This window comes from Paenibacillus popilliae ATCC 14706, from assembly GCF_000315235.1.
Classification (GTDB): Bacteria; Bacillota; Bacilli; order Paenibacillales; family Paenibacillaceae; genus Paenibacillus_B; species Paenibacillus_B popilliae.
This window is the reverse complement of sequence record NZ_BALG01000052.1, coordinates 1-45590: the sequence shown is the minus strand read 5'-3', so window position 1 is coordinate 45590 and position 45590 is coordinate 1. Positions and strand designations below refer to the sequence as shown.

Sequence of the window (45590 nt, the reverse complement as noted above, 5' to 3'; positions counted from 1 at the left end):
ATCAATCAACGACCACGAAAATGTTTGGGCTGGAAGACTGCTCACGAATCCTTCTCAGAAGAACTGTCGCACTTGGCTTGACAATCCGTCATATTGAAAAATGGAAAGGCAAAAGCAATTAGGCGTTCAACTTTAGAGGCAATTTGCAAAGCATTAGAATGCCAACCTGGAGACATTTTAGAATACAAAAGTGACGAAGACACTCAAGAATAATAGACAACAAGTTTCTTCAACCAACAGGTGCATTTAGTTGAGTCCGTATAATTGTGAAAATAGTTTTTTCCAAAATAACGAATGAGGGGGATTTGAAAATGGCCCAATATCAGATTAACGTAGATGGATACGTCCAAAATTGTGCGATTACAAGTTAGAGCAACGAGTTTTACTTGAGGGAATTTACACAACCGTGTATATCCGAAATTCCCGAGGAAGCCGCGTCAACAGCAATTTTGTGAAAAGTGCTCATCATTGCATAAGGCCCGTAGATTTTTTACTAAAATTATATTGCCTGTGGAACAAGTCGCAGGGCTTTGCTTGATCTGAGTCGTTATAATACGATGATTTTCGCTTTCTTGATGTCCGAATGAGCCTTTAGCCCTGCGAGCACATCCTGCGGCACCGACTTGTCCACGGACAGCACCATTATCGCATCTCCGCCGGCAATTTTGCGTCCTACCTGCATCGTGGCGATGTTCACGTCGTTGTTGCCTAGCTGGGAGCCGACCCGTCCGATGACGCCCGGCTTGTCATGATGCGAGATAAGAAGGAGATAGCCGTCCGGGACGAGATCGACCGTATATTTATCGATCTGGACGATCCGCTCACCGTATCCGTTCAGCAGCGTGCCGGCCACGAGCCGTTCCTCGGTGCTGGTCCGCAGCTTGACTGTCAGCAGGTTGGTGAAGCCTTTGGCGATGTGGGATTTCTCTACTAAAATATGGATGTCACGAATCTTGGCCAGATGCATCGAATTCACCTCGTTCACATCGGAGCCATGATGGCGGGACAGCACGCCTTTGACGATGTGGCGCGTAAGCGGCTGGGTGTCCAGCTCGGCCAGATCGCCGCAATAATTGACGACGATCTCCAGGACAGGGCTTTTGGCCATTTGGCCAGCGAATTGCCCCAGCTTCTCGGCGAGCTTGAAGTAAGGCTGAATTATCTTTAGCACGCTTGGCGCGATCGGCGGCATATTGACCGCATTTTTGAACGGTTCGTTCCGCAAGATATGCAGCACCTGTTCGGAGACGTCGACCGCCACATTCTCTTGCGCTTCTATCGTCGATGCACCCAGGTGAGGGGTGACAATGATCTTCGGATGACGCAAGAACGGATGATCCGCAGCCGGCGGTTCCGCTTCGAACACGTCGAAGGCCGCTCCAGCTACGATACCCTCGTCAAGCGCCTCGATAAGCGCCTGTTCATCGATAATGCCGCCGCGGGCGCAGTTAATAATACGCATGCTGCGCTTCATCACTTCGAACTCCGGACGGGAAATCATATGGCGCGTTTCATCGGTGAGTGGAGTGTGGACCGTGATGAAATCGGCCGTGCGGATAATGTCGTCAACCGTTCCGAGCTTAACGCCAAGCTTTTCCGCCCGCTCGTCCGTCATAAATGGATCGTAGCCGATGACTTCCATACCGAATGCCTTGGCGCGCTTCGTGATCTCGCTCCCGATGCGGCCCATTCCGAGCACGCCGAGCGTCTTGTTCATCAATTCGACGCCAAGGAACGATTTGCGGTCCCATACGCCGCTAATCGTCTTCACATACGCTTGCGGAATATGGCGCGACAAGGCCATCATCATGGCGAAGGCATGCTCGCAGGTCGTAATCGTGTTACCGCCCGGCGCATTGATAACGATGATTCCCCGCTTCGTCGCGGCTTCCAGATCGATGTTGTCGACGCCGACACCCGCACGTCCGACAACTTTGAGTTGCTTGGCGGATTCCATGATACGCGCCGTCACCCGGGTCTGGCTGCGGACGAGCAGGGCGTTGACATCACCAATGATGTCGATCAGCTCGTCTTCCGACAATCCGGTCTTCTTCAGGACGGTCACATCCTGCGCATCGACTAGCTGCTGGATGCCGAAATCGCTGATTGGATCCGATACAAGTACTTTAAACATGGATATCTCCTCCCGAAATCTATATCATAGTTAACTATAAAATGTCGTCGGACATGACGAGCACCCCGATGACGCAGCCGGGGAAGGGGTTGGGAAGGTGGCGAGAAGAGAATGGTAAGCGAACTCTGCTTTTAGCCGGAATTTCGATGAATGCGTCTACGACCAAGTTCGACATGCCGCATTGCTTTCTTCATTAACGAGCGTTATCACGCGGATCAGGAGCGGGATGGTGGTCATTCCCTCATTTACCTATTGTAGGGGAATTGTCTGGCCGATTGCAATGGCTAAGGTTGTATCGGAATCATTTTTTCTGATATGATTCATCTGTCGGTTCGGCGCAACTTTACATGCATCTTCGTGTACATACTCGATAAGGTAGGTATCGAATGAAACAAAAATGGAATCCATTTAAAGAACGGCAGTTTCGTGTTCAGGAATTGGACGATCAACTTCTGCTTCTTAACCTGTATCTGACGCAAGGCTTGACCCTGCTGACGGGATTGATATGGATATGGCTGCAGAGCAGAAATCCGTTCGTCCTTCTGGCCCTGCCGGAACAATGGCAGTGGCTATGGTGGAGCGCCGGATTGGCTGTCGTCGTCGTGCTCGTCGATATTGCCGTATCGCAATTCATGCCGGAGAACATGACAGACGACGGGGGCTTGAACGAGAAGCTGTTCGGTAAGCGGTCGATATGGCATATTATCGTCATTTGTCTTATTGTAGGGATATGTGAAGAGCTGCTGTTCCGGGGGGCGGTGCAGCATGCTTTTGGTCCGTACTGGACCAGCATTCTATTCGCTGCGATCCATGTCCGCTATTTACGCCATTGGCTGCCGACGTTGATGGTATTTCTTATCAGCTATGCCCTCGGAGCCGTTAACGAATGGACGGGAACATTGTGGGCACCTATTGCGGCTCACTTTTTCATTGATTTGATTATGGGACTTATTTTACGCTTTCGGAGGGAGTTATGAGCGAGAAGCGGCCTGACCCGTCATTCCGCGGGTTCACACGCAGATCCGCGGCCCCCGACATGGAAGACAGCCAGGCGCTCACTGCGCTGCGTCGGCTGCGGGAAGATTCGGCGCCTAAGGCTTCCACCCCTGGGAAGGAACCGGCCGGGTCTCATCCAGTCACCACAACAACAGCATCGGTGCGCCAGGAAGACGAGCGGGAGGATCATGCGGGGGCTCTCCTTGATGCGGAAGAGGATGAAGATCGTTATTTGCCATCCCGCAAAGAATTGTATCCTTCCAACTATGCAAAAATTACGCGATGGTTTTACAATATATTGTTTTTGCTGTTTATCGGGCTGCTAATCGCTCTCTTCTTATGGGGGCGTCATAAGATGGCGATGGAGGGGTAATTCGCCGTGATTGCTGTTATCGGTCTTGTTGTACTGGGCTTCTGTGCCGTTGCGGGCTACATGTTGCGGGAAGCGAGCGGATGTAACATTGTCGAAGAGGAAGTGTCGTTAAGGCGGCTGCCGTCACCTTTCGACGGGACCCGCTTGTTTTTTATTTCCGATATTCATCGGCGGACAATGACTGAGCGGGAGCTGGCGGCACTGCTGGAGCATGACAAGGCGGATCTCGTCATCCTCGGCGGCGATATGACGGAAGCCGGCGTTCCACTAGAGCGCTGCAGACATAATATACGGATGTTATCGCGTCTTGGGCCTGTGATTGCCATTCATGGCAATCATGATTACAAGACCGATATCCGCAGGCTTGACGATATGCTGCGTGAAATGGGCGTGAGGCTGCTGGACAACGGAGCCTTCCGGTTGGATCGAGACGGAGCGTGGATATGGCTGGTCGGCTGGGATGACTTCAGTACGGGAAGAACCAATACCAGGATCAGTATGCTCGACGTTCGGGAGCAACAGGGATGCACCATCGTCGTCACTCATGATCCACTATCACTGCGCGGCGAGAATATGGAGGGCATCGATTTGGTCCTATCCGGACATACGCATGGCGGCCAAATTTGCTTGCCGGGCCTCGGACCTCTCCGAACAGGGGAGTTTTACCGCCAATACTCGGCAGGCTGGTATCCGTTCGCTGATAAGGAGGGACATCGCACGCGATTGTTCATCAGCAGGGGATATGGGACCTCGCATGCCCCTTTCCGATTATGCAGCCCGCCGGAGGTTCATTTCATTACCCTTCGGGCACACTAAAAAAGCGAGGAGCGAGCTTCGCTGTTCTGGCGGTGGCAAAGCCCCAACGGTTTCCTGAATTTATTGCGCATGGTTCAGGTGAACGACGACAACACTAACAATTGAATCCTAATCATCAAGGAGGGAACACAGTGAACATGAGAGCATTTTTTACCGGTACGGCTCTCGGTGTAATCGCCGGCATGTATATGGCTGATCGCCGCTCGCTTGCCAACCTCCAGTCCAAGCTTCAGTTGGCTGGAGATGTGATGCAGGACGTGATGGGCAAAGCGAAAAACAAAATGATGGACTCTACGATGATGTCCAATCTCGCTGACATGAGCACCTTGTCTCAAGCGTCCGGCCAATCGAACGCGAATGAGTTCAGCCTGGACAAAGTAAAGCAGTTGATCGATCGCGATCCGGAAGTCAAGCGCAAGGTTGACGCGATTCTGCGTGAGAACGGACTGGCTCCGCTGCCTTCATCCATGAATTCTTCGGCTGCTTCCACAAGCGTCCAGAACGACTCGAAGACTTCGGCTCAGCCGTCAGCGGCAAAGTCGGACATGCAGCAGCAAGCCAGCCACTAATGAATAGCAAGTAAGGGGCTGCAAGATCATGCAGCCGATTTGGGCCGTCTTGTTCGAGCAACAAGAGCCGTCGAGCGTTCATCGACGGCTTTTTTTAAGTATTTCTAGTACATATCTGAGTAGATCCGGACAGGCTATTTTATGTAGTGCAAAACATTTGAAATAATGATAACATGAGGTTACAAGGAACCATTTTCAGCACATATTATATGTTGCTTCATAATCTGTTATAACCGAAGTTGCAAAGGAGGGTCCTGTCCATGAAAATCGAACGTCTCAGTCAAGATAAAATCCGTGTTTTTCTTACGTTCGACGATTTGTCGGAGCGCGGGATCCAACGCGAAGATCTGTGGCGCGAGATGACGAAGCTGCAGGAATTGTTCGCAGAAATGATGGACCAGGCTTACACCGAACTCGGATTCGACGCGACGGGACCGCTTGCCGTAGAAGTGTTTGCAATGCCTGCCCAAGGCATGGTTGTCATTGTAACCCGGACCCATTGGAATGGCGCGGGGCATCATATAAGCGGCGCCGATGAAGACGAGCTTGATGATGTGTATGAAATGGAAGTGACGCTGGAAGAGATCGACACCATCGTTTTCGCTTTCCGCGATTTTGAGCATTTGATCGAGGCGGCCCACACGGTGAATATCAAATTCTCCGTCTCTGGCGCGCTATACCAATATAATAATCAGTGGATATTTTATGCTGAACCGGCTGATTTCGACTCTCACCGTCTGCAAGGTCTGGTCTCTATTCTTGCCGAGTATGGGGAAGCCGCGTCCGTAACCGCTGCGGTTCTGGAGGAGTACGGGACATGCATACTCCCGGAGAATGCGATCTCCGTCATTTGCAGTCATTTCCCTCCTCGGCACGCCTAAATGGTTTCTGATGAGTAACAGGGAGCCCGCTTCGGAACGGAGCGAGTCCCCTGTTTTCATTTGTCATCATATGTCAGTCAGTATATTCAAGCTTGAACTCATTGGACACATCAATGTCCAGACCCCCGGTTTCACGAGTTTATCTACTATCAACCTATGAGGTGAATAATGATGACCGCTAATAATTGCAACTCCCTACTTGCTTCCACTCAGCTCGTAATTGAACAGGCATTGCAGCGTCTGGGTTATGGACAAGATATGGTGGAACTGATGAAGGAGCCGCTTCGCATGCTGACGGTGCGGATACCGGTGCGCATGGATAACGGCAAAGTTCAGGTGTTCACCGGCTTCCGCGCCCAGCATAACGATGCTGTCGGTCCAACCAAGGGAGGTGTGCGCTTTCATCCGGATGTGACGGAAGAAGAGGTCAAGGCCCTGTCTATATGGATGAGCTTGAAATGCGGAATTGCAGACTTGCCGTACGGCGGCGGCAAAGGCGGAATTATTTGCGACCCGCGCCGGATGTCGTTCGGCGAACTGGAGCGGTTGAGCCGTGGATATGTCCGTGCGATTAGCCAGATGGTTGGTCCGAACAAGGACATTCCGGCGCCGGACGTCATGACGAACTCGCAAGTTATGGCATGGATGGTCGATGAGTACAGCCATATTCGGGAATTCGACTCCCCGGGCTTCATTACGGGCAAGCCGATCGTGCTTGGAGGATCGAGGGGGCGTGAGACCGCCACGGCGCAGGGCGTCGTCATGATGATCTTCGAAGCACTCAAGGTGCGCGGCATTCCGCTCAAGGATGCGCGCGTCATCGTTCAGGGCTTCGGGAACGCCGGCAGCTATTTGTCCAAGTTCATGCATGAAGCGGGAGCGAGGGTGGTCGGCATCTCCGATGTCAACGGCGCACTCTACGATCCGGAAGGACTCGATATCCCGGATTTGATAGACCGCCGGGATTCGTTCGGCACCGTCACCAATTTGTTCAAAAATACGATTACGAACGAAGAATTGCTCGTCCAGCCTTGCGAAATTCTCGTTCCGGCAGCGATTGAGAATCAGATTACCGAGGATAACGCCCATCAGATTCAGGCGAGCATTATCGTTGAAGCGGCCAACGGACCGACGACGATCGAAGCGACCAAGATGGTCACGGAACGGGGCATCCTGCTCGTGCCGGACGTCTTGGCAAGCGCCGGCGGCGTCATCGTGTCTTATTTCGAGTGGGTACAGAACAACCAAGGCTACTACTGGACTGAGGAAGAAGTTATGCAGAAGCTGAAAAAGCTGATGACCCAGGGCTTCAACAAAGTATACGAGACGCATCGGATGAAGCAAGTGGACATGCGGTTGGCCGCTTATATGGTTGGCGTACGCAAGACAGCTGAAGCGGCGCGCTATCGGGGGTGGGTGTAAGTGTGGGCATCGAACCGGCTATCGTAGCGATAGCCGCCAGCACTTCAGATACGGCCGTGCAGACGATGGTATCAACTACGCCGATACTGCCTTTGCTTATGGCAGCGATAGCCCCCGGCATTGCGCTGTTGGTGTACTTCTATCTGAAGGACCGCTATGATTATGAACCGATTCATATGGTTGTGCGCGTGTTCCTGCTCGGACTTTTGATGGTCTTCCCGATTATGATTGTGCAGCACGGGCTGGTACTGTGGTGGGGAGACACCCCGCTCGTCTCCTCCTTTGCCATTTCGGCCGGGGTGGAAGAGGCGGTCAAATGGTTCGTGCTGTATCATATGATCTATAATCATGTTGAGTTCGACGAGCATTACGACGGAATTTTATATGCTGTTGCCGTGTCTCTCGGCTTTGCTACCATCGAGAACGTACTTTATGCCTGGATTTATCATTCTTCCTTTTCACAATTGCTCCTGCGGGCACTGCTGCCGGTATCGGGGCACGCGATGTTCGGCGTTATGATGGGCTACTATATGGGCAAGGCGAAGTTCACCAAGGACAATGCCGGACGGACCAGGCATTACCTGGCCTATTCCCTGCTGTTTCCTATTTTCTGGCATGGCATTTATAATCTGATATTGTTGACGGTGACACGTTACTGGATATGGTTTGTCGTACCGCTCATGATTTTTCTGTGGTACTACGGAATGGGGAAGGTGCGCAGGGCGAATGCCCGCTCGCCCTTGCATCTAGTGAAGCGGGAGGAAGAGATTAATATGTGAACCGGCAGGCAATACTAGCATTTAGGAAGCAAGGGCGATTCTTGCTGTTTCCTCTTATGAAGCGAGGTGTTTGCAAGCGACGTTGTGAACGCCTCTTACAGATGATGGAGGAGTGAGCGTGTGCGGGTAAAAGTAACCATTCGCTGCAACCGGTGCGGCGAGAAGTTCGTGCTGCGCGGCAAGAGGGAAAAAGGCCGAGTGGAAACGGGATTCAAGCAATGTCTGTGTGACAACCGCGATAATTTTGAAGTCGAAGAAGAACCGATTTGAGTTGCCTCGTTGTCAGATGAAGAGAGTAACATAAGGAAACGATGCATAAACCTTCCGCTGTTCCAGCAAACTATGGACAAATCCATGTATAAGTTGCTGTGAAGGGAGACGTTTGTACCATGTATAAACGATTTAGTGCCGTCATGTTTCCGATCGTTACGCTCTTTTTCGTTGGAGCGATCGTGTGGGGCTATCAAGAGCATCAAGAGAAAAATTCAATCTTAATCAAGGCGGAAAACCAATATCAACGAGCATTCCATGATTTGACGTACCATGTTGACAGGCTGCACAGCGAACTGGGACGCACCCTCGCGGTCAACTCACTATCGCAGGCGATGCACCGCAAAGGGCTCGCCAATGTATGGAGGATTACGAGCCAAGCGCAGAATGAGATTAACCAGCTTCCGCTGACACTGTTGCCGTTCAACAAGACGGAGGATTTTCTGTCTCGTATCTCTAATTTCGCTTATCGTACCTCGATTCGCGATCTGACCAAAAAGCCGCTGTCGGACGACGAGATGAAAACGCTGAAGACGCTGTATAAGAACGCGGGCGAGATTTCAGAAAATTTACAGCAGGTTCAGCATAAAGTGCTCGCCGACAATTTGCGCTGGATGGATGTCGAGACCGCGATGGCGTCAGAGCAAAAAACGATGGACAATACGATTATCGACGGCTTCAAAACCGTAGACAAAAAAGTAGGCGAGTATCCAGAGATGAATTGGGGACCTACCATTGCCAATATCTATACGAAGCGTTCCGTCAAGATGCTGAAAGGCCAGCCGCTAAGCGTAGAGCAGATCCGGCAGAAGGCGGAACAATTTTTGGGCAAAAAAAATTACAAGAAAATTGAAGTCCGAGATAACGGCAAAGGAACGGAGTATGAATCCTACACGGCGTTCGCCGACTACGGTAATGACGGGAAGGGAACCGTAACGTTGGATTTTACGAAGCAGGGCATGTTGATGGCGTATATGGACGCGCGCGAGATGAAGCAGAAGCGAATCTCGATGAAGCAGGCCACCCAATTCGCTAAGCAGTTTTTGAAGCAACATGGCTATCCCGACATGGAGGCCGTCAAATACAATGAATTCAACCGCATCGGCAGCTTCACCTTCGTACCGGTCATTAACGGCGTCTATGTCTATCCACAGCAAGTCAGCGTGCGCGTCGCGCTTGACAACGGGGAAGTGACTGGGCTCCAGGCGACGGATTATGTATATGAGTATAAGGATCGGAACATCGGCAAGGCCAAGCTTACGAAGCAGGAAGCGCGGAAGATGCTGCACCCGGAAATCGAGGTTCTGTTCGAGCGGCTGTCCCTGATTAAAAATGATGATGGAGAAGAAGTGCTGTGCTATGAATTCGGCGGTAAGATCAATGGCAACACATACCGCATCTATATCAACGCCGAAAATGGACGAGAAGAGCACATCGAAGAGATGACTGCCGTGCACGAATAACATTTGCACCGCAGAAGCGCCGGCTGGGCATCTACCCTGAAGACAGGAGGAGGCTTGACGGCGCTTTGTGCTGTAATAACAAGGAGGAAGTGGGAGCCGGTGTGCGATCGGGAAGCGGCAATTATGGATTGGTGGGAACGGATTTTCAGGTGGATGGTTCGAATTGGTTTGGCCTTTGCTGCGGCGCTGCTTGCGGTTCAGTTGCTGCTTATGCACGGCGGGATAAGAAGCTTGCTCTGCAAAGTGGAGAGGCTGGAAGGCGTGCCGCATCCGGCAGATGGCCCCGCGAAGAAGCCGTGAATCGGATTCGGGGACCGGGCAGATCCTCTTATTTCCCGTTTTGCATCCCTTCATGAAGTGTGGTATAATTTTGACGTCGCAGGCAACGCCTGCTTTTTTAGTGATATCTCTATACATGGTGAGTGTTCCAGGAAGGAGTCAGACTCGTTGACCGTACAGTCCAACGCTCCTGCGCTTCGTTTGAATATCGCTATCGACGGGCCTGCAGGAGCTGGGAAGAGCACAGTAGCCCGCCTCGTTGCCCACGATTTGGGTTATACGTATATCGACACCGGTGCCATGTACCGAGCGGTAGCGTTACATATGTTACGATTGGGAATTGATCCGGAGGATGCGGATGCGATTCATGCAGCGATACAGGGTGTCGCGATTCAATTGATTCCGCTTGATTCCAGGCAAGCCGTTCTGTTGAACGGAACCGACGTTACGGACGAGATCCGGACGCCGGAGATTAGTCGGCTTGCGTCCTCGTATGCCCGGTCATCCGCCGTTAGGGAGAGGCTTGTCCACCTCCAGCGCAGCATGGCTGCCCGCAAGGGAGTCGTAATGGATGGCCGCGATATTGGCACGCATGTACTTCCCGATGCCGAACAGAAATGGTTCGTTACTGCGTCCGTCGAAGAGCGCGCGCGCCGGCGTTACGCCGAATCGAGCGGCGTGAACGGTCCGACCGTAGAGCAATTCGTGCGGGAGATTGCGGCTCGCGACAAGCAGGACGAGACGAGGGACGTATCTCCGCTGCGGCAGGCGGAAGACGCCATTCTGCTCGATACGACGCGTATGACGATAGATGAGGTCGTTCGTGTCATCGTGGATCAGGCCAAATTATTATGCAGAGATGGGGAACGGTAATCAATTATGTTTTATACAATGATGAGGGCGCTGCTTCGCCTGATATACCGCCTTCTTTTCCGGTTGGAAGCATCCGGGATTGAGCATGTACCGAAGGATGACGGCGTTGTCCTCTGCTCCAACCATATCAGCCTGCTGGACCCTCCGGCGATAGGCATCTTGCTGAAGCGGCGCATCCGCTTCATGGCGAAGGCCGAGCTTTTCAACATACCGGTATTCGGAGCCGCCATCAAGGCGTTGGGCGCATTCCCCGTCAAGCGGAATGGCGTCGGCAAAGAAACGATCCGCACGGCGTTTCAATTGCTTCAGGACGGGGATATTATGGGCATATTCCCTGAAGGCACGCGCACTACGGACCAATCGGCCGCAGCGAAGAAGGGAGCGGCGATGATTGCGCTCCGTAGCGGCGCGGCTGTCGTTCCGGTGGCGATTATCGGCAGCTATAAGCTGTTCCGCAAGACCCGGGTCGTCTATGGTCCGCCCATTGATATGTCGGATCTGCTGGAGAAGAAGGGAAGCAACGTACTGGAGACGGCAACCGACCGCATTATGAACCAGATCAACGGCCTTAAGCGAGGAGGTTGACGAATCCAAGGCTCGGCGTGCATGATTTTCCGCTAACGTAAGATACTACAGGTATTATTTACACGTTATTTTCAAGATTGTTACGATATCCCGACGCAACGGATTCGTATCGTAAGGCATCGTAATAGTGGTACCGGTTGCAGAAGGGCACGGAAGAGTCCTTGCGAAGTCGGCCTCTAAGGCGGGGTTCAATAAATGGGGTTTCAATTGAGGAGGTAGTTCACATGTCTGAAGAAACAAAAGTCAACGAAACAGCCGAAGCGGCAAACCAGGATGTAATGGAAAACATCGTGTCCGTCAAAAAAGGGGATACCGTCAAAGGCACGATTGTCAAAATCGACGACAACCAAGCGGTCGTTAGCATTGGATATAAATATGACGGTGTCATTCCCGTTCGCGAATTGTCTTCCGTATCCGTAGACAATATTGCGGACGTTGTCCAAGTAGGGCAAGAAGTCGAGTGTAAGGTTGTGAGCATCGACGATGACAAGGAACGCATGGTTCTGTCCAAGCGGCAAGTAGACAGCGAGAATGCATGGGATGTTATGCAGCAGCATTTCGACAACAACGAAGTATTTGAAGTTACGGTTGTTGATGTCGTCAAGGGCGGCGTCGTAGCCGATGTCGGTGTCCGCGCATTTATTCCTGCATCCATGGTAGAGCGTCACTTCGTAGAAGACTTCAGCGATTACAAAGGCCGTACGCTGCGCGTAAAAGTTAAGGAAATTGATCGCGAGAACAACAAGCTCATTCTGTCCCAAAAAGAAGTGCTTGACGAAGAGTTCGAAGCGAACAAGAAGCATGTCATGGAGAGCCTGAGTGAAGGCCAAGAGCTGGAAGGCACCGTACAGCGTCTGACACAATTCGGTGCATTTGTTGACGTGGGGGGCGTGGACGGTCTCGTACACGTATCCGAAATGGCTTGGCACCATGTCGATAAGCCGTCGGATTTGGTCCAAGAAGGACAGAAAGTAAACGTAAAAGTATTGAAAGTCGATCCGGCGAACGGCAAAATCAGCCTAAGCATGAAAGCAACTCAGCAAGGACCTTGGGAGCAAGCGGCTGACAAGATCAAAACAGGCGATATTTTGACTGGTGAAGTGAAACGTCTCGTAGACTTTGGCGCCTTCGTTGAAGTAGCTTCTGGCGTTGAAGGCTTGGTCCACATTTCCCAAATCGCGCATCGCCACATTACGACTCCTTCTGAGGTGCTGAAGCAAGGACAAACCGTCCAAGTGAAGGTGCTTGACTTTAATCCCGCTGAGAAGCGTGTCAGCTTGAGCATCAAGGAGACGGAAGAAGCGCCGACTCATACGCCAAAAGCAGAGAGGAAAGTGATGAAGGAAGAGCTAAGCAATAACCCGAACGTTTCTATGAGCAATCAAGGAATGAGTGTTACTTTGGGTGAGCGCTTCGGCGATATGCTTAACAAGTTCAAAAAGTAACCGAATCCCTGTCCTTCGGCGGGCTCCTCAAGAGCCCGCCGTTTATTTTTTCAGGCTCCTTCAAATAATAAGCAAAAAAGGAATCGGAGTTGAAGCAATGTGTTGCCGGGGATGCTGTCTCGTATTTTGTTGCTCTGCTGTGCTATATTGATGGTGACTGGATGGAGGGAGGTGCTGCTGCGTGGAACCGCCCGATCGGTCATACTCCTGGTCAGCTTGTTCTGGCTGTTCTATCATAATGCCGGCTTCGGGCTGCTGCCGGAAGGACGCGGGATTCAGCCGGTATGGCTGTTGTGGTGCATGATCGCGGGAAGTCTGGGCGGTCTGCAGGCACAAGCCTCCGGCTGGCTCATGTTCGCTCTGGCCGGACGCATCGTATTGATTGCGGCGGTCTGGCTGTGGACGGCGCTACTGGCCCAGTCGGCGGTCTGGCTGCTCCCGCTTCTCCCGGTGCACAGCGCCGCCTATCTGATGATTATTGCGATCGTGCTGCTGTGCTCACGGGAGTGGACGCAACAGTGGATCATGCTGACGCTGGGGCTAACGGCGGGGGAGTGGCTGATCCAATTGAAGCTGTCCCCAACCGCTGAATTCGGCAGCGCCGCCGTGCAGGATGCGTGGTGGCTCGTGTTTGTGACTGCCCGGCTGCTGTCTGTTGTCATCGAATGGTCACGGCACAAATGGATTCAGACGCGCTTGCAATGAGCGGGTGGTGTATCGCCCGTACCGGATAAATAGAGCTGCAAATTCGTCAGGTCTCCTGCAAATTGGTTAGCCAAGGCGCTGATTTTTTGATATGATGAACTACATGTAGATTTGCATTAGAGATGAGGAGTGAACTGCATGGCAAAACCCGTTGTTGCCATTGTCGGGCGGCCGAATGTCGGCAAGTCGACCATTTTTAACCGAGTCATCGGCGATCGTTTGGCCATAGTGGAGGACAAGCCTGGCGTGACACGTGACCGTATTTACGGAACGGGCGAATGGAATGGCAAGCCGTTCAGCATTATTGACACGGGCGGAATTGAAGTGTATGGCGAAGACGAGATGCTCCGTTCCATCCGTGTGCAGGCCGAACTGGCCATTGAGGAAGCGGATGTCATTGTTTTCATGTGCGAAGCGAAGAGCGGCGTAACTCAGGCGGACGAGGAAGTGGCTGAGATTCTGTTCCGTTCCGCCAAGCCGGTAGTTCTTGCGATTAACAAAGTAGACAACTTGCAACGCATGGACGATGTTTATGAATTTTACAGTCTTGGATTCGGGGATCCGGTGCCTATCTCCGGTTCGCACGGCACAGGACTTGGCGATTTGTTGGATGAAGTGGTCCACAGGTTCCCGGAGACGACCGAGGAAGAGTACGATGAGGATGTCATCCGGGTCGCCCTGATCGGAAGACCGAACGTAGGCAAATCCTCGCTCGTCAATGCCATATTAGGCGAGGACCGCGTCATTGTAAGCGATATTGCCGGCACGACGCGCGATGCGATCGATACTCCGTTCGAGAAGGACGGACAGCGGTTCGTGCTGATCGATACGGCCGGCATGCGCAAGCGCGGCAAAGTGTACGAGACGACCGAGAAATACAGCGTCATGCGCTCCATGAAAGCGATCGAGCGGGCGGATGTCGTCCTTGTCGTCATCAACGGCGAAGAAGGCATCATAGAGCAGGACAAGCATATTGCAGGCTATGCCGATGAGGCCGGCAAGGCGGCGCTGTTTATCGTCAATAAATGGGATGTCGTCGAGAAGAACGATCGCACGATGCATGAATTCGAGACGAAGATTCGCGATCATTTCCTGTTCATGCCTTATGCGCCTATCGTCTTCCTATCCGCCAAGACGAGGCAGCGGCTTCACAAGCTGCTGCCGGTCATCGAGCATGTCGCAGAGAAGCATGCGAAGCGCATACCGACCCATCTACTTAACGATGTGATAAGCGATGCGGTCGCTTACAACCCTCCGCCAACGGATAAAGGCAGACGACTTCGCATTAATTATGCGACGCAGGTTGCAGTGAAGCCGCCGACGATGATTATCTTCGTGAACGACCCGGAACTGATGCATTTCTCCTATGAGCGCTATTTGGAGAACCGAATCCGGTCGTCGTTCGACTTCGAGGGTACGCCGATACGGCTGTTCACCCGCCGCAAATCCGATGAAGGTTAGGGGAGAACGGAATTGGTATATTCAATCATTGTCATTGTAGCAAGTTATTTCATCGGTTCAATCAGCTTCAGCCTGCTGTTCGCCAAATGGCTGCGCGGGATCGATATCCGGCAGCATGGGAGCGGCAATGCCGGCGCGACCAATACACTGCGCGTGTTGGGCAAGGGACCGGCCATCTGCGTGCTGCTGCTGGATGCGCTCAAAGGAATTGTGGCCGTGCTGCTTGGATGGTGGCTGGCCGATAATGCCTGGGTGATGGTTGGATGCGGCATCGCGGCGATCGCCGGCCATAATTGGCCGGTGTACTTCCGTTTTCGCGGCGGCAAAGGGATCGCGACGACGATTGGCGTGCTGGCGATGCTTGCTTTTTGGCCCGCCTTCACGGCAGGCGTGCTGGCCATCGCCTCGATTGTCTGGAAGCGGTATGTGTCCCTCGGCTCGCTTATTTTTACGCTGCTGACACCGGTCTTTATTTTGATTTATCGTTATGATTGGCCGATATTTTGGGGCAGTCTGCTTATTTGTGCGTTCGCCTTCTATCGTCACCAAAGCAATATTATGAAGTTATGGAGAGGCACGGAGAATCGCCTCGCCTCGAAGAAAGGAGAGGTACCGCGTGTCCGCTAAAGTTGCCGTGCTCGTCGCCGGAAGCTGGGGGACGGCACTCAGTGAGGTGCTTGCACAAAATGGGCATGACGTGTATTTATGGACACGGAATTGTGACCAGGCGAAAGAAATGAATGAGAAGCATCGCAACGGAAAATATTTGCCGGACGTCGTGCTTCACCCTGGCTTGAAGGCGACATGCAGCATGCAGGAAGCGATGGAAGGGGCCTCGGCATGCGTTGTCGTGGCGCCTTCATCTGCCATGCGCCAAGTGGCGGGGCAGATGAAGCCGTATGTTACGGATGAAATGATTATCGTCCATGCGACCAAAGGCTTTGAGACCGAATCGCTCGCCCGCATGTCGGAAGTATTGGCTGCGGAGTTCGAATGGGACTTGGAGCGAATCGCAGTCCTGTCGGGACCGAGTCATGCGGAGGAGGTGGTTCTGCAGTGCCCGACGACGGTAGTCGTCGCTTCCGCCGGCTTGAAGACGGCGGAGCAGGCGCAGGATTTGTTCATGAATGACACTTTCTTCCGGGTGTATACGAATCCCGATGTTCTTGGCGTCGAGTTGGCCGGCTCGCTGAAAAATATTATCGCGCTTGGCGCGGGTCTGACCGATGGGCTTGGCTTCGGCGATAATGCCAAAGCGGCTTTGCTGACGCGCGGATTGGCCGAGATAGCGCGGCTCGGTGTGAATATGGGTGCCAATGCGCTTACATTTGCGGGCCTGGCTGGCGTTGGCGACCTTGTCGTCACCTGTACAAGCCAGCATAGCCGCAATTGGCGCGCAGGCTCGATGATCGGGCAAGGCATGGCCGTGGACGATGTGTTGTCCCAGATGGGAATGGTCGTCGAAGGCATCCGCACGACAATGGCCGCCTACCGTCTGTCCGAGCAATATGGAGTGCAGATGCCGATTACCGAGCAGTTGTACCGCGTCCTGTTCGAAGGCAGGGAAGCGAAGACGGCGGTAGAATATTTGATGGGCCGCGTCCGCAAGCATGAGATCGAAGAAGTGGCTGCCTGGTCCTGATCGTTCAAGGCAGAATGTGGAATCCGGCAGTATCTCTCACCTCTTATGAAGTCTGTTCATACATTGTAGGTAAACAGACTTGAGGAGGGAGTATATGTCGAATAACAAATTCCCGAAGGAAGCCTTGAACAAGATCAACAAGAAAGCCGGCAAAAACATTACCGAAAACCAAATCAAAAAGCTTGCCGGCTCGGTTAAGCCTTCCACGCTTCAGAGCGAGACCCAACTGCGCCAACTCATCAAGCAGGTCGCTACGGTGGCGAAGCTTCCCGTGACGGAAGCTACGATAAATGATATTGTCAGTGCCGTGAAGAAGAGTGGCATGAATCCGAACAACATGGAAGCGTTGATGAAAATGATGATGAAGAAGTAGCGGTTACCGTCCCGAACCGGCCGGCAGCGTGAGCGGATGCTTACGCTGCTTTTTTTTGTCAACTGGCCCGGATAAGCTGCAGCTTGCGAGGAGGAAACATCAACTCTCGTTTTCTTCTGGGGATATAAATGGTATAATAAGGACAGTTTTGTTAGGAATGGGAGAATCAGAGGCTATGGATGGGATGACGAAGATGTGGGTATCGTTTATCGGAATTGGCCTGATGACCTTCTCCGCCCTTTTAATCATGTTCGCCAGAATGAAAACCAAGGGTTGGGTCAAAGGCGTTCTATCGTTTATCGCATTCATAATGTTATTGGCCGGCATGCTGTACGGCCTGATTTCCATGATGTAAATGATAAATAGAAATGTGAGTTCAAAAAAGGCTGGTTTTCAGCACCGAGACAGTTGCAGTGAAAAGGAGGGGCGCTGTGGGAACGCGCGTAACATTCACGTCGGCTGGCAAAGTTATTGATGTCGTCCGGGCTGCGACGATACTGGCGGCCGCCCGTCAGGCCGGAGTTGCCGTGCGAACGCGCTGCGGAGGGAAAGCGGGCTGCCTCCTGTGCAAGGTGAACGTGTCCGGCGATGCGCATGCCGTTACGGCGCCGACGCCGCCTGAGGTACGGAAGATGGGGATAAAGGAGACGCTGGGCGCTCGCCTGGCTTGCCAGGTCCGGCTGAACGGGAGAACGGGAAGCGTAACGGTCGAGGTGCCGGAAGATCCACTGATAGCGCTCGTCCGCCGCAAGCTGGAGGAACAGCGGGGCGAGAGCTCATTGTGGTAGATGGCTCAATACGAATGTTCAACAAGGCAAGCTTTCAACGGAATCATCCTCTACTCGAAACAGGCAGGAGGGAATGGCTGTGAACCGAAAACGAAAGGTCGGCATCGTGGCTGTAACCGCTCTATTGCTGGCGCTGCTGCAAGGATGCATGTATCCGAAGGAGTTGCGGAAGGAGAATCAGCAGTCTGCCCGCGAGAGCGTGCTGCTCGTACAGAGCGCAGTGAATGAATATTTGAAGGATACCGGGTTGCTCCCGATACAGAATAGCGAAGAGGATGTTCCCCGATACGAGAAGTTCCGCGTTGACTTCGAGGCACTGAAGCACAGTGGCAAGCTGAGTGCCACACCGTCTAGTGCGTTCGAGGCGGGCGGCGCCGGATCCTATCTTATCATTGACGAAGAAACGGAGCCGAAGGTCTGCATCATGGATTTGGCGGTGGCGCAATATGTGAACGATGTCGCCCGTGCCGTCGCTTCCTACACACGCAAGCAGGGACGCCTGCCTTCGAAGGAGGAGGCCTACCCTGGCTTCTACCGCATCGATGAAGCAGCCGTCGGTCTTAAGGCGTCGAACGTGAGAAATCCGTTCAGTGGAGAACCGTTGGCGCTTATGATGGATGAACAGGGACGCGTCTACGCCGATTACGCGATGGAGCTAATGCAGGTAATCGAGGCGTGGGATTCGCCGCCCGCCGAGGACAAAGCCGATCTGCGCCCGCTGCTGACCGAGAGTTCATGCTATGTACCGGTCAAATCCGTCCCATACCTATGGAACGAAGGGGCCCCTTGCCCGCAAGCAGAACCCGCATCGTAATCAACGTGCCGGCAAGCGAGACACTACAAGAGCAAGACCGTATAGAATTTTTCCGTACGGTCTTGCTTGCGTTGTCATACTTTTCTTTGACTTTCATATACCTGATTTGGAAGGCGTGAGTGCCGCCCGGCGAAGAAAAATGTTGCGATTAGGGGTCATATTTGCGACAGGTGCGTAATAAGATGGTACTAGTCCAAAAACATGTACGAGTTGCGTCGCAATGCCCTTGTACAACGTGAAGTCTCGGCGGAGAACACTGGCGACAACGGCAACAGTTCAATCCTAGCAACGGTGCCAATCGTTTCAGAAGGACGAGAGGCGGACGAAAGCCTCTTGTCCGTCGGAACATTTTGAGGAGGGGATATCATTGGAAAAAGTGGACATCTTTAAGGACATTGCCGAGCGTACCGGCGGGGATATTTACCTCGGGGTCGTCGGTTCGGTCCGCACGGGGAAATCGACTTTTATTAAACGCTTCATGGAGACGGTCGTTCTTCCGAATATTACAAATGAATCCGACCGCATTCGCGCTGTCGACGAACTGCCACAGAGCGCTGCGGGCAAAACGATTATGACGACGGAACCGAAGTTCGTACCGAACAATGCGGTTCAGATTAAGGTGGCGGAAGGACTGGAGGTGAACGTCCGTCTGGTGGATTGCGTCGGTTACGCCGTGGAAGGCGCAAAAGGCTACGAAGACGAAAACGGGCCTCGGATGATCAATACGCCATGGTTCGAAGATCCGATTCCGTTCCAGGAGGCGGCAGAGATCGGCACGCGGAAGGTCATTCAGGAGCATTCCACCCTGGGCGTCGTCATCACGACCGACGGTACGATCGCTGAGATTCCGCGCCATTCGTATGTCGACTCCGAAGAACGGGTCATCAACGAACTGAAGGAAGTCGGCAAGCCGTTCGTGCTCGTCATCAATTCGACGCGTCCGAAGAGCGAAGAAACCGTTAGGCTGCGCAACGAGCTGCAGGAGAAGTACGACATTCCGGTGATGGCTCTCAGCGTCGCTACGATGAGCGAAGATGACGTGATGGGCGTGCTGCGGGAAGTGCTGTACGAATTTCCGGTTCATGAAGTCAATGTCAATCTGCCGAGCTGGGTCATGGTGCTCCATGACAACCACTGGCTGCGCACCAGCTATGAGAGCTCGGTTCGCGATACCGTTAAAGATATCCGCCGTCTGCGCGATGTCGACCGCATCGTACAGCAGTTCATGGACTATGAATTCATCGCCCGCGCCGGACTTAGCGGGATGGATATGGGGCAAGGCGTTGCCGAAATCGACTTATACGCGCCAGAAGAGCTGTATGACCAAATTTTGATGGAGGTCGTCGGCGTTGAAATACGGGGCAAGGATCATTTGCTCCAACTGATGCAGGAATTCTCCCATGCGAAGCGGGAATATGACCGGTTCGCCGATGCGCTGGAGATGGTGAAGACGACGGGCTACGGGATCGCGGCTCCGACGTTAAGCGAGATGGCTCTCGACGAGCCGGAGCTTATCCGCCAAGGAGCGCGCTTCGGGGTGCGGCTGAAGGCGACGGCCCCGTCCATTCATATGATTCGGGTCGACGTCGAATCCGAATTCGCGCCAATTATCGGCACGGAGAAGCAGAGCGAGGAATTGATGCGCTACCTGATGCAGGACTTCGAGAACGACCCGACGAAGATCTGGGAATCCGACATCTTCGGCCGTTCCCTCCATTCCATCGTCAGGGAAGGCATCCAGGGCAAGATCGCGATGATGCCGGACAATGCCCGCTACAAGCTGCAGGAGACACTGGGCCGTATCATCAACGAAGGGTCGGGCGGCTTGATTGCCATCATCCTCTGACGGAAGATTCATGTCGGAAAGGGAGTATAGCTCAGGCACTCCTTGTTCTCTCGGGAACAGGGGCGGCTTGAGCTATTTTGTACGAAAATGACTTCTTGCACGAAGTAGCATGGCTCTGTAAATAGTGCAAATAGACCCCCTGCAGATGGTTTTATTCATATATGGAAAACGGGATTTATCCATATTTCCCCACGGTCTCTTCGTGCATATTCAACCTGCACACCGTTCCCATAACGCATCCATTTCAGCTTCACGCCCTTACTTTGGATTGAACCGATCATGCAGCAACGAGAGGTGTACTTTTATACACGTGCTCAGGGCAACAATCGGCGGTGCTCAAAGCTGCAATAGGCCCGGTTTAATACGTGAAGTGCTTGGTCATAGACTGGGTGAACTTGGGGCACATTCTTCCAAGAACTCAAGCATCGTGGGTTACGGGGCGTAGATTACATCGTCTCTGACCAGCACGGCGGACTTGTACGTGCGACGATTCGAGGCATTTTAGATGCTCCAGACTTGGAAACGGCTCGACTATTACTTGATAAAACGTTAGAGACCTACAGTGAGAAAGCAGAGCGTGCGATACGCATATTGGAAACGTATACCATAGCGATGATATTTTTTTCAGAGCGGTAACCACGAGTCTTTCGTTTGGCCGCTTGGAATAAGCTATTCACTCCTTCAAGCAGTTTCTTGTTGGGCGGCACTCAGGTTTTCCGGATTCTTCGGCCACATATACCGAGTATCTTTTCATTCCGCGCAGCCTTTTCGTTGCGTGCTGCGTACTACATCAACGGCTTCGTTTGCGGCCTGAATGACATGAATGGCCACCATGGGCTTCCAGTTGCTTTTTGCATTCTATCCATGTGCTGGAGTCTTTACCCTTGGTCACGCAAATGACGTTTTTTCGCTCCGGATCCATGAATAGGGTGATGTAGTTGTGCCCGCGTTTAGCAGACGTTTCGTCGGTGTTGATCTTCGTTACATAGGAGGGATCCTGCGCCGCGATGGCGTTATCCACATCGTGATGGAGAATCCGCCATAAACGCGTATCATGTTCTCCGACAAATCGACTGACGGCACTCATGGGCATATCCTTAGCTAATGCGATGATGAGCGCATCGAAATGCAAGGTGAAGTCATGCTTCGGTTTGTCCAAGACCCACGGTACGGTTACCCGGATAATGGTATTGCATTGGCCACCGTTTGTTCTGGGAAGCTCGGCATGAATGTAACTCGGATACTTGAAGAAGTTGAGATGCCTCCATGTTCGATTAGGGTTGGCGATATCCCGAACCGGTTGATTAGGTGCTCCACACTTCGCACAAGAAAATAACGCCCGCTTACGAAACTTGACATACACATCTAATTGTTGGCTTCCAGGCTGAAATCAACCCGATGGATATACCAAGGCTCCGGTATATGAAGCATCTCTTCGAACTGACCTTCCGTTAAATTTGCCATAAACATATGAAAACACCTCATCCTTTACTGGTCTCTTAATTCCCAGTAGTAACGAACAGCTTGCAATACAACCAGATTCATGCACCAGCTATACGTTTTCGTGAAAGAATTTTTGAGCCAACATAAAAACGGCAATTTCTTGGCATAAGGATGGGCGCAATGCGTATCGTCCAGATTAATCACATCCCCTTCCTGGAGTGCAGTATCCGAATCTTGTTGGAGTCTGGCAACCCGTTTTTTGCCGAAGGTTCGCCAGACAAAGGGCGTGATGAAGAAGCGACTAAGTGTGTACTGAGCCAATTTGTATGGTTTGAACATGAACTGGAGCAGTGCATCTTTGGTGGCTAAGTCAGCGACTTGATTGACGGACGAACAGCCTGAGACAAGCCCGATGACGTATAAGAAGCAGATCATCCATGATGGAGCGCCGCTACGTTTGAAGATCCCCGATTGTGTGAGAAGCAGGGAGAAGTCAAATTGATCCCAGAGTGTACGAAGGATGGGCGCACCTGCACATTCACCTTGAGAAAGCTTGCGGAAACGGGGTTGTTCAAGGGTTTGTTTCAATGAAATCACCTGTAATCGCTAAAGGTATACCTCGATATGAGAAAAAGGTATTCTCCGCAATTATCGTGGTAATTATAAAAAGTCAAGAATATTTTTGGTTGTTTTTTTATAATTTTATGACTTTTTCGGTTTACCCTCAGTTGGATTGAACTGCATAAGTCATGTGTTCAAGTAAATATCCTATATAGGATATTTACTTGTTTACATGCTTGAAGTAGTATTGGGAATGTAAGGACGCATTCACTATTATAAGGAGGAATTAACATGAGTAGATTTGTAGAGCTTAATCGTAATGAACTGGAACAAGTTGATGGTGGTGGATTTAGTTGGGAAGGTTTAGGCAAATGCGTTGCAGGTACAGCAGGTGGAGTAGTTGCTGGAGGAACTTCAGGATTCCTTGCAGGAGTATCAGCAGGTAGAGCAGGAGGTCCTCAAGCAACGGCAGCTGGTGGAACAATAGGAGGAGTTGGCGGAGCAATCGGTGGAGGCCTCACTGGGGCTGCTGCTTCTTGTTTTTGAAATTTAGTAAATTTGTTTTAAAATATGCAGATATTAGTATACTAAATTTTTGTGTGTTGTTATTAGTCTTAGCTTTTTGGATATTACTTCATTTTTTGTTGGATATGAGTTTTTACATTTCTGCTCCGTTTACTATATGTTTGGTTATAGCGGACATTTGCTATTTAATAGCTCTTGTAAAGAAAAGAAAAAAAGACCTCTGAACTCGTCGAGGCCACTGAAAAAGTCCATCTCATGTTAAAGGTACAGCCCCTCAAGAAAATTGAGGCAACTGTACTTTTTTGCTTACAATGAAAGCATCATGGAAAGCGGGTGAGCGAGATGATTCGTCAACAACAAACCTTGGTTCTGAGTCCTTATGCGGCATTGTATGACATCGTCGTGCCGAAGGACAACATGCTCCATCAAATTATGAACTGGTGGACTGTACATTTTTGTACGAAAATGACTCCTTGCACGAAGTAGCAGGATGTGGTTCTTTGCACTGATGTAGAAGGATTCTGTAAAATGGCGCAAAAAGACACCCCCTATAAATTATTTAACTAATATATGGTATATCAGGGTTTATCCAACATCCCCTAACTCTTGAAGCTCCACTTTGTACCCTAGTTGTTTGATCTTGTGTACCCAGTAGTTGATGTCCTTTTCTTTTTTCGGTAAATCATCTGGGCCGAGTTCTTCATAGGGCACACCCGTCCGCAGCATAATAAAGATGATGCGAAGCATCAGGTGAGCCAGTGCCATATTGGCTTTTTTCGGCCTTCGTCGCTTGACCAAGCGGTAATAAAAGGCGGATAGTCGTGTGTTTTTTGTTTTGGCAGCAGCCCAAGCAGCCTGGCATAGTACGGACTTTAAGCCTTTATTCCCTTTACGGGTTCGTGTCCTTTTTTTACCGGCGCTTTCGTTATTCCCTGGGCTCAATCCTCCCCAAGAAGCAAGGTGCCCTTCCGACGGAAATACCGACATGTCGGGTCCGATTTCCGAAAGGATGCTCGCCGCGGCATCCTTATTGATTCCCGGAATCGTATCCAGCAGTTCGATTTCCTTCTGGTAAGGGCGAAGCAGGTCTTCGATTTCCGCTTCCAAAGTTATCATTTCTTTTTCCAAATACTCCAGATGGTCGTAATGCCTGCGGATCATCTTGCGATGGTGGGCTCGCACACGTCCGTTTAAGGAATCAACCAACTGCGGCACTTTTTTCTTGACTTGGGTTTTGACCATCGCTTTCACGTCTGCTGGCTCTAGCACAACGCCGTTCATCACTGACTCTAATAAAGCGCGGCCCGAAACACCGAATACATCGCTAAGATAAGTGGTCAACTTGATGTTCCCATCCTGGAGGATTTTGTGAATACGGTTCGATGACCATGGCATGAACGGAGCGAATGCCTCAGACTTTTGCAAGTCGGTAAGTTGCGGCAGCTGTTCGAAATAGCTACGTGAGATACCGGAAGGGATGCAGCCCGTTTTCTTTGGCTGTTTCGATCACGCTGTACATCGCTGCGCTGGCCGCCGCTCCTCGTGGAGTATTCGCAAACCAGCCCATTTTTGCGCCCGATACCAAACGGCTTGATCGAACGTTCACTGCGGTTGTTATCGATCTCAAGTATGCCATCTTTCAGCAAAGCGCTCAGCTTCTCCCACGGATTCAGGCTATAGGCAATCGCCTTGCCCAGCAGACTTTTGGGCATGGTTCGGGATTTCTGCTGGTGCAGCCAGGCATAGTACGGACGGCTTCGCTCTGCCCGCAACTTGTGACGTCCCTCCGGCGGGGCCTCCTTCAGCTCGCGTTCAATGCAATACGCCAGCCCCTGCGCTGCGACCGTGTCTGGATTGCCTCTGGCTTCCGGCGCTGCTTTCAGCGCTTCGTCATACTTGCGCCGCGCACCCACCAGCGTCACATCCTTCACCTTGTGATAACCGGCATAGCCATCTACGTGCAGATAGCCGTTGAAGCCGGCAAGGAAGTTTCGCGGTCTCGTCCGTCGATAGTCATAGATGACCACGGATCTGCGTCGCGACCGGTTCAATATAACTACAGATACGAGGTGGCTTCCGCCATTTTCCAAAAGCGAACCGCTAACTTAGAATGTTCTTGGCTTCATTGCGGCCCATGCCGCATCGTATAAAGCTGTTTTCACATGCGGTTTACCTTTGCGTGTTCGTGTACTTTTTTTACCAGCGCTCGCCTTCGGCTTCCATTCACGTCATTAAGACCAATAAATCCCGTTCCATTAGGGCAGGGTCGAACCACCACAATGAGCTAGGTCTTTCTGTCCAATCGCAGTATTACTCCCAATAGAATCGAATCAGCCGCGCTAAACCCTACTATTATGCTGGGGATGCGGTGAGTGAAAAACCATGATTGTTTTTATTCTTTTGCAGGTCAGCGTTGATTTTACCCTCTTGCATTTGTGATAGTGATATATTACTATAAATTTGTTCCTCGACCATGAAAGACGGTAGAACCAAGCTGTATCTGACGTTTTTAGGGTTGATGATGTATATTTTCATAGGAAACAGTGAAAAAAAGGATAACAAGACATGTGTAATCGGGAGGTGAATTGAATATGAACAAATCCGAATTGATTACCGAGGTTGCAGAGTCCACGGAATTGTCTAAGAAAGATGTGTCGAAAGTGGTAGACGCCGTCTTCGAAGCCATTTCGAGCGCGTTGCAGAACGGTGACAAGGTCCAATTGGTCGGCTTCGGCAACTTTGAAGTACGCGAACGCTCCGCCCGCAAAGGACGGAACCCGCAAACGGGTGAAGAAATCGAAATTCCTGCGAGCAAGATCCCTGCGTTCAAACCGGGTAAAGCACTTAAAGATGGCATCAAATAAGTGAATCTACATACTCTAGTGACCATGGGGAACGCGAGCGCAGTGAAGCCGTGACGGGATTCCGTCGCGGCTTTCTCTTGTGCGGGGAGACGTGCCTGTACGTTCGAGACAGGCTATGGGCAAGCGGCGCAACCATGTTATAGTATCGACAGTAAAGGAGGGAGTTCTGTTGGAGAACCAGACCGACTATATCGTTATCAAGGCGAAGGATCAAGGCGTTCAAGTATTCGGGTTGACCCGGGGCCAGGATACCCGCTTCCATCATATCGAGAAGCTGGACAAGAACGAAGTGCTGATTGCGCAGTTCACCGATCATACGTCTGCGGTCAAGGTGCGCGGCAAGGCCGTTATTCTGACGAAGCATGGTGAGCTGCATACCGATACGGATTAAGGCGAGTTGCTCCGGAAGATTCGGGGTGTTTTTTTGCGATCCGTTAATGCCTGCGGCTGGTCTGCGGCGGAATGGAGTCATATCCCGCGCAGTTTCACTGTATGATGAGGTATGGACATCCTGTTATGGGTCCAGACTGGAATAAGGGATTCACAGCGGATGCCTTCAACATGAACAGTAGGGGAGCGGGTATAATGAACCGGGTTCAACGATGGCAGCAGGCCATGCTGACGGCGATGGCGACCGTCATGCTGACGGCGGGGCTTGGCTGGCTGTCCGCTGTGCACCGTACGGACGGGAACAAGCCGCAGGAGGCGGCTGCCGTAACGGCATTACCGCAGACGGTCTCCGTTACCGAGTCGCGGCTGGTCGACTATTTATCGCATATTCCGTTGCAGCTCAGGCTGAGTCGGGCGGCTTGGAACGGAGACGGGCTGACCATTGACATGAAGGTCGCCTCCACCATCACGAGGCCGGATGCGATCAATCATGACATCTATGAGCTGCTGCATCACAGCTTCACCCGAACGGACAATGTGAATCGGATGCTGCTGCGGATCGTCATACAGGACGAGCGCTTGAAGAAAAATTATGTTTTGCTGTCGCTGGACGCGCACAAGCAGGAAGCGACACCGGAACGGTTGAAGGCCATCCGTGAGCGCATTGTTACACCGGATACGGAACAGGCGCTTCGCTTTATTTATACGCCGCTTTGGGATCGGACTTTTCCCGGAGATAGATAGGAGACATGCCTGGTTCGGCGGCACAACAAGAAAATATGCCCGATCATATGGAACCTGTGATATAATGATTTAGATTGCGACATCCCGCCAGGATGACTAACCGCGTATTGTCGGAGGACTCATAATGGAAGTAAATCACATTTCGCAATTGGCAAAACGGTACATAGAACATGACATGATACAGGCGTACACTGACCTGCCTGCGTTCCCACACACGCGGGTGGAGCTGATGTTCGCCTTTTTAAACCGCAGCAAGAAGGGGGCGGAGCACAGCGAACTGATTGCACTGGTGACTTCGCTCGTGCAAGTGGGTCTTGACACCCACGACATGATTGAGATGGCGACCATGGATGAGGGCGATCGCAATCTGCGTTCCCGGCAGCTTAAAGTGCTGGCGGGAGATTATTTCAGCAGCCGCTTCTATCACCTGCTCGCGCATGCGGGACAAATCGATGCCATCCGGGCGTTGAGCCAGGCGGTCTGCGCTGTCAATCAACTCAAGGTGGCCACGATCGAGAAGATGAAGCTGTGGGCGATGACGGCGGAGGAATATTTGCGCGTTTGCGTCTCTCTGCGAAAGACGCTGTTCCAATCGTTCAACCATCGTATGGCTGCCCAGGACGTAAGCTTCTGGGAGCAACTGCTCGACCAGATCGCCGAGCTGGAAGTGATGAATCAGGAGCGGGAACGCTCCGAGCAGTTCCAGTGCTTCGAAGGCAGCTGGTCTTATTGGCATGTATGGCAACAAGGCACGGAAGAAGAGAGAAGAAAGATGAAGCAACGCGCCTACGACAACGCGTTCTGGAGCGCGATGATGGCGAAGTATGAAGTAAGGCAGCAGTTGGCGTACCAGATTCGGGTCATTCAGGACAAGCTGCAGACCATTATGTCCGCGATGTCGCTGGACGCCGGAACGACAGGACAGGTCGTCCAATTGCTTCGCCCGCTCGTTCTGACGTCTTCTCCGACGAATGCTGCGGCTCAACGCAGCTAACTTACCGGATTGAGGTGAAGGGCAAGGTGAGGCATAACATGGAGACGCACTCGCCAAAGACGGGGAAGTCCAAAGAAAAATATGTTCATGATGTGTTCGAGAATATTGCTTATCAATACGATATCATGAATGATATTCTGAGCTTCCGGCGTCATAAAGTGTGGCGAAATTATACGATGCGCCGGATGAATGTTCAGCCCGGAGAGACCGCGCTCGACTTGTGCTGCGGGACTTGCGACTGGACGATCCAGCTGGCGCAGGCGAGCCGCACCGGACAGATGATCGGCTTGGACTTCAGTCCGAAGATGCTGTCTGTCGGGCGACGCAAGATAGAAAAATTGGGATTGCAGGAGCAGATCCGGCTTGTCGAAGGCAACGCAATGGATCTCCCTTTCCCAGATGACAGCTTCGATTATGTGACGATCGGCTTCGGGCTCCGCAATGTTCCAGACTATGATCAGGTGATTCGGGAGATGCATAGAGTGGTTAAGCCCGGGGGACGGGTCGTATGTCTGGAGTTGAGCAAGCCGACTTGGCAGCCGTTCAAAGGGCTGTACTATTTTTATTTCCAACGGCTGCTTCCGATACTGGGGAAATGGATTGCCAAGCGCTACGAGCAGTACAAATGGCTGCCGGAATCGTTAGCTTCGTTCCCGGGCCACGAGGAACTGGCCGACATGTTCCGCGCCGCTGGACTGGAGCAAGTGGAGGCGAAGCCGCTGACGGGAGGAATATCCGCGCTGCATATCGGCACGAAGGGGATTGGACATGTATAAAAAAGTGCGTATTTTCCTGGAAATGATCAAAATCGAACATACGTTATTCGCGCTTCCGTTTGCGTTCATGGGCGCTATCCTCGGCGCCATGGTCATGGATAACCGCTTCCCTATGCTAGCTGAATGGGGATGGATTCTGATGGCCATGGTCGGAGCACGAAGCGCGGCGATGGCCTTGAACCGGCTCATTGATGCCGCCATCGACACCAAAAATCCACGTACGGCCAACCGCGCCATTCCGGCTGGTCTGCTCAAGGCAGGAGAAGTGATCCTATTCACAGCCGTATCGTTCGGACTGCTGTTCTGGGCAGCCGCCAATTTGCAGCCGCTGGCTGTTTATTTATTGCCTATTGCCGTCTTTTTGCTTGTATTTTATTCATACACGAAGCGATTTACGTGGTTGTGCCACTTTATTCTCGGCTTAACGGTCGCTCTTGCCCCGCTAGGGGGATGGGTTGCGGTAACGAATGAGGTTAACTGGACTTCTATTAGTTTTTATTTAACGGTGGCTTGCTGGACGACGGGCTTTGATGTCATCTACGCATGCCAGGATTACGAATTCGATCGCAAGGAAGGATTGAAATCGATTCCCACCCGGTTCGGCATTGCGAAGGCATTGATGATTGCGCGTGGGTTTCACATTGTTACCGCGATCGGCTTCCTCTTGCTGCTGCTCGTCACTCAATTGAGTTGGTGGTATATTGTCGGGATCGTGATTGCTTCCGGCTTGCTCATTTATGAGCATTTGCTGGTCAAGCCGTATGATTTGAGCCGGACGAACACTGCATTCTTTACGCTTAACGGCATTTTGAGCATTGTCGTATTCGTCTTCACTTTACTGGATTTGGTGGTGCTGAGCTTATGACAGTAGAGAACAAACGTTATGTCGTTGGTATTACCGGGGCGAGTGGGGCGATTTACGGCATCCGGCTTGCGGAATGCCTGCTGCAAGCCGGCTGCATCGTGCATTTACTCGTCACGGATGCCGGATGGCGGGTGCTGAAGGAAGAGCTGGGTTGGGAAGTCAACCGGCGCCAGGAGGCCATCGAGCGGGCGTTCAGGGAACAAGCCGACCGCATCGTGTACCATCCGATCCAGGATATTGGGGCCAGCATCGCCAGCGGATCTTACCGCGTTCAAGGGATGATCATCATGCCTTGCTCCATGGGGACGCTGTCATCCTTGGCCCACGGCTCCTCGGACAACCTGATGGGGCGGGCTGCTGACGTGATGATGAAGGAAGGTCGCCCGCTCATCGTCGTGCCGCGCGAGACGCCGGTGCATGCGATCCATCTGGAAAATATGCTCCAGCTGGCACATATGGGCGTGCGCATCATACCGGCGATGCCGGCGTTCTATTATCATCCGAAGACGTTGGATGATATCGTGAACTTCCTGGTTGGGAAGGTGCTGGACACGCTCGATATCAGGCATCAATTGTTCAGAAGGTGGGGGGGAGCTGATGGTACTGCAGCAAGACACGAACAATAACCCGTCCCATATTCGTATCGGCCGTATCGATTTTACGAACGTTTGGCCGATCTTTTATCATTTTCAGCCGAAGAACACCCGGGCTGTATTGGAGTTGATCCCTGCCGTTCCTGCCGGGTTGAATCAAGCGATGCGTGAAGGCAGGATTGATATGGGACCGATTTCGGCGTTTGCTTACGGCATTTCCTCCGAGCAATATACGCTGTTCCCGAATTTGTCGGTCAGTGCGCACGGTCGTGTCAATTCCATCTTTCTCTTTTTGAAGAAACCGCTGGATGAAGCACTCCGGGGCAAAATCGCATTGTCGACAACGTCGGCTACGTCAACCAACCTGTTCAAGATTATCGCCGCGAAGTTCTATCATGCCCGCCCGGACTACATTCCGATGGATCCGGATCTAGACGCGATGATGGCTGAAGCGGACGGCGCCGTTCTTATCGGCGATCATGCCATTCGGGCTTCCTGGAATAACCCCGGATATGAAGTGATCGATCTCGGAGAGCAGTGGCGCCAATGCACAGGACATTGGATGACCTTCGCGGTATGGGCTGTCAACCGGGACGTTATTCGCCAGCATGGCGATGATATCAAGATTATTATGGAGGCGTTCGAAGCCAGCAAGCAAAAGAGCCTTCTCGATCCGCGCCCGCTGGCTCAGGAGGCCGTACGCGCGATCGGTGGTACGGTCGACTATTGGATGAATTATTTTACTAATTTAAATTATGATTTCGATCGTCCGCAGCAGGAAGGGCTTCAATGCTATTTCCAATACGCGTACGAGTTAGGGCTTATTGATCATGAAGTTCGGCTTGAACTTTGGTCGGAAAATACGGTTGGTTAGGTGAAGTCATGAAATTGTGGGACATTTATGCGACAATGAAGCAGGATGTATCGTATATCGAGGAGCAATTGGAACGTTCGATCGCGAACGATCTCCGGACACTGAATGATGCTTCGCTGCAGCTGCTTAAGGCAGGAGGCAAGCGCATCCGCCCGGTCTTCGTTCTCTTGGCCGGCAAATTCGGAACCTATGATCTGGAGAGGCTCAAATATGTAGCCGTCCCTCTGGAACTGATTCATATGGCCTCGCTCGTTCACGATGATGTGATCGACGATGCCGATATGCGGCGGGGACAGTTGACAGTCAAAGCAAAATGGGACAACCGAGTGGCTATGTATACCGGAGATTACATTTATGGGCTGGCACTGGTTCTTGCCACTGAGCTGCAGGACCCGCAAATTCACTTCATTCTGTCGAAAGCAATGGTTCAAATGTGCATCGGGGAAATGGAGCAGATTCGAGATTTCTTCAATACGTCCCAATCCGAGCGACAGTATCTGCTGCGAATCCGCCGCAAGACCGCGCTTCTTATCGCGATCAGTTGTCAGTTGGGAGCGATCGCTTCCGGGGCTTCGGCCGCCATCGGCCGCCAGCTGTACCGGTTCGGCTACAATGTCGGGATGGCGTTCCAGATTCGCGATGACGTGCTGGATTTGACCGGCACCGAAGCGCAGTTGGGGAAGCCTCCGGGCAATGACATCCGGCAGGGCAATTTGACGCTGCCTGTCATTTATGCATTGGAAGAGACAGGCCGTCGTCAGGCGCTGCTGTGCGACATTGAACGCATCCGGTACTTGAACGGACATACGGATGTTTCTTCGATTTTACATCATATTCGGGAGAGCGCCGGCATCCGGCGTGCGGAGCAGCTCGCTGAACGCTACATCAACAAAGCGATTCATGCCCTGGAGCAGCTGCCTGATATACGCGCGCGCAAAAACTTGCAGGATATCGCCTATTTTATTGCCAATCGATCCCACTAATCCGAATTTCAAAAAGTCAAGGTGCGAAATGATGATATTTTTGATATACTTGGTTCGCTGGACTACTTCAGATGAATTGAGGAGTGAATCTATGGAACGCACATTCATCATGGTCAAACCTGACGGCGTGCAAAGAGGGCTCATCGGGGACATCGTAAGCCGCTTTGAACGCAAAGGATGGAAGCTTGCATCTGGGAAATTAATGATGATTACGCGCGAACAAGCCGAACGCCATTATGTCGAACATGCAAAAAAGGCTTTTTTTGGTGAATTAGTTGATTTCATTACTTCTGGTCCTGTGTTCGCCATGATTTGGGAAGGTGATGAAATTATCAGCTTGTCGCGCTTGATGATTGGCAAGACGAAGGTAGGAGAGGCGCAGCCGGGCACGATTCGCGGCGATTATGCGTCCCACACCCCGTTCAATCTGGTGCACGGCTCCGATTCGCAAGAAAGCGCTGCCAGAGAGATCGCGAATCTGTTCGCCGACAGCGATATCTTGAGCTATGATCGAATACTGGAGAGCTGGATCTGAGTCATCGCCCGAAATTCGATGATTCGCCTGTATTTCAGGACTAATATTAATAAAAGAGCTTACACAAAGCAGGAAAAGCAAGGGGACATGGCGAATAAGATACTGTTCAGCCGTATTCTTTGTTATTATGAATAACGGCACTCATGATGAAGTGGTGGAGAGTGAATAATGATGCATCAATCGAAGCGGCAGCCTGCCCTATCGTCCGCTCCTTTCGGTCAATCGATAACCGAAAGCGGAGCCTCTTCCGCAGCAGCGGGGCATGAGGATGAGGATTACCAGTATTTCATGGTGGAGATTAAGCGCCTGACGGGCATTGATCTTCTGCAGTACAAGGAAGCGCAAATGAAGCGGCGGTTGATAACGCTGCGCGCGAAGAACGGATACAAGACATTCCGCAGCTTTTTCGAGGCGATCCGGCAGAACCCGGATTTGCTGGATGATTTTTTGGATCGGATGACAATTAATGTCTCCGAATTTTGGCGCAACCCGAATCGTTGGGTCACGCTGAGAGACAGCGTGCTGCCGGCGTTGGCAGCCAATACGAAGCAACTGCGCTGCTGGAGCGCTGCCTGCTCTACCGGAGAGGAGCCGTACACGCTGGCCATGATCTTGAATGAGTTGGGCCTGCTGCAGCGCTCTCAGATTACCGCTACCGATCTTGATGAGAACGTCTTGGTGAAGGCGAAGGAAGCATGCTACGTAGAGCGAGCGCTGAAGGATGTGCCGGATCTGTACCGGCGGAAATATTTCCAACAGGGTCCAGAAGAATACCGGATTATCGAGTCATTGAAGAGCGCGATTCGGTTCCGCAAGCAGAATCTGCTGGAGGACGAGTTCGACACCTCGCTTGACCTGATCATTTGCCGCAATGTCACGATTTATTTCACGGAAGACGCCAAATCTCAGGTGTACAACAAATTCGCCAATGCGCTCAAACCGGGCGGGGTTCTTTTTGTGGGAAGCACGGAACAGATTTTCAATCCGGGTCAATACGGGCTGGAGACGATAGAGACGTTCTTTTACCGTAAAATGACATCTAGCGTATAATCCGCATCCCTTCTTCCGATACTAGAGTTGCAAAGTCGGAATGAGCATCCTCTAGGATGACTACGAGGACGGAGGGAAGATGAACGATCATGGACAAGAGAACGGTCATTGCGGCTTACCAGCGAGGAGAATTAACCATCCACGAATGCGCCCAAATTATTGGGGTGGAAGTGACATTGAAAAACTGGCTCCCACTGTTGGAGGAGAAGGAACGGTCGGGAACAGCTTCTGCGGATTTGCGGGCGGCCTCGCAGCGCGCATCTGTCTGGAGATAGCGGATCGTAAGGTCTGTTCCGGTTCTTGGCGCCTGTTGCTAGGTAGTGGCGCGGCGGTACATATGCGCATAGTACATGACACGCTTTTGGGGGCATAGCGCCTTCAGAGCGTGTTTTTGTTTTCTTGTCAAACGTTGCCTCCTATACTATAATGAGCAAAAGAGTTAAGGATTTTAGTCATTTACAGCAATACAGCTTAAAGGGGGAGCAACGGTGAGTCTACGTTATTTGACAGCAGGAGAGACCCACGGACCGCAATTGACCGCCATCGTTGAAGGGATGCCCAGCAACCTGGCAATTGACTTTGAACAGTTGAACTTTCAACTTCAACGCCGACAGAAAGGGTATGGCCGCGGACGGCGCATGCAAATCGAGACGGATACGGCCGCAATCGTCGGCGGGGTGCGTCATGGTTATACTACCGGAGCTCCTATTGCGTTGGTCGTCGAGAATAAAGACTGGAAGCATTGGCGAAATATTATGAACGTGGGGCCGATGGAGGGCTCGGACGAGGAAAAGCGCCGGGTCCATCGTCCCCGTCCAGGACATGCGGATCTGAACGGCGGCTTGAAGTATCAATTGACCGATCTGCGCAACGTGCTGGAGCGCTCCAGTGCGCGAGAGACTGCGGCCCGCGTTGCGGTAGGCGCCGTCGCCCGCCAGCTGCTGGAAGCGTTCGGCATTAAGGTAGGCGGACAAGTTGTCCGCATCGGGGAGATCGAAGCGCCACCGCATTCTCTCCCGCTGGATGAGATGATTGAACGGACCGAGCAGTCTTCGGTTCGGGTCGTCGATTCCGCTACGGAGCAGGCAATGGAGGCCTATATCGATACGATTAAGGCAGAGGGCGACTCGATCGGCGGCGTCGTGGAGTGTATCGTCGAAGGTGTCCCTGTCGGATTGGGAAGCCATGTGCAATATGATCGCAAGCTGGACGGGCGCATCGCGCAGGCGGTCATGTCCATCAACGCGTTCAAAGGCGTCGAGATCGGCATCGGCTTCGAAGCCGGACGACTGCGCGGGTCGCAGGTGCATGATGAGATCATCTATGTCGAAGAGAAGGGATATACGCGTGCTTCCAACCGGCTCGGCGGCTTCGAGGGCGGCATGACGAACGGGATGCCGATCATCGTTCGCGGCGTGATGAAGCCGATTCCGACCTTATATAAGCCGCTGCGAAGCGTGGATATCGATACGAAGGAGGCTTTTACGGCCCAAGTGGAGCGTTCCGACGCATGTGCCGTCCCTGCAGCGAGCGTCGTATTGGAGCATGTCGTCGCTTGGGAGGTCGCCAAGGCATTCCTGGAGAAATTCGGCGGAGATTCGATAGATGAGATTCGCGCCAACTACGAGCAATACTTCCAGCAAGTGGCCCGGTACTAGGAGGGAGTGTCATGGAAAATAAGGAAGCGAAGCAACCCGTAGAGCTGAGAGTCGATGTTGGCGAACGCTCCTACCCAATCTGGATTGGGAACGGACTGCTGGACCGGCTTGGCGAGGCGAGCCGGCAGGCGGGCATCCCTGCGGGAAGCCCGGTTCTCGTCATTACCGATGAGCATGTGGGCCGGCGTTTTTTGCATCGCGCCGAGCAATCGCTGCACGCGGCCGGATACCGTGCCGCGTCGCTTACCGTGCCGTCAGGGGAGCAATCGAAGTCGCTGGCCGTCTTCGAGGACTGCGTCCGCGCCGCACTGGAGGCGGGCTGTGATCGCATGTCGACGATCGTCGCACTGGGCGGTGGCGTCGTCGGCGATCTGGCCGGCTTCGTGGCGGCCTCGTATATGCGCGGCATCCGGTTCATCCAAGTGCCGACAACGATTCTGGCGCACGATAGCAGTGTCGGCGGCAAAGTTGCGGTGAATCATCCGCTGGCCAAAAACATTATCGGCGCCTTCCATCAGCCGGAGTTCGTGCTCTATGATACGGCGACCCTGCAATCGCTGCCTGATCGGGATGTGCGTTCCGGTCTGGCGGAGATGGTGAAGCATGGCTTAATCTGGGATGCCGGCTTCGTCGATTGGTGCGCGGCAAATGCCGGGAAGCTGCTGGCCAAGGATGAGGAAACATTGGCCTATGGCTTGGCGCAAGGCTGCGCCGTCAAGACCGCCGTCGTTGCCCAGGACGAGCGGGAGAACGGATTGCGGGCGATTCTGAATCTGGGCCATACGATCGGCCATGCCCTGGAAGCAGTTGCCGGCTATGGCGAGCTGCTCCATGGCGAAGCGATCGCGATCGGAATGGTCGGCTCGGCCCGTCTGGCGGAGCAGATGGGAGCGGCAGCCGATGTCGCCGTGCGGACGGAAGCGTTGATGCGTCAATTCGGACTGCCAGTATCGATTCCTGCCGGTTATTCGACCGAGGCGATTCTGGATGCGATGATGCATGATAAGAAGTTCAAGGAGGGCCGGACGGTATTCGTGCTGCCGACCGCTATTGGCAAGGTGGAGGTCCGACACGATGTGCCGATCGAATGGGTTCGGAACATCATCGAAGAGTTGAAAGGGGAGACAACATAAGCATGTATGCAAGGGGAATACGTGGAGCGACCACCGTCCAGCGCAATGATGCGGTTGAAATACGGCGTGAGACGGCCGTCTTGCTTGAACATATCGTGGCAGTGAATCAGGTCGTTCCCGAGGACATCGTCAGCATATGGATTACGATGACCCTGGATCTGAACGCTTCCTTCCCGGCACAGGCCATACGCCTGATGCCGGGCTGGGAGTGGGTGCCGTTAATGTGCGCTGTGGAGGTGCCCGTCGCGGGCAGCTTGCCACGGTGCATTCGCTTGATGATTACCGTCAATACAGACAAATCGCAGCGGGAAATACGTCACGTGTACTTGAACGAGGCTTCCCGGTTGCGTCCGGACTTAGCTACTTCATAGCGGAGAAGCGTCCCTGGAAATAAGCGTTCCCGTACGTAAGGTAGTGACGGAGATGCCGTCTGTCCCTGTTCGGGTGTTGACGCATCTTTTATTTGCGGGTATGATGTGAAGAAGCATAGTTGAGTAGAGTTGAGTTGAGATGAGATTGAGTTGAGTAGAGTTGAGTCGAGCTGAGAGATGGATACGTCATAAGCAGATGCCATTGCCAGAGGTGTAGGGCCTCCCTTTCTTTTCCGAGCAACAACCGGGGGCATTTGGTGAATATTACCTTTATTTGGCGATCCATCCATTGAAATCCCTGAGCTTGCTCATCCACAATGACATGATCGAATCAACGGACCTCTACCTTGCGGTAGAGGTTTTTTTGTTTCTTGCTCCCACCCGAATTACCCGAATTTGAAAGGAGTGGATGTCATGCATCCTCATGTGGATGAAGTATCGCGATTATCCCGCACTTATCCCGTTATTCCGGTCTCCGAGACCATTACGGGGGATACAGAGACCCCGATACGATTGTTTCAAAGGTTGGAGCATGAGCCTTATGCTTTTTTGCTGGAAAGTGTAGAGGGCGGAGTTCAATGGGCCCGCTACTCCTTTATCGGCACGGATCCCTTTCTAATATTGCAGGGTAAGAACGGCAAGCTGCGCATGACCGAACGGGATGCCGTCACCGAGATCCACGAGCGTCCGCTAGCGGCTGTGAAGAAGCTGCTGCGCAAGTACAAAAGTCCGACCCTGGTGGGCATGCCGCCGCTGACAGGCGGGGCTGTCGGATTTTTCGGATATGATCTGGTGCAGCAATATGAGCGTCTTCCGCGCCATCGGCGGGATGACTTGATGATGAATGATATTCAATTCATGTTCTGCGATCAATTGATCGTCTTCGACCATGTCAAGCAGCAGATGCAATTTATCGTCAATCTCCATCTGGAGCGGGACGACACGGAGGAGCATATCCGGGCGCAATACGCGCGGCGAAGGAGAAGCTGAGACGGCTGCAGGAGAAGCTGCTGGCTGCTCCGGCCACCGAACAACAGAGAGGCCGCTACCTACCGGCAGGAGCTGCCTTCAAGCTGAAGGCGTACCGTTCGAATGAGACGCGGGCGTCCTTTATGGATAAGGTGGAGCGGGCAAGGGACTATATTCGCGGCGGCGACATCTTTCAAGTCGTCCTCTCGCAGCGATTTGAGTGGCAGACGACGGCCGACCCGCTTGATGTGTACCGGGTTCTGCGGATGACGAATCCTTCCCCATACATGTACATTCTGAAAATGGACGACGAAACGCTTGTTGGAACCTCTCCCGCGGCGCTTGTCCGGGTCAACGGCGAGCGGGTGGAGACGAGGCCAATCGCCGGCACCCGGCCGCGCGGGCGGACGGAAGAAGAGGATCTGGCGCTGGAGGAAGAGCTGTTGAAGGATGAGAAGGAGCGGGCCGAGCATGTGATGCTGGTCGACCTCCGGCGCAACGATCTCGGCCGGGTATGCGAATTTGGCACAATCCGCTGCGATACGTATATGGGCATAGAGCGCTACTCGCATGTGATGCACATCGTATCGAACGTATCCGGAACGCTGCGCCGGGACAAAGATTTTTTCGACAGCTTACGGTCCTGTCTGCCGGCAGGCACGGTCTCCGGCGCTCCGAAGCTGCGCGCGATGGAGATTATCGCAGAGCTGGAGCAAGAAGCGCGCGGAGCGTACGCCGGTGCCATCGGTTACTTGGGCTTTAACGGCAATATGGACACCTGCAATACGATTCGGACGATTATTTTCAAGGGCGGCACCGCCTATGTTCAGGCCGGCGCTGGCATTGTATGGGACTCGGTTCCCGAGCAGGAATACGAAGAGACGGTCAACAAGGCGAAGGCGCTGCTGCTGGCCATTCAGACGGCGGAGGAGATATTCGAATGCAGGGAAGCGGCTGCATCCACCGATGCGCCGAAGGGAGGCTGTCCATCCGCTAAGGCCGCGGAGCCGGCCGCGCTTCCGATCAATGGGGACGATTACGCGGCCGTCCAACTGGGCAAGAAGCTTATGGCAGAAAGGAGCGTATCGCAATGAGTACTCACACGGTTCTAGACAGCGTCTTGACGAAACAAGCGCTGGCCCTTGTACTGTCCGGCGGGCATCTGAGCCGCGAAGAAGCGCGGGAGGTGATGTCCGATGTGATGGACGGCCATGCCTCGGCCGCCCAGATCGGCGCTTTGCTGGCCTGCTTGCGTATGAAGGGCGAGACGGTGGACGAAATTGTCGGATTCGCCGAGGCGATGCGCAGCCGTGCCCGTCACGTCATCACCGCGCAGGATCGGCTGCTTGATACGTGCGGGACCGGCGGTTCCGGCATCCACAAGCTGAACATTTCTACGGTGTCGGCGATTATCGCGGCCTCCGCCTTCGTGCGGGTCGCGAAGCACGGCAACCGCTCCGCCTCCAGCCGCTCGGGCAGCGCCGATGTGCTGGAGGCGCTCGGCATCAATATCTATCTGACGAGCAACCAGGCCGCGGAATGCCTGGACCGCGTCGGCATCTGCTTCATGTTCGCGCAGGTGTTCCACCCCGCGATGAGAAATGCCGCGGCGCCGCGCCGGGAACTGGGCGTGCGCACGGTGTTCAATAGGCTTGGCCCGCTGACCAATCCGGCGGGAGCGGATCGCCAGGTGCTGGGCATCTATGACTGCAGCCGCACCGAGACGATCGCGGCGGTACTTCGCGAGCTGGGACTGAAGCGGGCGCTCGTCGTCGCGAGCGAAGACGGCCTCGACGAGGTCAGCCTGTCCGCTCCGACCCGGATTAGCGAGCTGAAGGATGGTGAGCTAAGAACGTATGGCATCACGCCGGAGCAGCTCGGGCTGCAGACGCAGCCGCTGTCCAGCGTGCTGGGCGGCGATGCCGCGACGAACGCGAGCATTATCCACCGCATTCTGCACGGGGAGCAGGGACCGTATCGCGACATCGTGCTTGCGAATGCCGGGGCCTGCATCTACGTGGCCGGCCAGGCGGAGAGCATCGCCGAAGGCGTCCGCATCGCGGCTGATGCGATGGATAGCGGACAGACGCTCCGCAAGCTGGAGCAATGGAGAGAAGCGACAGGAGGATGGAGTCATGTTTCTTGATCGAATGGTGGAGACGAAGCGGCAGGAGGTGGCAGCGCTGGCTGCGGCGCTGAACCGCCGGGAGGTGAAGCGGGGCATCGCGCAGTTGCCGCCGTGTCACTCGCTGATAAGCGCGCTGACGGCGAAGAAACGGCGCTCCGTCGGTTTGATTGCGGAAGTGAAGAAGGCATCGCCTTCCAAAGGGGTGATCCGCCAAGATTTCGATCCGGAGGCTATCGTCCGCGGTTATGAGGCCGCTGGGGCCGATGCGTTATCGGTACTGACGGATCGCATTTATTTTCAAGGCGGCAACGATATTTTGCGCGCGGTGCGAAGCCGGACGGAGCTGCCAGTGCTGCGCAAGGAATTCATCATCGATGAGTTGCAGTTGCAAGAAGCCCGTCTCATCGGCGCCGATGCCGTGTTGCTTATCGCGGCGATATTGAACGACAACGAGCTGGCGCGGCTAAACCGCTGCGCATTCGATCTCGGCATGGAGACGCTGATTGAAGTTCATGATGAGCAGGAGCTCCAGCGGGTACTGGCGCTCGACGATGCGCCGCTCATCGGGATTAACAATCGGAATCTGCATACGTTTGTAACGGATCTGGAGCAGAGCGAACGGCTGCGCGCCCTCGTACCGGCCGATCGAACGCTAGTCAGCGAGAGCGGTATCCATAAGCCGGAGCATATGAACCGGCTGGCGGATAGGGGAGTCGACGCCGCGCTCGTCGGCGAGCATCTGATGCGGCAGCCAGACGTGGAAGCGGCTGTAGAACAATTGATGAGCGGTCTGCCGCGGGTCGCGGTATGACGGAAGGAGCGCGAGTGTCATGCCGGGAGTGAGTGAGGAAACGGGGATAAAGCGGTACGGGGGCGGCCATGAACGGCCGCCGAGCGTCAAAATATGCGGGCTGACCGGGCTGAAGATGGCGCGGGAGATCGTAGCGGCCGAGCCGGATTGCATCGGGTTCGTGTTCGCGGCAAGCCGGAGGCGCGTACCGCCTGCAGATGTGCGCGGCTGGTTGGCCCGCCTGCAGGAAGAGGGCGTGAGGCTTCCGCTCACGGTTGGGGTGTTCGCCCGTCCGCAACGGGAAGAAGTGGACGAGGTGCTGGCGGAGGTGCCCCTCGATGCGGTGCAGTTGATCGCTGACCACGATCCGTACCTTCCGGCCTGGCTGAAGAGCCGGCATGAGGTTCAGGTCTGGCTGACGGTGCCGATTGCCGGCCCGGAGCAGGGCGGGAACCGGGCGGCTATGGTGGAACCGATGCTGCGCTGTATGCGGCATTCCATCGACGCCATGCTGTTGGATACGCATGATCCGTCACAGGGAGGCGGCTCCGGGCGCACCTTCGATTGGACCGTAATTGCGGACTATCGTTCGCTTGCCGGGGAGATCGGCCTCCCCCTTTATGTGGCGGGCGGCTTGAATTCGGACAATGTGGGGAGGCTGCTTATCGGCAGCCGCATCGATGGGGTAGACGTATCAAGCGGGGTCGAGACCGACGGGAGAAAAGATATTCGTAAAGTAACCGCATTTATCGAAAGGGTGAGAGCATATGGAACAGACACAGACACAGACGAAGGGAACGGTGGGGGAACTGCCTGACGCCTATGGCCGCTTCGGCGACTTCGGCGGCAGATACGTGCCAGAGACCTTGATGAAGGCGCTTCTCGAGCTGGAAGAAGCTTATCAGCAATATACGAAGGAGCCGGAGTTCCAGGCGGAGCTTATCCAGCTTCTGTGGGAATATTCCGGTAGACCGACCTCGCTCTATTTTGCAGAGCGGTTAAGCGAGACGCTGGGCGGAGCCAAAATTTATCTGAAACGGGAAGACCTCAATCATACCGGCGCTCACAAAATCAACAACACGATCGGCCAGGCGCTGCTTGCCAAGCGGATGGGCAAGAAGAAGGTCATCGCCGAGACGGGAGCGGGGCAGCATGGCGTAGCGACGGCGACCGTAGCGGCTTTGCTCGACATGGAATGCAAGGTGTTCATGGGGGAAGTCCACTATGGAAGATGGGATTTTGCAAATATGCGATTTTGTGCGACAATTAAGAAATTAACGCTTTGCTGCGACTTCCTATGTAAGGAAAGGTGGTAACCGGATGCAATCGAAGAGCAGTATTGTACATCTCCCTGTCTATCAACCGGGGAAATCGATCGATGAGGTGAGGCGGGAACTGGGGTTGGACCGCATCATTAAGCTGGCGTCCAACGAGAACCCGTTCGGATGCTCCCCTCATGCCAAGGAAGCGATGAGACAAGAAATTGAAAATACTAGCCTCTATCCAGACGGGGCTGCTGTGGCGCTGACTGCCGCGATAGCCGAGAAGTTCAAAGTCGATACGAATCAAATCGTGTTCGGGACCGGCTCGGACGAAGTGATTCTGATGCTGTGCCGGGCGTTCTTAGTGGCGGGCGACGAGCAGATTACCGCTGATCAGACCTTCCCACAATACAAGCATAACGGGGATATTGAAGGCGCAGTTACCGTTGAAGTTCCACTGAAGGAAGGGACGCATCATCTGGATGCGATGCTCGCAGCCGTCACGGAGCGAACGAAGCTGATCTGGATCTGCAACCCGAATAATCCGACGGGGACGATTATCGGCCGCCCCGAATGGGAGCGGTTCATGGAGCGCGTCCCGGAGCGCGTGCTCGTCGCGCTGGACGAAGCATACTGCGAGTATGTGACAGATGAGTCATTCCCTGACGGTGTTGAATATTTGCCTCAATATAAGAACTTGATCACGCTGCGGACGTTCTCCAAAATCCATGGGCTGGCCTCGCTCCGAATTGGATATGGCATCGGGCATCCGGACGTCATCCGCCTAATCAATCAGGTTCGCGAGCCGTTCAATACGTCGCGCTTTGCTCAAGCGGCCGCCCTGGCTTCTGTTCAGGATCAGGCATTCATTGAGGAGTGCCGCCGTCTGAACGCGGAAGGAATCCGCTATGTGCAGGAACAATTCGCAAGGCTGCAATTGCCCAGTTTCCCGGCCCATGGCAACTTCATTATGGTGGACGTTGGCTATCCGGCGCAGGAGGTGTTCGAGACGCTCATGCACAAAGGAATTATTACGCGGGCAGGCCATAAAAAGTATCCGACACATATCCGGATCACGATTGGATCCTGCGAACAGAATGAAGCGATGATCGAAGCGTTGGAAGCGACGTTGGCGCAATTCAAGGTGGGCATATGAGCACGAGAATCGCGATTGTGGGCGTAGGATTGATTGGCGGTTCGCTCGCCCTGTGCTTCAAGAATAACCCCGGGCTTCATGTCGTCGGGTACTCGCCAAATCCTTCTTCAACAGAAAAGTATGTCAAGCGCGGGGTCGTCGATGAAGCCACGACCTCGCTACAGGACGCGGTGCAGGATGCGGACTATATTTTTGTCTGCTCTCCGGTCGGTATGCTGGAATCGATGCTTAGAAGCCTTCATCAGTTGGATGTGAAGACAGGCTGCATCGTAACTGATGTCGGGAGCACGAAGGCGTCGATTGCTCGCTGCGCCCGCGAGCTGTCGTGGAGCGGGGTGCACTTTATCGGCGGGCATCCGATGGCCGGATCGGAGCGTTCCGGCGTGGAGGCGGCTTCGACGTTGCTGTTCGAGAACGCTTATTATGTCTTGACCCCGGATGAGGATGTCGATGAGGAGGCGTACAGCAGGCTGGTTTCCTTGCTTCGCTGCACGAAAGCCCATATGATTCGAATGAATCCGGAGGAGCATGATGCGGTCGTGGGCGCCATCAGCCATCTTCCGCATATCGTTGCTGTCGCATTGGTCAATCAAGTTCAACAATACAATGAGGACAATCGTATCCATGAGGTGCTGGTCGCCGGCGGGTTCCGCGATATTACGCGCATTGCTTCGAGCGATCCGGTGATTTGGAGGGATATTTTGTTATATAATCGGGATATCCTTCTCCAACTGCTTCATGACTGGAAAGCGAATATGGAGCAATTCATAAATCTGTTGCAGCAGCGGGACGGCGAAGGGATTATGCGCCAATTCGCGAAGGCGGGCGAGTTTCGCAGCCGGATGCCGGAGCGGCGCAAAGGCGTGCTGATCGGGCTCCACGATTTGTACATGGATGTCCCGGACACGCCAGGCATTATCGGGAAAATCGCTACCGAGCTCGGCACGCATCAGATTAATTTGAGCAATCTTCAAATTCTTGAGAGTCGCGAAGACGTGCCGGGCGTTCTCCGCTTGTCCTTCCGCCAGCAGGAGGATGCGGATCGGGCCAATGAGCTGCTGACCGGGATCGGGTTCCAGGTTTATGTGTGAAGGGACTGGCCCGTATTCTTTTTGCGGTTTGGAACGGGCCATCTGCGGTTTTGGATTCCTTGGTTGCCAGCCTTCCCGCTATGCGAAGCACAATTTCGGCAACTGCAGGACCCACTTTACGGATTCGGCGATGGAACAAATATTTATGGGAAAAAGTCCTGATTTGCGGTGTTGCGGAAAACTGTGAATTAATGTAAATAATTTTAGTAAACCTATTGACAAAATGAAAACGGATACAATATAATGAAGTCACAGTATGGTTTCTCTCCACTCCTATCCAACTTATGCGTAAATTACGCATAGCTGCCTTTTTTGGCAGCTATTTTTTTACTTAGTAAAAGAATATGCCGCACCTGTTCTTTTTTTGTGAAGTGGATTTGATTTCAAATATTTCACCCCATCTAAATTTTACGGAAGCAGTTACATCGGGGACGATCTCTGCAACAATCAGTTCCCTTGCCTAATGAGTCCAAATGGAGCAGGCCCGCCGTTCCATCTTCCTTTTTCAGCGTTCGTCTTTTTGTTTTCCATCGTTACTTCGCTAAGATTATCCGAGTAATATTCGTTGAAGTCCACAAGAATACTGGCCTATTATTTTTCAGATATTCAAACGCACTCATTAAATCAGGACGTTTGGTGTAAGGAATCCTGAAGCCAGAGTAGTCAATATCCTTGAACACTGCGACCAATTCTAATTCATTAAAGTCACAATATTGCTGGATTTTTATAAGCTGCGTTTGTTCAGAAATGTCTTCTTTATCTTTTCTTTCATCTTATTGTCGAATATATCCTATAGCTAAATGATTTGTTTTTTCCTTCCTTGTCAATATCGCTCGTAAATTTCCCAATTTCATCGGTTGGCTTCAGCGTCGCCTAATGTCAAAACACAAAATTTCCCCTATGATGTGATTGATGGGGAAGAACTCTATCCTTTACATTCTGCCGCAGTGGTTGAAAGAATTGCTGATCAGATCCCGGATGCGATTAAACCTTCCGTTACTATTGATTACGATCAGATTCCAGCTTCGTATTTTGAGAAAGTGAAGGCAGAATTGGGACTCCGCTCGGTAGATCCGGAAGAAGCTTTGCAGCATGAACGTAAACTGTTGACAACTTTGGATCAAGAGGGCTCTTTTTTTATTTTAAAAAAGCGGAGGGATTTATTTGAAAATTAAAGATATTCAAAATGAATTGTCAGTACACCGGCAAGATCAGGAGCTTGCAGGATGTTTATGGCAAACTAAAAGTGCTAAGAATAGCAGCATAAAAATGCCTAGTTAAATTGCATTTTTACTAGAAAAAGAAAGAGGCACTTGCCAGC

At 52.9% G+C, this 45590-nt stretch carries 48 protein-coding genes and 6 pseudogenes; 48 read left to right on the top strand and 6 right to left on the bottom strand.

All coding sequences use genetic code 11. The annotated features are described in order from the left end of the window. Positions 1 to 90: 90 nt before the first annotated feature. Positions 91 to 213 (top strand): helix-turn-helix domain-containing protein, encoded by a 123-nt coding sequence (locus PPOP_RS20120; protein WP_479691890.1) that lies wholly within the window; start codon positions 91 to 93, stop codon positions 211 to 213. 334 nt (positions 214 to 547) lie between these two features. On the opposite strand, the gene serA is transcribed toward PPOP_RS20120, so the two are convergent. Then, entirely contained in the window at positions 548 to 2134 is a 1587-nt protein-coding gene (gene serA, locus PPOP_RS06195) for a phosphoglycerate dehydrogenase (RefSeq protein WP_006285262.1), read from the bottom strand. A gap of 386 nt (positions 2135 to 2520) precedes the next feature. Here serA and PPOP_RS06190 point away from each other — a divergent pair, with 386 nt between their 5' ends. The 23 genes and pseudogenes from PPOP_RS06190 to PPOP_RS20115 form a co-directional block, all read left to right on the top strand. After that, entirely contained in the window at positions 2521 to 3111 is a 591-nt protein-coding gene (locus PPOP_RS06190; protein ID WP_006285261.1) for a CPBP family intramembrane glutamic endopeptidase, read from the top strand. Then, positions 3108 to 3503, top strand: a complete 396-nt coding sequence (locus PPOP_RS19305) for a hypothetical protein (RefSeq protein WP_006285260.1) — start codon at positions 3108 to 3110, stop codon at positions 3501 to 3503. The genes PPOP_RS06190 and PPOP_RS19305 overlap by 4 nt, the downstream gene beginning before the upstream one ends. A 6-nt stretch (positions 3504 to 3509) precedes the next feature. After that, positions 3510 to 4319, top strand: a complete 810-nt coding sequence (locus PPOP_RS06180) for a metallophosphoesterase (RefSeq protein ID WP_006285259.1) — start codon at positions 3510 to 3512, stop codon at positions 4317 to 4319. Positions 4320 to 4456: 137 nt separating this feature from the next. Beyond that, positions 4457 to 4888 (top strand): hypothetical protein, encoded by a 432-nt coding sequence (locus PPOP_RS06175; RefSeq protein WP_006285257.1) that lies wholly within the window; start codon positions 4457 to 4459, stop codon positions 4886 to 4888. 260 nt (positions 4889 to 5148) lie between these two features. Continuing rightward, positions 5149 to 5769, top strand: coding sequence for a genetic competence negative regulator (locus PPOP_RS06170; RefSeq protein WP_006285255.1), 621 nt, complete (start codon positions 5149 to 5151; stop codon positions 5767 to 5769). 168 nt (positions 5770 to 5937) lie between these two features. After that, positions 5938 to 7191: a Glu/Leu/Phe/Val family dehydrogenase gene (locus PPOP_RS06165; RefSeq protein ID WP_006285254.1), complete on the top strand. Its 1254-nt coding sequence runs from the start codon at positions 5938 to 5940 to the stop codon at positions 7189 to 7191. Positions 7192 to 7256: 65 nt separating this feature from the next. Then, complete coding sequence (prsW, locus tag PPOP_RS06160; protein ID WP_042227621.1) at positions 7257 to 7970, top strand: glutamic-type intramembrane protease PrsW; 714 nt, start codon at positions 7257 to 7259, stop codon at positions 7968 to 7970. Between the two features lie 120 nt (positions 7971 to 8090). Then, positions 8091 to 8240 carry a hypothetical protein gene (locus tag PPOP_RS23305; RefSeq protein WP_006285250.1) on the top strand — a complete coding sequence of 50 codons (150 nt, stop codon included), beginning with the start codon at positions 8091 to 8093 and terminating at the stop codon, positions 8238 to 8240. A gap of 119 nt (positions 8241 to 8359) precedes the next feature. Further along, positions 8360 to 9703: a germination protein YpeB gene (ypeB, locus tag PPOP_RS06155; RefSeq protein WP_042227612.1), complete on the top strand. Its 1344-nt coding sequence runs from the start codon at positions 8360 to 8362 to the stop codon at positions 9701 to 9703. Positions 9704 to 9757: 54 nt separating this feature from the next. Continuing rightward, complete coding sequence (locus PPOP_RS06150) at positions 9758 to 10003, top strand: diadenosine tetraphosphatase (protein ID WP_234399698.1); 246 nt, start codon at positions 9758 to 9760, stop codon at positions 10001 to 10003. Between the two features lie 147 nt (positions 10004 to 10150). Continuing rightward, positions 10151 to 10855, top strand: coding sequence for a (d)CMP kinase (cmk, locus tag PPOP_RS06145; protein WP_006285247.1), 705 nt, complete (start codon positions 10151 to 10153; stop codon positions 10853 to 10855). Between the two features lie 6 nt (positions 10856 to 10861). Next, on the top strand, positions 10862 to 11440 hold the full coding sequence (locus PPOP_RS06140) for a lysophospholipid acyltransferase family protein (protein ID WP_006285246.1): 579 nt from the start codon (positions 10862 to 10864) through the stop codon (positions 11438 to 11440). A gap of 224 nt (positions 11441 to 11664) precedes the next feature. After that, positions 11665 to 12885, top strand: coding sequence for a 30S ribosomal protein S1 (gene rpsA / locus PPOP_RS06135; RefSeq protein ID WP_006285245.1), 1221 nt, complete (start codon positions 11665 to 11667; stop codon positions 12883 to 12885). 99 nt (positions 12886 to 12984) lie between these two features. Next, the gene (locus PPOP_RS06130; protein WP_148277844.1) at positions 12985 to 13590 is read left to right on the top strand and encodes a permease; all 606 of its coding nucleotides are present in this window, start codon (positions 12985 to 12987) and stop codon (positions 13588 to 13590) included. Between the two features lie 138 nt (positions 13591 to 13728). Beyond that, positions 13729 to 15051: a ribosome biogenesis GTPase Der gene (der, locus tag PPOP_RS06125; protein WP_006285243.1), complete on the top strand. Its 1323-nt coding sequence runs from the start codon at positions 13729 to 13731 to the stop codon at positions 15049 to 15051. A gap of 12 nt (positions 15052 to 15063) precedes the next feature. Beyond that, positions 15064 to 15678 (top strand): glycerol-3-phosphate 1-O-acyltransferase PlsY, encoded by a 615-nt coding sequence (gene plsY, locus PPOP_RS06120; RefSeq protein ID WP_006285242.1) that lies wholly within the window; start codon positions 15064 to 15066, stop codon positions 15676 to 15678. Next, on the top strand, positions 15668 to 16693 hold the full coding sequence (locus PPOP_RS06115; RefSeq protein ID WP_006285241.1) for an NAD(P)H-dependent glycerol-3-phosphate dehydrogenase: 1026 nt from the start codon (positions 15668 to 15670) through the stop codon (positions 16691 to 16693). Before plsY ends, PPOP_RS06115 begins: the two co-directional genes overlap by 11 nt. Positions 16694 to 16787: 94 nt before the next feature. Beyond that, positions 16788 to 17066, top strand: a complete 279-nt coding sequence (locus PPOP_RS06110) for a stage VI sporulation protein F (RefSeq protein WP_006285239.1) — start codon at positions 16788 to 16790, stop codon at positions 17064 to 17066. Positions 17067 to 17241: 175 nt separating this feature from the next. Further along, entirely contained in the window at positions 17242 to 17421 is a 180-nt protein-coding gene (locus tag PPOP_RS06105; protein ID WP_006285237.1) for a DUF2768 family protein, read from the top strand. A 76-nt stretch (positions 17422 to 17497) separates the two neighbouring features. Next, positions 17498 to 17854, top strand: coding sequence for a 2Fe-2S iron-sulfur cluster-binding protein (locus PPOP_RS06100; RefSeq protein ID WP_006285235.1), 357 nt, complete (start codon positions 17498 to 17500; stop codon positions 17852 to 17854). A 73-nt stretch (positions 17855 to 17927) separates the two neighbouring features. Next, complete coding sequence (locus PPOP_RS06095) at positions 17928 to 18668, top strand: hypothetical protein (protein ID WP_006285234.1); 741 nt, start codon at positions 17928 to 17930, stop codon at positions 18666 to 18668. 367 nt (positions 18669 to 19035) lie between these two features. Next, complete coding sequence (spoIVA, locus tag PPOP_RS06090; protein WP_006285233.1) at positions 19036 to 20514, top strand: stage IV sporulation protein A; 1479 nt, start codon at positions 19036 to 19038, stop codon at positions 20512 to 20514. A gap of 393 nt (positions 20515 to 20907) precedes the next feature. Next, positions 20908 to 21111 (top strand): annotated as a pseudogene (locus PPOP_RS20115) (transposase); the annotation flags it as partial. Here the strand turns inward: PPOP_RS20115 and PPOP_RS25775 are convergent. Further along, positions 21072 to 21984, bottom strand: a pseudogene (locus tag PPOP_RS25775) (helix-turn-helix domain-containing protein). The pseudogenes PPOP_RS20115 and PPOP_RS25775 overlap by 40 nt on opposite strands. A gap of 18 nt (positions 21985 to 22002) precedes the next feature. Further along, entirely contained in the window at positions 22003 to 22545 is a 543-nt protein-coding gene (locus PPOP_RS06080) for a hypothetical protein (protein WP_042227609.1), read from the bottom strand. A gap of 264 nt (positions 22546 to 22809) precedes the next feature. Here PPOP_RS06080 and PPOP_RS20110 point away from each other — a divergent pair, with 264 nt between their 5' ends. Then, positions 22810 to 23064 (top strand): Blp family class II bacteriocin, encoded by a 255-nt coding sequence (locus PPOP_RS20110; RefSeq protein ID WP_006285229.1) that lies wholly within the window; start codon positions 22810 to 22812, stop codon positions 23062 to 23064. Positions 23065 to 23628: 564 nt separating this feature from the next. Here PPOP_RS20110 and PPOP_RS06075 read toward each other — a convergent pair. The 3 genes and pseudogenes from PPOP_RS06075 to PPOP_RS25770 all read right to left on the bottom strand — a co-directional run. After that, a complete protein-coding gene (locus tag PPOP_RS06075) occupies positions 23629 to 24384 on the bottom strand; it encodes an IS110 family transposase (RefSeq protein ID WP_006285228.1) in 756 nt (251 codons plus the stop codon). A 39-nt stretch (positions 24385 to 24423) separates the two neighbouring features. Then, a pseudogene (locus PPOP_RS06070) lies at positions 24424 to 25070 on the bottom strand (IS66 family transposase); the annotation flags it as partial. Between the two features lie 78 nt (positions 25071 to 25148). Continuing rightward, positions 25149 to 25247 (bottom strand): annotated as a pseudogene (locus PPOP_RS25770) (transposase); the annotation flags it as partial. 387 nt (positions 25248 to 25634) lie between these two features. On the opposite strand from PPOP_RS25770, the gene PPOP_RS06065 reads away from it, so the two are divergent. From PPOP_RS06065 to PPOP_RS05950, 23 genes and pseudogenes are all read left to right on the top strand, one after another. Further along, positions 25635 to 25907, top strand: coding sequence for an HU family DNA-binding protein (locus tag PPOP_RS06065; RefSeq protein WP_006285226.1), 273 nt, complete (start codon positions 25635 to 25637; stop codon positions 25905 to 25907). Positions 25908 to 26076: 169 nt separating this feature from the next. After that, the gene (gene mtrB / locus PPOP_RS06060) at positions 26077 to 26298 is read left to right on the top strand and encodes a trp RNA-binding attenuation protein MtrB (RefSeq protein WP_006285225.1); all 222 of its coding nucleotides are present in this window, start codon (positions 26077 to 26079) and stop codon (positions 26296 to 26298) included. 194 nt (positions 26299 to 26492) lie between these two features. Further along, positions 26493 to 27041: a hypothetical protein gene (locus tag PPOP_RS06055; protein WP_006285222.1), complete on the top strand. Its 549-nt coding sequence runs from the start codon at positions 26493 to 26495 to the stop codon at positions 27039 to 27041. A gap of 124 nt (positions 27042 to 27165) precedes the next feature. Then, positions 27166 to 28035 carry a heptaprenyl diphosphate synthase component 1 gene (locus PPOP_RS06050; RefSeq protein WP_006285220.1) on the top strand — a complete coding sequence of 290 codons (870 nt, stop codon included), beginning with the start codon at positions 27166 to 27168 and terminating at the stop codon, positions 28033 to 28035. A gap of 38 nt (positions 28036 to 28073) precedes the next feature. Next, the gene (locus tag PPOP_RS06045) at positions 28074 to 28811 is read left to right on the top strand and encodes a demethylmenaquinone methyltransferase (RefSeq protein WP_006285219.1); all 738 of its coding nucleotides are present in this window, start codon (positions 28074 to 28076) and stop codon (positions 28809 to 28811) included. Beyond that, positions 28804 to 29676: a UbiA-like polyprenyltransferase gene (locus PPOP_RS06040; protein WP_006285218.1), complete on the top strand. Its 873-nt coding sequence runs from the start codon at positions 28804 to 28806 to the stop codon at positions 29674 to 29676. The genes PPOP_RS06045 and PPOP_RS06040 overlap by 8 nt, the downstream gene beginning before the upstream one ends. Beyond that, positions 29673 to 30302, top strand: coding sequence for a UbiX family flavin prenyltransferase (locus tag PPOP_RS06035; RefSeq protein WP_006285217.1), 630 nt, complete (start codon positions 29673 to 29675; stop codon positions 30300 to 30302). Before PPOP_RS06040 ends, PPOP_RS06035 begins: the two co-directional genes overlap by 4 nt. Further along, complete coding sequence (locus PPOP_RS06030; protein ID WP_006285216.1) at positions 30274 to 31143, top strand: menaquinone biosynthesis protein; 870 nt, start codon at positions 30274 to 30276, stop codon at positions 31141 to 31143. The genes PPOP_RS06035 and PPOP_RS06030 overlap by 29 nt, the downstream gene beginning before the upstream one ends. A gap of 8 nt (positions 31144 to 31151) precedes the next feature. Continuing rightward, positions 31152 to 32126: a polyprenyl synthetase family protein gene (locus tag PPOP_RS06025; protein WP_042227607.1), complete on the top strand. Its 975-nt coding sequence runs from the start codon at positions 31152 to 31154 to the stop codon at positions 32124 to 32126. Positions 32127 to 32217: 91 nt separating this feature from the next. Next, positions 32218 to 32661, top strand: coding sequence for a nucleoside-diphosphate kinase (ndk, locus tag PPOP_RS06020; protein ID WP_006285214.1), 444 nt, complete (start codon positions 32218 to 32220; stop codon positions 32659 to 32661). A gap of 168 nt (positions 32662 to 32829) precedes the next feature. Next, complete coding sequence (locus PPOP_RS06015) at positions 32830 to 33711, top strand: CheR family methyltransferase (RefSeq protein WP_006285213.1); 882 nt, start codon at positions 32830 to 32832, stop codon at positions 33709 to 33711. A gap of 89 nt (positions 33712 to 33800) precedes the next feature. Next, positions 33801 to 33986 carry a hypothetical protein gene (locus tag PPOP_RS06010; protein ID WP_006285212.1) on the top strand — a complete coding sequence of 62 codons (186 nt, stop codon included), beginning with the start codon at positions 33801 to 33803 and terminating at the stop codon, positions 33984 to 33986. Between the two features lie 213 nt (positions 33987 to 34199). Next, complete coding sequence (gene aroC, locus PPOP_RS06005; RefSeq protein WP_006285211.1) at positions 34200 to 35369, top strand: chorismate synthase; 1170 nt, start codon at positions 34200 to 34202, stop codon at positions 35367 to 35369. Between the two features lie 11 nt (positions 35370 to 35380). After that, a complete protein-coding gene (gene aroB, locus PPOP_RS06000; protein ID WP_006285210.1) occupies positions 35381 to 36502 on the top strand; it encodes a 3-dehydroquinate synthase in 1122 nt (373 codons plus the stop codon). A 2-nt stretch (positions 36503 to 36504) separates the two neighbouring features. Further along, positions 36505 to 36873 (top strand): chorismate mutase, encoded by a 369-nt coding sequence (aroH, locus tag PPOP_RS05995; protein WP_006285209.1) that lies wholly within the window; start codon positions 36505 to 36507, stop codon positions 36871 to 36873. A 414-nt stretch (positions 36874 to 37287) separates the two neighbouring features. Beyond that, positions 37288 to 38936, top strand: a pseudogene (gene trpE / locus PPOP_RS20105) (anthranilate synthase component I). Further along, on the top strand, positions 38933 to 39988 hold the full coding sequence (trpD, locus tag PPOP_RS05980) for an anthranilate phosphoribosyltransferase (protein ID WP_006285206.1): 1056 nt from the start codon (positions 38933 to 38935) through the stop codon (positions 39986 to 39988). Before trpE ends, trpD begins: the two are co-directional and overlap by 4 nt. Beyond that, the gene (gene trpC / locus PPOP_RS05975; RefSeq protein WP_006285205.1) at positions 39978 to 40781 is read left to right on the top strand and encodes an indole-3-glycerol phosphate synthase TrpC; all 804 of its coding nucleotides are present in this window, start codon (positions 39978 to 39980) and stop codon (positions 40779 to 40781) included. Before trpD ends, trpC begins: the two co-directional genes overlap by 11 nt. Before the next feature lie 19 nt (positions 40782 to 40800). Continuing rightward, complete coding sequence (locus tag PPOP_RS05970; RefSeq protein ID WP_006285204.1) at positions 40801 to 41577, top strand: phosphoribosylanthranilate isomerase; 777 nt, start codon at positions 40801 to 40803, stop codon at positions 41575 to 41577. Next, positions 41528 to 41977, top strand: a pseudogene (locus tag PPOP_RS05965) (pyridoxal-phosphate dependent enzyme); the annotation flags it as partial. The gene PPOP_RS05970 and the pseudogene PPOP_RS05965, both read left to right, overlap by 50 nt. A 103-nt stretch (positions 41978 to 42080) precedes the next feature. Next, positions 42081 to 43178, top strand: coding sequence for a histidinol-phosphate transaminase (gene hisC / locus PPOP_RS05960; protein ID WP_006285202.1), 1098 nt, complete (start codon positions 42081 to 42083; stop codon positions 43176 to 43178). Beyond that, positions 43175 to 44269, top strand: a complete 1095-nt coding sequence (locus PPOP_RS05955; RefSeq protein ID WP_006285201.1) for a prephenate dehydrogenase — start codon at positions 43175 to 43177, stop codon at positions 44267 to 44269. The genes hisC and PPOP_RS05955 overlap by 4 nt, the downstream gene beginning before the upstream one ends. Positions 44270 to 45126: 857 nt before the next feature. After that, entirely contained in the window at positions 45127 to 45444 is a 318-nt protein-coding gene (locus tag PPOP_RS05950; RefSeq protein WP_006285200.1) for a hypothetical protein, read from the top strand. Positions 45445 to 45590: the final 146 nt, after the last annotated feature.

Coding starts and splice junctions, on each gene's coding strand:
- serA (WP_006285262.1), bottom strand. CDS start 2,134: ATGTTTAAAGTACTTGTATCGGATCCAATCAGCGATTTCGGCATCCAG.
- PPOP_RS06190 (WP_006285261.1), top strand. CDS start 2,521: ATGAAACAAAAATGGAATCCATTTAAAGAACGGCAGTTTCGTGTTCAG.
- PPOP_RS19305 (WP_006285260.1), top strand. CDS start 3,108: ATGAGCGAGAAGCGGCCTGACCCGTCATTCCGCGGGTTCACACGCAGA.
- PPOP_RS06175 (WP_006285257.1), top strand. CDS start 4,457: ATGAGAGCATTTTTTACCGGTACGGCTCTCGGTGTAATCGCCGGCATG.
- PPOP_RS06170 (WP_006285255.1), top strand. CDS start 5,149: ATGAAAATCGAACGTCTCAGTCAAGATAAAATCCGTGTTTTTCTTACG.
- PPOP_RS06165 (WP_006285254.1), top strand. CDS start 5,938: ATGATGACCGCTAATAATTGCAACTCCCTACTTGCTTCCACTCAGCTC.
- prsW (WP_042227621.1), top strand. CDS start 7,257: ATGGTATCAACTACGCCGATACTGCCTTTGCTTATGGCAGCGATAGCC.
- ypeB (WP_042227612.1), top strand. CDS start 8,360: ATGTATAAACGATTTAGTGCCGTCATGTTTCCGATCGTTACGCTCTTT.
- PPOP_RS06140 (WP_006285246.1), top strand. CDS start 10,862: ATGTTTTATACAATGATGAGGGCGCTGCTTCGCCTGATATACCGCCTT.
- rpsA (WP_006285245.1), top strand. CDS start 11,665: ATGTCTGAAGAAACAAAAGTCAACGAAACAGCCGAAGCGGCAAACCAG.
- der (WP_006285243.1), top strand. CDS start 13,729: ATGGCAAAACCCGTTGTTGCCATTGTCGGGCGGCCGAATGTCGGCAAG.
- PPOP_RS06110 (WP_006285239.1), top strand. CDS start 16,788: ATGTCGAATAACAAATTCCCGAAGGAAGCCTTGAACAAGATCAACAAG.
- PPOP_RS06105 (WP_006285237.1), top strand. CDS start 17,242: ATGGATGGGATGACGAAGATGTGGGTATCGTTTATCGGAATTGGCCTG.
- PPOP_RS06095 (WP_006285234.1), top strand. CDS start 17,928: ATGGCTGTGAACCGAAAACGAAAGGTCGGCATCGTGGCTGTAACCGCT.
- PPOP_RS20110 (WP_006285229.1), top strand. CDS start 22,810: ATGAGTAGATTTGTAGAGCTTAATCGTAATGAACTGGAACAAGTTGAT.
- PPOP_RS06065 (WP_006285226.1), top strand. CDS start 25,635: ATGAACAAATCCGAATTGATTACCGAGGTTGCAGAGTCCACGGAATTG.
- PPOP_RS06055 (WP_006285222.1), top strand. CDS start 26,493: ATGAACCGGGTTCAACGATGGCAGCAGGCCATGCTGACGGCGATGGCG.
- PPOP_RS06050 (WP_006285220.1), top strand. CDS start 27,166: ATGGAAGTAAATCACATTTCGCAATTGGCAAAACGGTACATAGAACAT.
- PPOP_RS06045 (WP_006285219.1), top strand. CDS start 28,074: ATGGAGACGCACTCGCCAAAGACGGGGAAGTCCAAAGAAAAATATGTT.
- PPOP_RS06040 (WP_006285218.1), top strand. CDS start 28,804: ATGTATAAAAAAGTGCGTATTTTCCTGGAAATGATCAAAATCGAACAT.
- PPOP_RS06035 (WP_006285217.1), top strand. CDS start 29,673: ATGACAGTAGAGAACAAACGTTATGTCGTTGGTATTACCGGGGCGAGT.
- PPOP_RS06030 (WP_006285216.1), top strand. CDS start 30,274: ATGGTACTGCAGCAAGACACGAACAATAACCCGTCCCATATTCGTATC.
- PPOP_RS06025 (WP_042227607.1), top strand. CDS start 31,152: ATGAAATTGTGGGACATTTATGCGACAATGAAGCAGGATGTATCGTAT.
- ndk (WP_006285214.1), top strand. CDS start 32,218: ATGGAACGCACATTCATCATGGTCAAACCTGACGGCGTGCAAAGAGGG.
- PPOP_RS06015 (WP_006285213.1), top strand. CDS start 32,830: ATGATGCATCAATCGAAGCGGCAGCCTGCCCTATCGTCCGCTCCTTTC.
- PPOP_RS06010 (WP_006285212.1), top strand. CDS start 33,801: ATGGACAAGAGAACGGTCATTGCGGCTTACCAGCGAGGAGAATTAACC.
- aroB (WP_006285210.1), top strand. CDS start 35,381: ATGGAAAATAAGGAAGCGAAGCAACCCGTAGAGCTGAGAGTCGATGTT.
- aroH (WP_006285209.1), top strand. CDS start 36,505: ATGTATGCAAGGGGAATACGTGGAGCGACCACCGTCCAGCGCAATGAT.
- trpD (WP_006285206.1), top strand. CDS start 38,933: ATGAGTACTCACACGGTTCTAGACAGCGTCTTGACGAAACAAGCGCTG.
- trpC (WP_006285205.1), top strand. CDS start 39,978: ATGTTTCTTGATCGAATGGTGGAGACGAAGCGGCAGGAGGTGGCAGCG.
- PPOP_RS05970 (WP_006285204.1), top strand. CDS start 40,801: ATGCCGGGAGTGAGTGAGGAAACGGGGATAAAGCGGTACGGGGGCGGC.
- hisC (WP_006285202.1), top strand. CDS start 42,081: ATGCAATCGAAGAGCAGTATTGTACATCTCCCTGTCTATCAACCGGGG.
- PPOP_RS05955 (WP_006285201.1), top strand. CDS start 43,175: ATGAGCACGAGAATCGCGATTGTGGGCGTAGGATTGATTGGCGGTTCG.